The sequence below is a fragment of the Streptomyces sichuanensis genome, from assembly GCF_020328095.1.
Classification (GTDB): domain Bacteria; phylum Actinomycetota; class Actinomycetes; order Streptomycetales; family Streptomycetaceae; genus Streptomyces; species Streptomyces cinnamoneus.
Genome location: NZ_JAIXMK010000002.1, coordinates 57,310 through 99,680 on the forward strand (window position 1 = coordinate 57,310; position 42,371 = coordinate 99,680).

The window sequence follows — 42,371 nt, forward strand, 5'->3', positions numbered from 1 at the left end:
TCGTGGCCGAGGCCACGGCCACCGGCCGGGTGTCCTTCCCGTACGTTCCCGGCCTGCTCGCCTTCCGCGAGGTCCCCGCCGCCCTCGCCGCCCTCGGCCGCCTCCCCGTCACCCCCGGCCTGGTCGTCTGCGACGGCTACGGGCTCGCCCACCCGCGCCGCTTCGGGCTCGCCGCCCACCTCGGCGTGCTGACCGGCCTGCCCACGATCGGCGTCGCCAAGAACCCCTTCACCTTCCGGTACGAGCCCCCCGGCCCGCAGCGCGGCGACGCCTCCCCGCTGCTCGACGGCGACGAGGAGGTCGGCCGCGCCCTGCGCACCCAGCAGGGCGTCAAACCCGTGTTCGTCTCGGTCGGTCACCGCGTCGGGCTCGACCAGGCGTGCGCCCACACCCTGGGGCTCTCCCCCCGCTACCGTCTCCCGGAGACCACCCGCGCCGCGGACTCCCTCTGCCGCCGGGCCCTGGCCGCCGGCTGAGAGCCCGTGACGTGCCGCAGGGTTGCGCGGTCCCGGGGCGGGAAGCTTTCCCGGGACACCCGGCGGCGGCATGGGAGAGGCGGGCGGCGCATGAGCGACGGAAGCGGTTCCGAGGCGCAGGCGGGCACCATCACCGCGTGGATCACCTCGGCCACCGAGAAGGACGTGGGCAAGTTCCTCTCCTGCTTCACCGAGGACGTCGTCGACGAGGACGTGCCGACCGGGCGCGTGCTGCGCGGCCACGGCGAGATGGCAGCCGAGTTCACCGCGTGGGTGGGCGCGGTGCCCGACTGCACCCGGGAGGAGCGCAGCCGCCTGGTGAGCGGGGACCGGGCCTCGGTGGAATGGGCCGTCACGGGCACCCTGCGGCACGCCTTCGGGAAGCTGGACTTCCCCCAGGCGCTCGGCAAGTCCTTCGCCTACCCAGGGGTGGCCTTCCTGGAGTTCGCCCCCGACGGCCGCATCCGCCGGGTCAAGACGTACTGGGACCTCACCCGTCTGCTGTTCCAGCTGGGCCTGCTGACGGCCGACTCGGTCGGCAGGACGGCCTGAGAGGGCGTCACCGTGCCGCTTCCCGCGCCCCTGACCGGTGTCGTGCCCCCGCTGTGCACCCCGCTCACGCCCGCCGGGGACGTCGACCTCCCCTCACTCGCCGCCCATGTCGAACACCTGGTCGCGGCCGGGGTGAGCGGCGTCTTCGCCCTCGGCACGAGCGGTGAGGCGGCCCACCTGAGCGACGCCCAGCGCCGCACGGTGGTGCGCGCCACGGTCGGCGCCGTCGCCGGCCGGGTGCCCGTGCTGGCCGGGGTCATCGACATGACCACCGCCCGCGTCCTCGACCAGGCCCGCGCCGCCGCCGGGCTCGGCGCGGACGTGCTCGTCGCCACCGCGCCCTTCTACGCCGGCACCCACCCGGCCGAGGTCGCCGAGCACTTCCGGCGCGTCCGTGGCGCCACCGGCCTGCCCCTGATCGCCTACGACATCCCCTCCCACGTGCACTCCAAGCTCGACGCGCGGACGCTGCTCGCCCTCGCCGGGGACGGCACCCTGGCCGGCCTCAAGGACAGCAGCGGGGACCTCGGCGCCCTGCGCCGCCTGCTCGTCGCCCTGCGGGCCCGTGGCCTCGACCGCACCTTCGCCGTCCTCACCGGCTCCGAACTGACGGTCGACGCGGCGCTGCTGGCGGGCGCCCACGGCGTCGTGCCGGGCCTGGGCAACGTCGACCCGGCGGGCTATGTCCGGCTGTACGAGCACGCCCGCGCCGGGCGCTGGGCCGAGGCGGCGGCCGAACAGGACCGGCTGGCCGCGCTGTTCGCCCTGGTGGAAGCGGGGGATCCGGCCGGGATGAGCGGGAGTGCGGCGGCGCTGGGCGGCTTCAAGGCGGCGCTGCGGGAGCTGGGCGTCATCGACTGCGCGAGGACGGCCGCACCGCAAACGCCCCTGCCGGCCGCGTCGGTGGCGGTGGTGCGGCAGCTGCTGGTGGAGGGCGGTTTGCTGGAGGGGCACAATCCACCCCATGGAACCGAAAGCCCGCCCCCTCGCGACCCGTCAGCGCATCCGTGACTTCGCCCTCTCCCTCCCCGGAGCCGTCGAGGAGTTCCCCTGGGGCGACGACGCCGTCGTCAAGGTGAACAAAAAGATCTTCGTCTTCCTCGGCGAGGAGGGGAACGCCGCCTCCCCCGCCATCTCCGCCAAGCTCAAGGACGAGGAGGCCCACGGCCACGCCCTCGCCGTACCCGGAGCCGCGCCCACCGGGTACGGGCTGGGCCGCTCCGGCTGGGTGAGGATCCCGCTCACCGATCCCGACACGCCCGCGGAGCTGCTCTGCGACTGGGTCGAGGAGAGCTACCGCACCATCGCCCCCAAGCGCCTCGTCGCCGAACTCGACGCGCGCTGACGGCCGGCAGGGGCTTGTGGTCGGTGGAACACGTTCTTAACATCACGAGTGTTACAGCGGTTATGTCATAGCGCATCGGACGTGGGGGCCGCATGGCAGGCACAGGGAACGGTCCGCTCGCGGGGGTGCGCGTGGTCGAGCTCGCGGGGATCGGGCCGGGCCCGTTCGCCGCGATGCTGCTCGCCGACCTCGGCGCCGACGTCGTCCGCGTCGACCGACCCGGCGGCCAGGGACTGCACATCGACCCGGCCCACGACATCACCAACCGCAACAAGCGCTCGGTCCTCGTCGACCTCAAGAGCGAGGACGGCCCCGGCACGGTGCTCGCGCTCGCCGAGCGGGCCGACGTCCTCATCGAGGGCTACCGCCCCGGGGTCGCCGAGCGCCTGGGCGTCGGCCCCGCCGACGCCCTCGCCCGCAACCCCGCCCTCGTCTACGGGCGGATGACCGGCTGGGGACAGGACGGCCCGCTGGCCCGCACCGCGGGCCACGACATCGGCTACATCGCCGTCACCGGCGCCCTCGGCATGACCGGCCCCGCCGACGGCCCGCCCTGCGCCCCGGCCAACCTCCTCGGCGACTACGCGGGGGGCTCCCTCTACCTCGTCATCGGCGTCCTCGCCGCCCTCCAGCACGCCCGCGCCACCGGAACCGGCCAGGTCGTCGACGCCGCCATCGTCGACGGCACCGCCCACCTCACCGCCATGCTGCACGGCATGCTGGCGGCCGGCGGCTGGCAGGACCGGCGGGAGGCCAACCTCCTCGACGGCGGCGCGCCCTTCTACAGCACCTACGAGACCTCCGACGGCGGCCACATGGCCGTCGGCGCGCTGGAGCCCCGCTTCTGGGCCGAATTCACCCGGCTCCTGGGCATCGCCGAGGCCGCCCCGGCCCGCGACGACCCCGCCCGCTGGGACGAGCTGCGCGCCACCATCGCCGACCGCTTCCGCCGCCGCACCCGCGCCGAGTGGACGGCGGTCTTCGAGGGCTCGGACGCGTGCGTGGCGCCCGTCCTGTCCCTGCGCGAGGCCCCCGGGCACCCGCACCTCGCCGCGCGCGCGACCTTCACCGACCACGAGGGCATCACCCAGCCCGCCCCCGCACCGCGCTTCTCCGCCACCCCCGGATCGCTGCGCCGCCCGCCCGCGCGGCCGGGGGCCGACACCGACGGGGTCGCCCGCGACTGGGACGTTCCCGGCCTCCGGCGGCCCGAGCGCCAGAAAGGCAGTCAGAACCGATGAAGCGTCAGATCTTCGGTGCCGATCACGAAGCCTTCCGCCGCACCGTGCGCACTTTCCTGGACAAGGAGGTCGTCCCGCACCACGAGCGCTGGGAGCAGGACGGCATCGTCCCCCGCGACGCCTGGCTCGCGGCCGGCCGGCAGGGACTCCTCGGGCTCGCCGTGCCCGAGGAGTACGGCGGCGGGGGCAACGACGACTTCCGCTACAGCGCCGTGCTCACCGAGGAGTTCACCCGCGCCGGCGCCTCCGGCCTCGCGATCGGCCTGCACAACGACATCATCGGCCCCTACCTGACCTCCCTCGCCACCGAGGAGCAGAAGCGCCGCTGGCTGCCCGGCTTCTGCACGGGCGAGACCATCACCGCCATCGCCATGACCGAGCCCGGCGCGGGATCGGACCTGCAGGGCATCCGCACCACCGCCGAGGACCGCGGCGACCACTGGCTGCTCAACGGCTCCAAGACCTTCATCTCCAACGGCATCCTCGCCGACCTGGTCGTCGTCGTGGCCCGCACGACGCCCGAGGGCGGCGCGAAGGGCCTGAGCCTGTTCGTGGTCGAGCGGGACACGCCGGGCTTCGAGCGCGGCCGTAACCTCGACAAGATCGGGCAGAAGGCCCAGGACACCGCCGAGCTGTTCTTCGACGACGTGCGCGTGCCCAGGGAGAACCTCCTCGGCGAGCGCGACGGAGCCTTCGTCCACCTCATGACCAACCTCCCGCAGGAGCGGCTGAGCATCGCCGTCGCCGCGATCGCCGGCGCCGAACACCTGCTGGAGACGACCACGCGGTACGTCAAGGAGCGCGAGGCGTTCGGCCGGCCGCTGGCGAAGCTCCAGCACATCCGCTTCGAGATCGCCGAGATGGCCACCGAGTGCGCCGTCACCCGTACCTTCCTCGACCGGTGCATCACCGACCACGACCGGGGCGAGCTCGACGCGGTGCACGCCTCGATGGCCAAGTGGTGGGCCACCGAGCTGCAAAAACGCGTCGCCGACCGGTGTCTGCAACTGCACGGCGGATACGGCTACATGAGCGAGTACCGCGTCGCCAAGGCGTTCACGGACGGCCGGATCCAGACGATCTACGGTGGTACGACGGAGATCATGAAGGAGATCATCGGCCGCTCCCTGCTGTCCTGAGCCACCGTCCCGCGGGCCCCCGCCGCCCTGCCCCCTCCCCCGAAAGGCTTCCGACCTTGAGCACCGAAGCGTACGTCTACGACGCGATCCGCACCCCGCGCGGACGCGGCAAGGCCAACGGCGCACTGCACGGCACCAAGCCCATCGACCTCGTCGTCGGCCTCATCCACGAGCTGCGCCGCCGCTTCCCGGACCTGGACCCGGCCGCGATCGACGACATCGTGCTCGGCGTCGTCAGCCCCCTCGGCGACCAGGGCTCCGACATCGCCCGCATCGCCGCCGTCGCCGCGGGCCTGCCCGACACCGTGGCCGGCGTCCAGGAGAACCGCTTCTGTGCCTCGGGCCTGGAGGCCGTCAACCTCGCCGCGGCCAAGGTCCGCTCCGGCTGGGAGGACCTCGTCCTCGCCGGCGGCGTGGAGTCGATGTCCCGGGTGCCCATGGCCTCGGACGGCGGCGCCTGGTTCGCGGACCCGATGACCAACTTCGACGTCAACTTCGCGCCCCAGGGCATCGGCGCCGACCTGATCGCCACGCTGGAGGGCTTCTCCCGGCTCGGCGTGGACACCTTCGCCGCCCGCTCCCAGGAGCTCGCCGCCACGGCCTGGAAGGACGGCCGCTTCGACCGTTCCGTCGTGCCCGTGCGCGACCGCAACGGCCTGGTCGTCCTCGACCGTGACGAGCACCTGCGCCCCGGCACCACCGCCGAGTCGCTCGCCTCCCTCAAGCCCTCCTTCGCCGCCATCGGCGAGCAGGGCGGCTTCGACGCCGTCGCCCTGCAGCAGTACCACTGGGTCGAGAAGATCGACCACGTGCACCACGCCGGCAACTCCTCCGGCATCGTCGACGGCGCCGCCCTCGTCGCCATCGGCAACCGGGAGGTCGGCGAGCGCTACGGGATGCGGCCCCGGGCCCGGATCGTCTCCGCCGCCGTCTCCGGCTCCGAGCCCACCATCATGCTCACCGGCCCGGCCCCCGCCGCCCGCAAGGCGCTGGCCAAGGCCGGGCTGACCATCGGCGACATCGACCTGATCGAGATCAACGAGGCGTTCGCGGCGGTGGTGCTGCGCTTCGCCAAGGACATGGGCATCGGCCTGGACCGCATCAACGTCAACGGCGGGGCCATCGCCATGGGCCACCCGCTGGGGGCCACCGGCGCGATGCTGCTCGGCACGGTCGTCGACGAACTGGAACGGCAGGACAAGCGGTACGGGCTGGTCACGCTGTGCGTGGGCGGCGGCATGGGTATCGCCACGGTCGTCGAGCGCGTCTAGCCGCCTCCCCCCAACCCCTGGAGACTCCGAGAACATGAGCCAGCCCACCACCATCCGCTGGGAGCAGGACGGCGACGGCGTCGTCACCCTCGTCCTCGACGACCCCCGGCAGTCCGCCAACACCATGAACGACGCCTTCAAGGCGTCCCTCACCGCGGTCGCCGACCGCCTGGAGGCGGAGCTGCAGGCGGACCCGGCGTCCATCCGGGGCGTCATCGTCACCTCCGCCAAGAAGACCTTCTTCGCCGGCGGCGACCTGCGCGAGCTGATCGCCGCCACGCCCGCCGACGCCCGGCGCGTCTTCGAGGCCGGCATGACCGTCAAGCGCGACCTGCGCCGCATCGAGACCCTGGGCATCCCCGTCGTCGCCGCCATGGGCGGTGCCGCCCTCGGCGGCGGGTACGAGATCGCCCTCGCCTGCCACCACCGCATCGCCCTCGACGCGCCCGGCACGAAGATCGGCCTGCCCGAGGTCACCCTCGGCCTGCTCCCCGGAGGCGGCGGGGTCACCCGCACCGTACGGCTCCTCGGCATCACGGACGCCCTGCTGAAGGTGCTGCTCCAGGGGACGCAGTACGACGCGCGGCGGGCCCTGGAGGCCGGCCTGATCCACGAGGTGGCGACCCACCCCGGAGAGCTCCTCACCAAGGCCCGCGCCTTCATCGACGCCCACCCGCAGGCCCAGCAGCCCTGGGACGCCAAGGGGTACAGGATCCCCGGCGGCACCCCGGCCAGTCCGCGCTTCGCGGCCAACCTGCCGGCGTTCCCGGCCACCCTCAAGAAGCAGACCGGCGGCGCGCCCTACCCGGCCCCGCGCAACATCCTCGCCGCCGCCGTCGAGGGCTCGCAGGTCGACTTCGAGACCGCCCAGGTCATCGAGGCCCGCTACTTCACCGAGCTGGTCACCGGGCAGACCGCCAAGAACATGATCCAGGCGTTCTTCTTCGACCTGCAGGCCGTCAACTCCGGCGCGAGCCGCCCCGCCGGCACCGAGCCGCGCACCGTCCGCAAGGTCGCCGTGCTGGGCGCCGGCATGATGGGCGCGGGCATCGCCTACTCCTGCGCCCGGGCCGGCATCGAGGTCGTGCTCAAGGACGTCTCGGTGGAGAACGCCCGCAAGGGCAAGGCGTACTCCGAGGGCCTCCTCGCCAAGGCGCTGGCCAAGGGCCGTACGACCGAGCAGAAGCGCGACGAGCTCCTCGCCCGGATCACGCCGACCGCCGACGCCGCCGACCTGGCGGGCTGCGACGTCGTCATCGAGGCCGTCTTCGAGGACCCGGCGCTCAAGCACAAGGTCTTCCAGGAGATCGAGCACGTCGTCGAGCCCGACGCGCTGCTGTGCTCCAACACCTCCACGCTGCCCATCACCCTGCTCGCCGAGGGCGTCGAGCGGCGGGCCGACTTCGTCGGACTGCACTTCTTCTCGCCCGTCGACAAGATGCCGCTGGTGGAGATCATCAAGGGCGAGCGGACCGGGGACGAGGCCCTGGCCCGGGCGTTCGACCTGGTGCGGCGGATCCGCAAGACGCCGATCGTCGTCAACGACTCGCGCGGCTTCTTCACCTCGCGCGTCATCGGCCGGTTCCTCAACGAGGGCGTCGCCATGATCGGCGAGGGCGTCCCCGCCGCCTCCGTCGAGCAGGCCGCCGCCCAGGCCGGCTACCCGGCGAAGGTGCTCTCCCTGATGGACGAGCTGACCCTCACCCTGCCGCGGAAGATCCGCGAGGAGGGCCGGCGCGCGGTCGAGGAAGCCGGCGGCACCTGGACCCCGCACCCGGCCGACGCCGTCATCGACCGGATGGTCGAGGAGTTCGGCCGCACCGGCCGCAGCGGCGGCGCCGGGTTCTACGACTACGCGGACGGCAAGCGGACCGGCCTCTGGCCGGGGCTGGCCGAGCACTTCGGCCGGGACGGCGCCCGGGTCCCGTTCGCCGACATGAAGGAGCGCATGCTCTTCTCCGAGGCGCTGGACACCGTCCGCTGCCTGGAGGAGGGCGTGCTGACGTCGGTGGCCGATGCCAACATCGGCTCGATCCTGGGCATCGGCTTCCCCGGCTGGACCGGTGGCGCGCTGCAGTACGTCAACGGCTACGAGGGCGGCCTGCCCGGCTTCGTGGCACGGGCCCGCGAGCTGCAGGCGGCGTACGGCGAGCGGTTCGCGCCGCCCGCCCTGCTGCTGGAGAAGGCGGAGAAGGGCGAGACCTTCACCGACTGACCGCCCGGAGCACGAACGACGCGGGAGAGGGCCCGGCGGCTGCCGCCGGGCCTCAGCCCCCGTACGTCGCCCGAAGCTCCTGCTTGAGCGACCGCTGGAACGCCGTCACCAGTGCCTGCACCACCAGCGGCTGCATGTGGGCGGACAGCGACTTCATCGCCTCCACCTCCGCGGGGTCGCTCTCCTGCTCGCGGTAGGGCCCCCACACCTCGTCGTGGAAGAGCCGCGTCAGCTCCCGGGCCGTCGAACGGGCTTGCTCCAGCAGGACCGTGCGGGCCGCCAGGATCGTCTCCAGGGCGATCGGCACGTCCAGCAGCTGCACCCCCAGCCCCAGCAGCCCCGGGTCCACCCGGAAGGTGTCGGCGCCCTCCCCGTCCCCTCCCCGCTCCAGCACGTTCATCGCGGCCAGCCGGTCGATGTCCGCCTCGGTCAGGGGCCGCCCGGCCCGCCGCTCCAGCCGCTCGCGCGTGGTCTCCTCGGCCCCGTCCGGCGTCCAGGAGGCCACCAGCGCCCGGTGGATGGCCAGATCGTGGGCGCTCAGGTCGTCCGGGAGGCCCCGCACGTAGCGCTCGATGGCGGCCAGCGTCAGGCCCTGGTGCTGCAGCTCCTCGATCAGTGCCAGCCGCGAGAGGTGGCCGGGCCCGTAACGGCCCACCCGGCGAGGGCCGAGCTCGGGCGGGGGCAGCAGGCCGCGGGTGCCGTAGAAGCGCACCGTGCGGACGGTCACCCCGGCGCGGGCGGCCAGCTCGTCGACCGTGAGGCGCACCTCCGCCGCGTCCGCGGTGTCCGCTGCGTTCCCGGCGGATGTCTCCATCGGCGGTGCCTCGCTTCCTGTCACGCCCTACGGGCCCAACAGTATTGCTGTGCCACCACTGCTGTGAAACCTTCCCCCGGCCCGTGCGCAGGGCGAAGGGCCCGTCGCCGTGGCCGACGGGCCCTTCGCTGCAAGGGGTGGCGGTCAGTGCCGGTGGGCGGCCTGCGCCTCCTGGATCTTCTTCCAGGACTTGGGCTCGGCGGGCTTGCCGGTCAGGGACTTGTTCGCCTTGCCCGTGGCGGGCTTGCCGATGCCGTCCTTGGCGGCCACGGCCGCGCTCGGCTTGGAGTCTGTGAACAGCCAGGTGTCGAAGAACTTCTGCAGCGGCTTGCCGGAGGTCTTCTCGGCGAATGTCACGAAGTCCTGCACCGAGCCGTTGCCGAACTTGTTCTCCGCCTGCCAGCCCTTGAGGATCTTGAAGAAGGCGGCGTCGCCGACCTTGTTGCGCAGGGCCTGGAGGGTGATGGCGCCGCGCTGGTAGACCGCGCTGTGGAACTGGTTCTGCGCCCCCGGGTCACCGGGCTTGACCTTCCAGAAGTCGTTGTCCGCCGGGACGGTGCTGTAGACGTAGTCGGCGAGCTCCTGGGCGGTGCCCTCGCCCTCCTTCTGCGACCACAGCCACTGCGCGTAGGTGGCGAAGCCCTCGTTGACCCAGATGTCGCGCCAGTTCTTCACCGAGACGTTGTCGCCGAACCACTGGTGGGCGAGCTCGTGCACGACCAGCGAGGTGTTGGCGCCGTTGGCGAAGCCGGACGGGCTGTAGTACGGGCGGGTCTGCGTCTCCAGCGCGTAGCCGGTCTTGACGTTGGGGACGTAGCCGCCGATGGCGTTGAAGGGGTAGGGCCCGAAGACCTTGGACTCCCAGTCGATGATCTCGGTGGAACGCTCGACGCTCGCCTTGGCCGAGGCGAGGTTGTCGCCCAGGTCCTTGCTGTAGGCGTTGAGGACCGGCAGGCCGTCGGCCGTCTTGTCGGTGGTGATGTCGAACTTGCCGATGGCCAGCGTCGTGAGGTAGCTCGCCTGCGGCTTGGTGGCCCGCCAGTTGTAGCGCGTCCAGCCCAGCTTGGAGGTCTGCGACTTCAGCTCGCCGTTGCTGACCGTCTGCAGGCCGTCCGGCACCGAGACCGAGATGTCGTAGGTGGCCTTGTCCCGCGGGTGGTCGTTGCTGGGGAACCACCAGACGGCGGCCTCCGGCTCGTTGGCCACGACCGCGCCGTCCGGGGTGCGCTGCCAGGCGGAGAATCCGTCGATCTTCACCTGCGAGGGGATGTCGCTGTAGCGCACCACCACGGTGATCTGCTTGCCCTTGGGCAGCGGCGCGAAGGGCGTGATCTCCAGTTCCTGTGCACCCGACTTGGTGAACTGGGTGGGCTTGCCGTTGACCAGGACCTCGCTCACCTTGAGCGCGAAGTCGAGGTTGAAGCGGGACAGGTCCTGGGTGGTGGTGGCGGTGATCGTCGCCGTGCCCTCCAGCCGGTCCGTCGCCGGCTGGTACTTCAGGCGCAGGTCGTAGTGGGAGACGTCGTAACCGCCGTTGCCGGACGCGGGGTAGTAGGAGTCCCCGGCGCTGGGAGCGCCCGGTGTGGCGTCGGCGGCCGACGCAGGCACCGCCAGCATCAGGAAGGCGGCTGCCGCGCTCGGAACGATGAGTCTGTGACGCACGAGTCACTCCCAACTCGTAGGGGGCGAAAGATCAATCGCAGCCTATGTACTCATCGGCGGTACGGGTATGTCCATGCCTTATCCCGACATCCGATCGACATGTGCCCGTCACGAGACGCCTCGTGAGGCGCGCCTTCCACCGCCGTTCCCCTTCTGCACGGGAGTTGGCCGCGCTAGCGTCCCCGCCGTGTCCCTACGCGCGGGAAACACCCGCATACCCTGGAGAACGTCCATACTGGCGGCCCTGGCCGCCCTGACGGCGGTGCTGCTCGTGCCACCGGGCGCCGCCCACGCCGCCGGTGGCGTGAAACCGCCGGACGAGAGCAGACCCGTGTACTCCTACGACCGTGCCGTGCGCGAGTCCGTGTGGGTGGACACCCGGCTCGACGGTGACGGCGACGGACGCACCGACCGGGTGGCCGTCGACATCGTCCGGCCCCGGGAGGCCGCCGAAGCGGGCCGCAAGGTGCCCGTCATCATGGACGCCAGCCCGTACTACTCCTGCTGCGGCCGCGGCAACGAAAGCCAGAAGAAGACCTACGACGCCCAGGGGAACCCGAGCCAGTTCCCCTTGTACTACGACAATTTCTTCGTGCCGCGCGGCTATGCGGTCGTCCTCGTCGACCTGGCCGGAACGAACCGTTCCGACGGCTGCGTGGACGTCGGCGGCCGCTCCGACGTCCAGTCCGCCAAGGCCGTCGTCGACTGGTTGAACGGCCGAGCCCGCGGCTACACCACCCGCACCGGACAGGCCCGGAGCACGGCCGGCTGGACCACCGGGGCCGTCGGCATGATCGGCAAGAGCTACGACGGCACCGTCGCCAACGGCGTCGCCGCCACCGGCGTCGAGGGCCTGCGCACCATCGTCCCCATCGGCGCCATCAGCTCCTGGTACGACTACTACTTCGCCAAGGGCGCCGCCCTCTTCGACAGCGGCCCCGACGGCCTCGCGGACCGCGTCGAGAGCACCGAGGCGCGCGGCCGCTGCCAGGCCGTGCAGCGCCGGCTCGTCGAGGGCGCGCCGCGCAACGGCGACTGGACCCCCCTGTGGAGCGAGCGCGACTACGCCAAGGACGCCCACAAGGTGCGCGCCAGCGTCCTGGCCGTGCACGGCATGCAGGACCTCAACGTCCGCACCAAGCACTTCGGCCAGTGGTGGGACGCGCTCGCCGCCGCGGGCGTCGAGCGCAAGGTGTGGCTGTCGCAGACCGGGCACGTCGACCCGTTCGACTTCCGCCGCGACGCCTGGGTGCGCACCCTGCACCGCTGGTTCGACCACTACCTCCTCGGCTACGACAACGGCATCGAGCGCGAGCCGGCGGCCGACGTCGAGCGCGCCCCCGGCCAGTGGTCCACCGACCGCTCCTGGCCTCCGGGCGACACCCGGACCACCACCCTGCGCCCCGCCGCCGGCACCGCCCCGGGCGTCGGCACGCTGGGCCTCGCGCCCGCCCCGCCCGGAGCCACCGAGACCTTCACCGACGACCCGCGGCTCGGCGAGAGCGACTGGGCGGCGCACATCGACGACAGCACGCCGTCCAAGGCCGGCTTCACCACCCGCCCGCTCGCCCGCGACCTGCGCCTGTCCGGCTCCTCGACGGTGCGGCTGACGGTCACCCCCTCCACCGCCTCGGCGCACCTGTCGGCCGTGCTCGTCGACCTCGGCCCCGCCACCATCCGCGACTACGCCGGCCGGGGCGAGGGCATCCGCACCCTGACCGACCGCAGCTGCTGGGGCAGCGGCACTCCCGCCGACACCGGCTGCTTCCTGCGCACCGAAGCGGCCACCAAGGACGTCGGCCACACCGTCGTCAGCCGCGGCTGGGCCGACCTCGGCCACCACGCGAGCCGCACCCGCGGCGGCCCGGTCACACCCGGCAAGCCCTACACCCTCACCCTCGACCTGGCCGCCACCGACCACGTCGTACCGGCCGGCCACCGCCTCGCGCTCATCGTCGCCGGCACGGACGCCGGCCTGATCGAACCGGCGCCCTCCACCCCGCGCCTGACCGTCGACCTCAGCCGCACCTCGGCCAGCCTCCCGCTCGTCGGCGGCTACGCGGCCTTCGTCCGCGCCACGCACGGCGGCCCGCGCTCGTACGACCGGACGGACACCCTGCCGCCCGGCCTGCGCCCGCCCGCCCTCACGCACCTGCCCTGAACCAGGGGGGGCTCCTCCTGCCCGGGGGAGCCCCCGGCCCCGTATCCCGGATCAGCCCTCGGCCAGGTCCGCGGCCTCCAGCGCACAGCCCCAGGACACCGTGACGCCCGCGCCGCCGTGGCCGTAGTTGTGCACCAGCAGGCCGCCGCCCGGCAGCCGCTCCGCCTCCAGCCGGACGCGCGGGCGCGCCGGGCGCAGGCCCACGCGGTGCCCGAGCACCCGGGCCCGGCCCAGGCCGGGGAAGACGCGCGAGCACCGGCTGATGATGGCCTGGGCCGTGCACGGGGAGGGCGTACGGTCCCACACGTGCGCGCGGGCGGTGCCGCCGAGCACGACGCCGTACGGCTGCGGAAGCACGTACACCGTGTCCGCCCGGTCCTCGGACGCGACCGTGAACCACTCCTCGACGCCCGGGTCCTCGACGATCACCAGCTGCCCGTGGACCGGATGGACCGAGGGATCGGGCACCAGGTCCCGGGCGCCCAGCCCCGTGCAGTTGACGACCGCGCGGGCCGTGTGCGCCACCCGCTCCAGCGAGGACACCCGCCGCACGGTGACCGTGCCGCCGGCCGCGGCCAGCCGGCGCTGCAGGTAGTCCAGGTGCGCCGGCATGTCGAGCAACGGGAGCCGGGCCCGCACCCCGCGGTCCCAGCCGCGCGGCACCTCGCCCGCCCCGGCGTCCCGCAGCCCCGGCACCCGGGCCGCCCACGCCCCCAGCTCCGCCGGGACCACGCCCGCGTGGACGCCGTCGACCATGCGCACCCCGGTCTCCGCCGGCCGTGCGGCCAGCCCCGTCAGCACCGCCAGCGACCGCAGCGCCCACTGCCCGGCAGCCTCCCGCGGCTCGATGCAGTACGGCCACCACAGGCCCCCGGCCAACGCCGACGTGGTCTCCGCGGACGGCGAGCGGGTCCACACCTCGACCTCGCGCCCCCGCTCCGCCAGCACGATCGCACTGGTCAGCCCGGTGACTCCGGCACCGACCACGATCACATCGCTTGCCATGGGCCGACGGTACAGCCGAAAACGCCGCCGCCGGGTCGGAAGCGGCACACCGGTGGGAATACTGCCGGCATGGGGGCGGGAAGGGAGCACACGACCCGCGCGCCGGGACCAACTCCACGGCGCGTACTGCTCGTCGGGCCGCGCGTCGCCTTCTTCGCGCGCCTCGCGGCCACCCTCAGGGCCGGCGGCACGGGCGCCGACGTCACCCGGGACGCGGCCCTCGCCACCACGGAGGAGATCCGGGGGTACGGGGCCGTCGTCTTCGCCCGTACCACCGGCGAGGACGAGCGGGCCGCGGTGCGCGCCGCGTTCGCGGCCGCCGGCTCCCGCGCCGTCTTCGTCGAGTCGCCGGCGCCGCTCGTGGCCGTCCTCGCCGCCCAGCTGGAACAGGCACTGCAGGGGCGGTCCGGTGCCCACCGCCGTCGGCTGGCCGGACTGCGGGCGGAGCCGGGACGGGCCCTGGTGGAGGTGGCGGTGGCCTGCCGGGTCCGGGTGACCGGCCACGGCACGTCACGCCTGCGGCGCCCCCGCGCCCGCGACCTCTTCGACGAGCGGCTGCCCCCGGGCACGCACCCGGTCCCGCTCGGACCCCGCACCACCTACGTCGTGGCCCGCACGTACGGCGAGGTGCTGGTCACGGCGGTACCGGCGGACCCGGCGCCCTGAAGGAAACCGGTTCGGCCGACGGCGGCGCAGAAGCTACAGTCGTGGTCCCATGAGTGCCACTCTCGTCGCCAAGGACCTCGCCGCCGGACACGGCGACCGCACCCTCTTCTCCGGGCTCGACCTCGTCGTCGCGCCCGGTGAGGTCATCGGTCTCGTCGGAGCCAACGGCGCCGGGAAGTCCACCCTGCTGCGCCTGCTCGCCGGCCTCGCCGTGCCCGACGAGGGCACGCTGCGGACCAGCCCGCCGACCGCCACCGTCGGCCACCTCCCGCAGGAGCCCGAGCGGCGGGACGGCGAGAGCGTACGCGCCTTCCTCGGCCGCCGCACCGGCGTCACCGCCGCCCAGGCCGCGCTCGACGCCGCGACACAGGGCCTCGTCGACGGCGCGCCCGGCGCCGACGACGCCTACGCCGTCGCCCTCGACCGCTGGCTCGGCCTCGGCGGCGCCGACCTCGACGAGCGGGCGGAGGAGGTCGCCGGCTCCCTCGGCCTCACCGTCGGCCTGGACCGGCCCATGACCAGCCTCTCCGGCGGCCAGGCCGCCCGCGCCGGCCTCGCCAGCCTGCTGCTGAGCCGCTACGACGTCTTCCTCCTGGACGAGCCCACCAACGACCTCGACCTGGACGGCCTGGCGCGCCTGGAGGACTTCGTCACCGGCCTGCGCGCCGGCACGGTCCTCGTCAGCCACGACCGCGAGTTCCTGGCCCGCACCGTGGACAAGGTCCTCGAACTGGACCTCGCCCAGCAACAGATCAACCTCTACGGCGGTGGCTACACCGCCTATCTGGAGGAGCGCGAGACCGCCCGGCGCCACGCCCGCGAGGCGTACGAGGAGTACGCCGACACCCGCGCCTCGCTGGAGGCCCGCGCCCGCACCCAGCGCAACTGGATGGAGAAGGGCGTCCGCAACGCCCGCCGCAAGTCCACCGACAACGACAAGATCGGCCGCAAGTTCCGGGCCGAGTCCACCGAGAAGCAGGCCGCCAAGGCCCGCCAGACCGAGCGCCTCATCGAGCGGCTGGACGTCGTCGAGGAGCCCCGCAAGGAGTGGGAGCTGCGCATGGAGATCGCCGCCGCGCCCCGCTCGGGCGCGGTCGTGGCCACCCTGCGGGGCGCGACGGCACACCGGGGTTCCTTCGCCTTCGGACCCGTGGACCTGCAGATCGACTGGGCCGACCGGGTCGCCATCACGGGCGCCAACGGCTCGGGCAAGTCCACGCTGCTCGCCGCGCTGCTCGGCAGGCTGGAGCTGACGGAGGGCAGTGCGTCGCTGGGCCCCGGCGTGGTCGTCGGCGAGGTGGACCAGGCCCGCGGCCTGTTCTTCGGCACCGAGACGCTGCTGGACGCCTTCGGCGCGGCGGTCCCGGAGCAGACGCCCGCGGACGTGCGCACCCTGCTGGCGAAGTTCGGGCTCAAGGCGGACCACGTCCTGCGGTCCGCGGCGACCCTCTCCCCGGGCGAGCGCACCCGCGCGGCCCTGGCACTCCTGCAGGCCCGCGGCGTGAACCTCCTCGTCCTCGACGAGCCTACGAACCACCTCGACCTGCCGGCGATCGAACAGCTGGAGTCGGCGCTGGAGTCGTACAACGGGACGCTGCTGCTGGTGACCCACGACCGCCGCATGCTGGACGCCGTCGCCGTGACGAGACGCCTTGAGGTGTCCGAAGGCCGTGTGACGGAGCGCTGAGTTTTCCCTGTGTCCTCAATCGCCGGACGGGCTGCAAAGCAGCCCGTCCGGGAGCCACCTCCCAGCGGTGGCCGGGGGAGATTGAGGACCGGGGGTCCGGGGGGCGGAGCCCCCGGGGTCAGCGGCCCTTCGGGCCGCCCAGCAGGCCCGCCCGGCGCAGGGCGTCCGCCATCGCGCTGTCGGCGGGAGCCGCCGGCCGGCTGTCGGCGCGACGCGGACGGGGTGCCGACCGCTCGGCACGCTTGCGCGGAGCACCGGCACCGGCACCGGAGCCGCCACCCCCCGGCGCGGCCGCCGCCTCGTCGTCCAGCCGGAGCGTCAGCGAGATCCGCTTGCGCGGGATGTCGACGTCCATCACCTTCACCCGCACGATGTCGCCCGGCTTCACCACGTCCCGCGGGTCCTTCACGAACGTCCGCGACATCGCCGACACGTGGACCAGCCCGTCCTGGTGGACACCCACGTCCACGAACGCCCCGAACGCGGCGACGTTCGTCACGACGCCCTCCAGCAGCATCCCCGGCGTCAGGTCGCCGATCTTCTCGACGCCGTCCTTGAAGGTCGCCGTCTTGAACGCCGGCCGCGGGTCGCGGCCGGGCTTCTCCAGCTCGCGCAGGATGTCCGTGACCGTCGGCAGACCGAACGAGTCGCTGACGAAGTCGTCGGGCCGCAGCGAGCGGAGGGCCGCGGTGTTGCCGATGAGGGAGCCGACCGGCCCGCCCGTGGCCTTCACCATGGCGCGGACCACGGGGTACGCCTCGGGGTGCACGCTGGAGGCGTCCAGCGGGTCGTCGCCGTCGCGGATGCGCAGGAAGCCCGCGCACTGCTCGTACGCCTTCGGGCCGAGCCGCGCCACGTCCTTCAGCGCCCGGCGGGAACGGAAGGGGCCGTTGGCGTCGCGGTGGGCGACGATGTTGTCGGCGAGGCCCGAGCTGATGCCGGAGACGCGCGAGAGCAGGGGCGCGGAGGCGGTGTTGACGTCGACGCCGACGCCGTTGACGCAGTCCTCCACGACCGCGTCCAGCGAGCGGGACAGCTTCACCTCGGACAGGTCGTGCTGGTACTGGCCGACGCCGATCGACTTCGGGTCGATCTTGACCAGCTCGGCGAGCGGGTCCTGCAGCCGCCGGGCGATGGACACCGCGCCGCGCAGGGACACGTCGAGGTCCGGCAGCTCCTGGGAGGCGAAGGCGGAGGCGGAGTACACCGAGGCGCCGGCCTCGGAGACCATCACCTTCGTCAGCTTCAGCTCCGGGTGGCGGGAGATCAGGTCGCCCGCCAGCTTGTCGGTCTCGCGGGAGGCGGTGCCGTTGCCGATGGCGACGAGCTCCACGCCGTGCTCGCGGGCGAGCCGGGCCAGCGTGGCCAGCGACGCGTCCCACTTGTTCTGCGGGACGTGCGGGTAGATCGTCTCGGTGGCGGCGACCTTGCCCGTGGCGTCCACGACGGCGACCTTCACGCCCGTGCGGAAGCCGGGGTCGAGGCCCATCGTGGCGCGCGTGCCGGCCGGTGCGGCGAGCAGCAGGTCGCGCAGGTTGGCCGCGAAGACGCGGACCGCCTCGTCCTCGGCGGCCTGCCGCAACCGCAGCCGCAGGTCGATGCCGAGGTGGACGAGGACGCGGGTGCGCCAGGCCCAGCGCACGGTGTCGCACAGCCAGGCGTCCGCCGGCCGGCCGCGGTCGGCGATGCCGAAGCGGCGGGCGATGGCCTGCTCGTAGGCGCTGGGGCCCGCGGGCGCCGCGTCGGCGGCCTCCGGCTCCAGCGTGAGGTCGAGGACCTCCTCCTTCTCGCCGCGCAGCATCGCCAGCACCCGGTGCGAGGGCAGCTCGGTGAAGGGCTCGGCGAAGTCGAAGTAGTCGGCGAACTTCGCGCCCGCCTCCTCCTTGCCCTCGCGCACCTTGGCGGCCACGCGCCCGCGCGTCCACATGCGCTCGCGCAGCTCGCCGATGAGGTCCGCGTCCTCGCCGAAGCGCTCGGTGAGGATGGCGCGGGCGCCCTCCAGCGCGGCGGCGGCGTCGGCGACGCCCTTGCCCGCGTCGACGAAGGCGGCTGCGGCGGCCGACGGCTCGACGCCGGGGTCGGCGAGCAGCCCGTCGGCCAGCGGCTCCAGCCCGGCCTCCCGCGCGATCTGCGCCTTCGTGCGCCGCTTGGGCTTGAAGGGCAGGTAGATGTCCTCCAGGCGGGCCTTGGAGTCGGCGGCGCGGATGCGCGCCTCCAGCGCCTCGTCCAGCTTGCCCTGCGAGCGCACGGACTCCAGGACGGCCGTCCGCCGGTCCTCCAGCTCCCGCAGGTACCGCAGCCGCTCCTCCAGGGCGCGCAGCTGCGCGTCGTCGAGCATCTCGGTCGCTTCCTTGCGGTAGCGCGCGATGAACGGGACGGTCGAGCCGCCGTCGAGCAAGTCGACGGCGGCCCTGACCTGCCGCTCCCGCACGCCGAGCTCCTCGGCGATCCTGCCTTCGATCGACGTCGACGTCGTCACGATCACGCTCTGCTTTCTCTGGGAACTTCTCCGAGCCGCGATCTGCATTGTGGCAGGTACCACCGACAGCGACCGTCGCCTACCCCCGCAGGTCCGCCGGGAATCCGCCCGCCCCGACCAGCGTCGTGGTGAAGGCGGTCGCCAGTTCGGTCAGGCGCTCCACGCCCCCCGCGCCCAGGTGCTCGTACGGCGCCGCGTCCAGCACGTCCGTCTCGTCCTCCAGCTCCTCGCGCAGCGTGATGCCGGCCTCCGTCAACCGGCCGTCGGCGCCCAGCAGTCCGCGGGCGAGCAGCCCCTCCCGGCCCGCGGCCAGCTCCTCCTCGCTCCAGCCGCGGGTGGTCAGCAGCCACTTGTGCGACATGCCGCGCCCGGTGACGGACTGGCTGACGAGCGCCTCGACGGGGTCCAGGCCGGTCCGGGCGAGGGCGATCAGGTGCCCGTCGCCGCGGTACTCGCGCAGAAGCGTCGTGGCGTGCCACAGGGCCAGGTGGGGGGCGTCCGGCACGGGCAGGTCGGCGTGCGCGGCGTACAGCGGGCGCACGGGGCGCTCGCACGCCTCGGTGGCGCGCAGCGCCAGCCCGGCGGCCTCGGCCATCTCCTTCGAGGCCACGGCCTCCTCGCCGAGCAGCCGGCGCAGCGTGGCGTCGGCGGCGCGCAGCCGGGCGTCGAGGACCTGCTGCGGCGAGGCGACGTCCCAGACCTGCGGGACGTGCCGGGCCACCATCTCGTGCTTGAAGCTGTGGAAGGCCGCCGTGACGACGCCCGCCCCCACGCGGCCGAACGCGGCGGAACGCGCGGCGAGGTAGACGGCGTTGTGGTGCGCGATGCCCAGCGCGTTCATCTCCCGGGGGGAGTCGGGCGAGAAGTAGACGACGGAGTGGAAGGGGTTGAGGACGTTGTGACAGCGGCGGCCGGCGCGCGCGGGCAGAGTGGTCATGTCGCGCACGTTACCTACTGGTTGGTATGGCCGGAAGGGCGGGGCACCCATGGCAGGAAAGGTGGGGAGTCCGTCATTGCCGCCCTCCCCGACACACCGTCAGCATGAGGACATGACCTCCCGCCGCAACGTGCTGATCGTCCTCTACGAAGGGGTGCAGAGCCTCGACGTCACCGGCCCCCTTGAGGTGTTCCACGGTGCGAGCGCCCTGCTGCGCGACCCCGGGACGTACCGGGTGCGCACGGCGACCGTCGACGGCGAACCGGTGCGCACCGGCAGCGGCCTGCGCCTGGCCCCGGACGCCGCCCTCGGCGACTGCGAGGCCGCCGACATCGTCCTGGTGCCGGGCGGCCAGTGCATGGACGGCGCCGACCCGCGGCTGCTGGCCTGGCTGGACGACAACGGTCCGCGCGCCGGACGGCTGGTGTCCGTCTGCACGGGTGCCTTCCTGCTCGCCGCCACCGGACTGCTGGACGGGCGCCGCGCCACGACGCACTGGGCCTACTGCGAGGACTTCGCCCGGCGGTACCCGGACGTGGAACTGGATCCGGACCCCGTCTTCGTACGGGACGGCTCCGTCGCCACCTCGGCCGGCGTCACCGCGGGCATCGACCTCGCGCTCGCCCTCGTCGAGGAGGACCACGGCCGGCAGACCGCGCTCGCGGTCGCCCGCCACCTCGTGGTCTTCCTGCGCCGCCCGGGCAACCAGCGGCAGTTCAGCGTCCAGCTCGCCGCGCAGACGGCCAACCGGCCCACGTTGCGCGACGTCCAGCACTGGATCGCCGAGCACCCCGCCGAGGACCTGGGCGTCGAGGCCCTCGCCGCCCGCGCGAACCTCTCGCCCCGGCACTTCGCCCGGGCCTTCCACGCCGAGGTGGGCATGACGCCCGGCCGGTACGTGGAGGGCGTACGGCTGGAGGCCGCCCGACGGCTGCTGGAGGACGGGGTGGAGGGCGTCGAGGAGGTCTCCCGGGCCTGCGGCTACGGCACGCCCGAGGCCATGCGCCGCGCGTTCGTGCGCGCCCTGGGCACGTCCCCGGCCGAGTACCGGCGCCGGTTCCGCCCCATGGCGCCCGCGCCGTCCACGACCACCGCCTGACGAACGATCGGAAGGACACACCTGTGAAAACCGCCATCCTGCTCTACCCCGGCTTCACCGCCCTCGACGCCATCGGCCCGTTCGAGACGCTCGCCCACGTGCCCGGCTTCGAGGTGCACTTCGTCGCCGAACGGCCCGGCCCCGTGGCCAACGAGAACGGCCGGCTCACGCTCGTGGCCGAGGAGTCGCTGGCGGACGTGCCGGACCCGGACATCATCGTCGTGCCCGGCGGCCCGGTGGAGCACCTGCCGCTGCAGCCCGGCCCCGTCCACGACTGGCTGCGGGAGGCGGACCGGGGCGCGACGTGGACGACGTCCGTGTGCACCGGCTCGCTGATCCTGGCCGCCGCCGGCCTGCTGAAGGGCCGCCGGGCCACCTCGCACTGGCTCTACCTCGATCGGCTCCCCGGCTACGGCGCCGAGCCGACGGGGGAGCGGGTCGTCACCGACGGCAAGTACGTCACCGCCGCCGGCGTCTCCTCCGGCATCGACATGGGGCTCACGCTCGTGGGCCGCATGCAGGGCGACCGCGCCGCCCAGTCCGTGCAGCTGATGATCGAGTACGACCCGCAGCCCCCGTACGACGCGGGCTCGCCCGACAAGGCCCCGGCCGACCTCGTCGCCGAGTGGCGCTCCGTCAGGGGCGTCGCCTAGCCGACGGGCCCCGCCGGGAGCTGCGCGCCACCGGGGCGGCCGGGAACGGGGGTTCCGGCCGTCCAGGCGAAGCGCGGCTGCCTGCGCTCCAGGAAGGCGGCGGCACCTTCCGCGCCGTCGCCGCTGCTGCGCGCCTGCTCGGTCCAGTACGCGATGCGGTCCGCACCCGCCGGGCCGGCCGCGAACTCCTTGGCGGCCGCCTGGGTCAGCCGGGACCGTGACGCCAGGATCCGGGCGAACTCCGCGACCCGCTCGTCCAGCGCCTGCGCGGGCCACAGTTCGTCCACCAGGCCCGTGCGCAGCGCCCGCGGCGCGTCGATCAGTTCGGCGGAGAAGAGCAGGTACTTGGCGGTCGCGGGGCCGACGAGGTCGACCAGGCGGCGGGTGGAGGAGGCCGCGTAGACGATGCCGAGCCGGGCCGGGGTGATCCCGAAGGAGGAGTCCTCGGCCGCGAAGCGCAGGTCGCAGGCGGCGGCGAGCTGGCAGCCGCCGCCCACGCAGTAGCCGCGCACGGCGGCGAGGGTGGGCTTGGGGAACGCCGCCAGCGCCTCCTCGGCCGCGATCGCCAGGTGCCGGGACGCCTCGCCGCCGTCATCGGTCAGCGACGAGATGTCCGCACCCGCGCAGAACGTGTCGCCCTCGCCGGTGAGCACCAGCACCCGGACGGCCGGGTCGGCCGCGCACCGGTCGAGCAGCTCCGGCAGGGCGCGCCACATGTCCGTGGTCATGGCGTTGCGCTTGGCGGGGTTGGTGATGCGGACGGTGGCGGTGGCGTCGGCGACGCTCAGGCGCAGTGCAGGCTCCATGCGCCGGATGCTATCGGGGGCGCTGCGGGCGGCCGGAGGGGAAGCGGGGGGAAGGCGATAGTCCGGATCGTGCAGTGAAGGAGGGACGGGACAGCCAGGAACAGTCGCCTATGCGGTCGTGCCACACGTACGCGATCAAATCCCGTCGATAGAGGCCGACTTCTGTTCAGCTTGCCGGTGCGGCCCCCGGAACTCCCAACACTCGACGTGTGCGGTCGAGCCACGGCGAGGGGTTGGTATCGGACATGGAAATCCTCGGGGGCGTCCCGCCCGAGCCGGGCCAGGCGCCCCCGCCCCGGAAGCCGGGCGAGTACGACGGGACCTGGCGGTACACCACGCCCGCCCTCGACTGCTCGGTGCCCCGGGCCCGGCACGCGGTCCGCGACCTGATCCGGCGCCGGCGCGTGCCGCTGCGCGAGGACCTGTTGCACGGCCTGCTGCTCATCGTCTCGGAGCTGGTCACCAACGCCGTCCGGCACGCGGCGCTGCTCTCCCCGGAGGTGGCCGTGGAGGTGTCCATCGGCCCGGAGTGGGTGCGGGTGGCCGTCGAGGACAACCACCCCTACCGGCCCAAGCCGCTGGAGTGCTGCGACGAGGACGAGCCGCGCACGGGCGGCCGCGGTCTGCTGCTCGTCCAGGCGACGGTCGAGGAGGTCGGCGGCCGCTGCGACGTCGAGCACACCGCGGGCGGCGGCAAGGTGGTCTGGGCCGCCCTGCCGCTGCACCCGTGCGCCCCGCCTACCAGCCCGCTGCGGCCCCGGTGACCTCGCGGATGGCCGGCCGCGCGGCGTCCAGCACGGTCGTGAACCACGCGGAGAAGGTGCCCTTCCCCCGCAGCGCTTCCAGCTCGGCCGGGGTGACGAACGCGGTCTGGGCGATCTCCTCCGGGTCCGGGTCCGGCTCGGCCCGCACGGTCCCGACGAAGAGGTGGTTGTACTCCTGCTCGACCAGGCCCGAGGCGGGGTCGGGGTGGTTGTAGCGCACGGTCCCGGCCTCGCGCATCAGCGCCGGGGCCAGGCCCAGCTCCTCGCCCGTGCGGCGGGCGGCCGCGACGAACGGGGGCTCCTCCGGGTAGGGGTGGCCGCAGCAGGTGTTCGACCACACGCCGGGGGAGTGGTACTTGCCCAGCGCCCGGCGCTGCAGCAGCAGCCGGCCCCGGTCGTCGAAGAGGAAGACCGAGAACGCACGGTGCAGCCGCCCGGGCGCCACATGGGCGGAGAGTTTCTCGGCGGTGCCGATGGTCCTGCCGTCCTCGTCGACCAGCTCCAGCATGATCGGTTCAGCGGAGTCGGCGGAAGCGGGCCCCGCGGCGGAGTCGGCGGAGCGGTCCTTGGCTGATGTGATCGGCATTGACCATCCTCATTGTCTGTCTTCGACCCTCAAGTCTGCCGTACGAGATGCCCACGGCGACGACGGATGAGTCCTGACCGCGCCCGCGCGGTCCCCGGGCCCGGCCGCCCGGATCAGTGGCAGAGCCCGGCCTCGTGCTCGGCGTGCCCGCTGGGCTCCAGCTGGAAGGTGCAGTGCTCGACGGCGAAGTGCTCCCCGAGGCAGCCCTGCAGGTCGCGCAGTATCTTCTCGTGCCCGGCGGCGTCCAGCGCGGCCGGGTCCACCACGACGTGCGCCGACAGCACCGGCATCCCCGATGTGATCGTCCACACATGGAGGTCGTGCAGGTCCTCCACGCCGGGCAGGGCCATGATGTGCGCCCGTACGTCGTCCATGTCGACGTTCTTGGGCGCCGCCTCCAGCAGCACGTCCAGCGCCTCCCGCAGCAGCTTCAGCGTGCGCGGCACGATCATCAGGCCGATCAGCAGCGAGGCGATGGGGTCGGCCTGTGTCCACCCCGTCGCCATGATCACCAGTGCCGAGACGACCACGGCCAGCGAGCCCAGCGCGTCGGAGAGGACCTCCAGGAACGCCCCGCGCACGTTGAGGCTCTCCTTCTGGCCGCGCATCAGCAGCGCCAGGGAGATCAGATTGGCGACCACGCCCACCAGGCCGAAGACCACCGTCGTCCCGCCCGGCACCTCGGCCGGGTTGCGCAGCCGCTCCACGGCCTCGACGAGGATGAAGCCACCGACGCCCAGCAGCAGCAGGCAGTTCAGCAGTGCCGCCAGGATCTCGGCGCGCGCGTAGCCGTAGGTGCGCCGGCTGCTCGGCGGCCGGTTCGCGAAGTGGATCGCCACCAGCGCCATCGACACGCCGACCGCGTCCGTCGCCATGTGCCCGGCGTCCGCCAGCAGCGCCAGCGAACCGGTCAGCGCACTGCCGACGATCTCCGACACCAGCACCGTCACGGTGATGCCCAGCGCGATCCGCAGCCGCCCCTTGTAGGCGGCGGCCGCGGTGCCGCTCGTGCCGGGCGGAGGTCCCCCGTGCGAGTGGCCGTGGTCGTGCCCCGCTCCCATGAATGCCGCCTCCGAAGATCGTCCGGAACGACCGACGGGCGTCGGCCGAGGCCCAGTGAACTACGGGTGGGGGGTATCGGGCAACGCGGCACTGAACACCGTTGTCATTGCCTCTGACCTGCGGAGATGTCCGCCGCCGGGCGTCAGGGGCGACGCGCCTGCGGATGGTGCAGGCACCATCCCTCCCAGGCCGAAGTGACCATGCTCAGCAGGTCGTGCCGCGCGCTCCAGCCCAGCTCCCCGGCGATCAGCGCGTTCGACGCCACGACACGCGCCGGATCACCCGGACGGCGTGGCCCGGTCTCGGCCGTCAGTTCGGGACGGCCGGTGACCTCTCCGATCAGGTCGGCCATCTCCCGCACCGACACGCCGCGCCCGGTGCCCACGTTCAGCGTCAGGTCGCCCGTCCCCGGGCGCTCGGCCAGCCGCCGCGCCGCGGCCAGGTGGGCGGTGGCCAGGTCCTCGATGTGGATGTAGTCGCGGACGCAGGTGCCGTCGGGCGTGTCGTAGTCGGTCCCGAAGATCCGCGGGCGCTCCCCGCGGGTGATGCGGTCGAACATCATCGGGATGATGTTGAAGACGCCGGTGTCGGCCAGCTCCGGCCGGGCCGCCCCCGCGACGTTGAAGTAGCGCAGGCAGGCCGTCGAGATCCCGTGCGCGGCCCCCGTCGCCCGCACCAGCCACTCGCCCGCCAGCTTCGTCTCGCCGTAGGGGTTGATCGGCAGGCAGGGCGTCGCCTCCGTGACCAGGTCGACGTCGGGCATGCCGTAGACGGCCGCCGAGGAGGAGAAGACGAAGCTGCGGACCCCGGCCGCGACGACCGCCTCCAGCAGCACCGTCAGCCCGTGCACGTTCTCGCGGTAGTACAGCAGGGGCTTCTCCACCGACTCCCCGACCTGCTTCTTCGCCGCCAGGTGCACCACTCCGGTCACGCCCAGCTCCGCGAACGCCCGGTCCAGCACCTCGCGGTCCAGCACCGACCCCACCACGAGCGGGACGCCCTCGGGCAGCCGGGCGGCCACGCCGGAGGAGAGGTCGTCCAGTACGGCGACCCGCTCCCCGGCCTGTGACATCGCCCGCGCCACGTGCGCCCCGATGTACCCCGCTCCGCCTGTGATCAGCCACGTCATGACGGCACCCTATTCCAGCCGGACGACGCGAAACGTTTCCTCCGTCGGAGGGAACCGCCCGCGCCCGCCGGGCGTCCTGCCAGTGACGGGACGCCCGGGTGCACGTGCGGTGAACGGCGTCTTCCGGTGATCCGATAGCCTCTGCCGACGTGCCGTACGCCGCCCCGCGGCCGGGGCCTGGCGCGCCACGCACGCCGCCCGGTCATTCGCGGATCCCAGGCGGCCACGCCAGCTTCCAAGGAGTGAGTTCGTCTGTCGACCGCCATCCTCACCGGCACGCCGCCCGCCGGCTCCTCGCTTGAGGACGACCTGCGGTCCCTGGGCTTCGACGTCCGCACGGCCCCCGGCACCGCCGGCGCCGCCACGGCGCTGGCCGCCGTCCCGGCCGCCGAGCGGGTCGCCCTCGTCGACCACCGCTTCGTGGGCCACGTCCACGCCCTCCGGCTCGCCCTGACCGACCCCCGCTTCCCGGCCGCCGCCGTCGACGGCGCGCTCACGGCGCAGCCGGAGGCGCGCGGTGAGCTCGCGAACGCGCTCCGGGCGCTGGCGGAGGAGAGCGCCGGCGGCGGGGCCGGTCTGCCGGACGCCGCCGCCGCCCGGCTCGCGGCCGGCGGCGTCGCCGTCCACCGTCCGGACCTCGGGGTCCTCGTCGCGGCCGTCCCGGCCGACGACGACCTGCGGGCCAAGGCCCTGGCCGAGACCGCGTCCGTCGACGACGAGGCCGTCCGGCTGCGCAGCGCCGTGAAGTCCCGCGACGGGTTCTTCACCACCTTCTTCATCAGCCCCTACTCCCGCTACGTCGCCCGCTGGTGCGCGCGCCGCGGCCTCACCCCCAATCAGGTGACGACCGCCTCGCTGCTGACGGCGCAGATCGCGGCCGGCTGCGCGGCCACCGGCACCCGGCCCGGCTTCGTCGCCGCCGGCGTGCTGCTGATCGCCTCGTTCGTGCTCGACTGCACCGACGGCCAGCTCGCCCGCTACTCCCTGCAGTACTCCACGCTCGGCGCCTGGCTCGACGCCACGTTCGACCGGGCCAAGGAGTACGCCTACTACGCGGGCCTGGCCCTCGGCGCCGCCCGCGGCGGCGACGACGTGTGGGCCCTCGCGCTCGGCGCGATGGTCCTGCAGACCTGCCGGCACGTCGTCGACTTCTCCTTCAACGAGGCGAACCACGACGCCACCGCCAACACCAGCCCCACCGCCGCCCTCTCCGACAAGCTCGACAGCGTCGGCTGGACCGTCTGGGCGCGGCGCATGATCGTGCTGCCCATCGGCGAGCGCTGGGCGCTGATCGCGGTCCTCACCGCGCTCACCACCCCCCGCGTCGTCTTCGTCGTGCTGCTGATCGGCTGCGCCTTCGCGGCCTGCTACACCACCGCCGGGCGCGTGCTGCGCTCGCTGACCCGTAAGGCGAAGCGGACCGACCGCGCCGCCCAGGCCCTCGCCGACCTCGCCGACTCCGGGCCCCTCGCGGAGCTCGCGGGCCGGACCCTCGGCCGTACGATGCCCGCGCGCGCCTACAGCGCCCCCCTGTGGGCGGTCATCGCCGCGGCCGTGCTGCTGGCCGGCCCGCTGCTCGGCGGCAGCGCCGGCACCTGGCGCGCGGTCCTGCAGGCCGCGGCGTACGCCGTCTTCGCGGGCGTCGCCGTCGCCCACTCCCTCAAGGGCCCCCTCGACTGGCTGGTCCCGCCCGTCTTCCGCGGTGCGGAGTACGGCATGATCCTCGGCCTGGCGGCGCTCTCCGACGCCCCGGGCGCCCTGCCCGCGGCTTTCGGCCTGGTGGCCGCGGTCGCCTACCATCACTACGACACGGTGTACCGCATCCGTGGCGGCACCGGTGCCCCGCCGCACTGGCTGGTGCGGGCGATCGGCGGGCACGAGGGACGGGCCGTGGCGGTCACGGCCGCCGCCGCCCTCTGGCACGGCCGGGGCTTCACCATCGCGCTGACGGTCCTCGCGGCCGCCATCACGCTCCTGGTGCTCAGCGAGAGCATCCGGTTCTGGGTGTCCGCCGGGGCGCCCGCAGTACACGACGAAACAGGAGAACCCGCATGATCGGCCTCGTGCTGGCAGCCGGCGCCGGACGGCGTCTGCGTCCCTACACCGACACCCTGCCCAAGGCTCTGGTGCCGGTCGGCCCCGACGGGGCGGAGGAGTCGCTCACCGTCCTCGACCTGACCCTCGGCAACTTCGCCGAGGTCGGCCTGACCGAGGTCGCGATCGTCGTCGGCTACCGCAAGGAGGCCGTGTACGCGCGCAAGGAGGCGCTGGAGGCCAAGTACGGCCTCAAGCTCACCCTGATCGACAACGACAAGGCCGAGGAGTGGAACAACGCCTACTCCCTGTGGTGCGCCCGTGAGGTCCTCGGCCGCGGTGTGATCCTCGCCAACGGCGACACCGTCCACCCGGTCTCCGTCGAGAAGACGCTGCTCGCCGCCCGCGGCAACGGCCAGAAGATCATCCTGGCCCTCGACACGGTGAAGAACCTCGCCGACGAGGAGATGAAGGTCGTCGTGGACGCCGAGAAGGGCGCCCAGAAGATCACCAAGCTCATGGAGCCCGCCGACGCCACCGGCGAGTACATCGGCGTCACCCTCATCGAGGCCGAGGCCGCCGCCGAGCTGGCGGACGCCCTCAAGGTCACCTTCGAGCGCGACCCCGACCTCTACTACGAGGACGGCTACCAGGAGCTCGTCAACCGCGGCTTCAAGATCGACACGGCCCCCATCGGCGACGTGAAGTGGGTCGAGATCGACAACCACGACGACCTCGCCAAGGGCCGGGAGATCGCGTGCCAGTACTGACGAGGCTCATCCCCTCGCCGGTCGTCGTCGACATCCGCGCCGGAGCCCTGAACGATCTGGCCTGCGTCCTCGCCGACCAGCGGATCTCCAGCTCCGGCAAGCTCGCCATCGCCATCAGCGGCGGCTCCGGGGCGCAGCTGCGCGAGCGGCTCGCCCCGGCGCTGCCCGGCGCCTCCTGGTACGAGGTCGGCGGCGGCACCCTGGACGACGCCATCAGGCTCGGCGACCGCATGAAGAAGGGGCACTACGACGCGGTCGTGGGCCTCGGCGGTGGCAAGATCATCGACTGCGCCAAGTACGCCGCGGCGCGGATCGGCCTGCCGCTGGTCGCCGTCGCCACCAACCTCTCGCACGACGGGCTCTGCTCGCCGGTCGCCACCCTCGACAACGACGCGGGCCGCGGCTCGTACGGCGTGCCGAACCCCATCGCGGTCGTCATCGACCTCGACGTCATCCGCGAGGCGCCCGTGCGCTACGTGCGCTCCGGCATCGGCGACGCGGTCTCCAACGTCTCCGCCGTTGCGGACTGGGAGCTCGCCCACCGCGAGCGCGGCGAGAGCATCGACGGCCTGGCCGCCGCGATGGCCCGCCAGGCCGGCGAGGCCGTGCTCCGGCACCCCGGCGGCGTCGGCGACGACGGCTTCCTGCAGGTGCTGGCCGAGGGGCTGGTGCTCACCGGCATCGCGATGTCCGTCGCCGGTGACAGCCGCCCCGCCTCGGGCGCCTGCCACGAGATCAACCACGCCTTCGACATCCTCTACCCCAAGCGCGCCGCCAGCCACGGCGAGCAGTGCGGCCTCGGGGCCGCCTTCGCGATGCACCTGCGCGGTGCCCGCGAGGAGTCCGCGCTGATGGTCGAGGTGCTGCGACGGCACGGCCTGCCCGTGCTGCCCTCCGAGATCGGCTTCACCGACGACGAGTTCGTACGGGTGGTGGAGTACGCGCCGCAGACCCGCCCCGGGCGGTACACGATCCTTGAGCACCTCGACCTCTCCACCCACCAGATCAGGGACGCCTACGCCGACTATGCACAAACCGTCAGTAGCTGAACTCCGACCCGTCGTCCACCCCGCGGGTGTGAAGGACCGGCGCAGCGGTGAGCACTGGGCCGGCCGCCTCTACATGCGAGAGATCTCGCTGCGCTGCGACCGGTACCTGGTCAACACCCGGATCACGCCCAACCAGCTCACCTACCTGATGACCGTCTTCGGCGTCCTCGCGGCCCCGGCCCTGCTGGTGCCCGGGATCCCGGGCGCCGTGCTCGGCGTGCTGATGGTCCAGCTCTACCTGCTGCTCGACTGCGTCGACGGCGAGGTCGCCCGCTGGAAGAAGCAGTTCTCGCTCGGCGGCGTGTACCTCGACCGGGTCGGCGCCTACCTCTGCGACGCCGCGGTCCTCGTCGGCTTCGGGCTGCGCGCCGCCGACCTGTGGGGCTCCGGCCGGATCGACTGGCTGTGGGCCTTCCTGGGCACCCTCGCCGCCGTCGGCGCCGTCCTGATCAAGGCCGAGACCGACCTCGTCGGGGTCGCCCGGCACCAGGGCGGGCTGCCGCCGGTCAAGGAGGCGGCGTCCGAGCCGCGCTCGTCCGGCATGGCCCTGGCCCGCAGGGCCGCCGCCGCGCTGAAGTTCCACCGCCTCATCCTCGGGATCGAGGCGTCCCTGCTGATCCTGGTCCTCGCGGTCCTGGACGCGGTCCGGGACGACCTGTTCTTCTCGCGCCTCGGCGTCGCCGTCCTCGCGGGCATCGCGCTCCTCCAGACGGTGCTGCACCTGGTGTCCATCCTCGCTTCGAGCAGGCTGCGATGAGCGCCCCCACCAGAGTCGGCGCGGTCGTCCTGACCATGGGCAACCGCCCCGACGAGCTGCGCGCCCTGCTGGAGTCCGTCGCCAAGCAGACCGGCGACCCGATCGAGGTCGTCGTCGTCGGCAACGGCTCCCCGCTGCCCGAGCTGAACGTCCCCGGCCTCGCCGTACGGACCGTCGAGCTGCCCGAGAACGTGGGCATCCCGGCCGGCCGCAACGTCGGCATCGAGGCGTTCGGCCCCGGCGGCCGCGACGTGGACGTCCTGCTCTTCCTCGACGACGACGGACTGCTGCCGAACCAGGACACGGCCCAGCTGTGCCGGGAGGCGTTCGCCGCCGATCCGGAGCTCGGGATCATCAGCTTCCGCATCGCCGACCCCGACACCGGCGTCACCCAGCGCCGCCACGTGCCGCGGCTGCGGGCGTCCGACCCGATGCGCTCGTCGCGCGTGACGACCTTCCTCGGCGGCGCCAACGCGGCCCGCACCCGCGTCTTCGCCGACGTCGGCGGGCTGCCGGACGAGTTCTTCTACGCGCACGAGGAGACCGACCTCGCCTGGCGGGCCCTCGACGCGGGCTGGATGATCGACTACCGGTCGGACATGGTCCTGCACCACCCCACCACGGCCCCCAGCCGGCACGCCGTCTACCACCGCATGGTGGCCCGCAACCGGGTCTGGCTGGCACGCCGGAACCTTCCGGCACCGCTGGTTCCCGTCTATGTCGGGGTGTGGCTGCTGCTGACCCTGGCCCGCCGCCCGTCGATGCCCGCGCTGCGCGCGTGGTTCGGCGGCTTCCGGGAGGGCTGGACGACTCCCTGCGGTCCGCGACGCCCCATGAAGTGGCGTACCGTGTGGCGCCTGACCCGACTGGGTCGCCCGCCCGTGATCTGACAAGCTCTTGTCTGAGAGCACCGGGCGCGAACCGGGGCCCGGCCCCGGCAGCGCACCTTGAGGACGAAAGTGTCAATTGTGAGCGAGACAACGCACGACAGTGCGGTCGCCATGAGTGCCCCGCCGTCACCCGACGACGGGCTGCCCGCCGCCGAGCTGGCCAGGAAGTACGGGCTCGCGGTGAGCGGTGCCCGGCCGAGCCTGCCGGAGTACGCGCGGCAGCTGTGGGACCGGCGGCACTTCATCGTCGCCTTCTCCCGGGCGAAGATGACCGCCCAGTACAGCCAGGCCAAGCTGGGCCAGGTCTGGCAGGTGGCCACCCCCCTGCTGAACGCCACGGTGTACTTCCTGATCTTCGGCCTGCTGATGCAGCAGGGCAAGGACATGGGAATCCGGACCTACATCCCCTTCCTGGTGACGGGGATCTTCGTCTTCACCTTCACGCAGAGCTCGGCGATGGCCGGCGTGCGCTCGATCGCGGGCAACCTGGGGCTGGTGCGCGCCCTGCACTTCCCGCGGGCGGCGCTGCCGATCTCCTTCGCGCTCCAGCAGCTCCAGCAGCTGCTGCTCTCGATGTGCGTGCTGTTCCTCTTCCTGATCGGCTTCGGGCACATGCCCGCCCTGTCGTGGGTGCTGATCGTCCCGGTGCTGGTGCTGCAGTTCCTCTTCAACACCGGCCTGGCGATGGTCCTGGCCCGGATGGGCAGCAAGACGCCGGACCTGGCGCAGCTGCTGCCGTTCCTCACCCGTACGTGGATGTACGCGTCTGGCGTGATGTACAGCCTGTCCACGGCGCTGGAGAAGACGCACGCGCCGAAGTGGGTCGCCGACCTGCTGGCCGCCAACCCCGCCGCCGTCTACATCGACCTCATGCGCTGGGCGCTGATCGACGACCGCAGCCACGTCCACCTGCCGCCGCACGTGTGGGCGCTGGCGGTCGGCTGGGCGCTCGTCGTGGGCGTCGGCGGCTTCGTGTACTTCTGGAAGGCTGAGGAGAAGTACGGCCGTGGCTGATCAGAACAACGGGACCGAGGCGTCCGCACCCCGGCCCACCGTGATCGCGGACGACGTCCACATCGTCTACCGCGTCTACGGCGGCAACACCGGCCGCGGTAGTGCGACCGCCGCCCTGAACCGGATCGTCAAGCGCACGCCCGGCGCGGGCGTGCGCGAGGTGCACGCCGTCAAGGGGGTGAGCTTCACCGCCTACCGGGGCCAGGCCATCGGCCTGATCGGCTCCAACGGCTCGGGCAAGTCCACCCTGCTCAAGGCGGTCGCCGGGCTGCTGCCCACCGAGCGCGGCAAGATCTACACCGACGGCCAGCCCTCGCTGCTGGGCGTGAACGCCGCCATGATGAACGACCTCACGGGCGAGAAGAACGTGATGCTCGGCGGCCTCGCCATGGGCATGTCGCGCGAGCAGATCCGCGAGCGCTACCAGGACATCGTCGACTTCTCCGGCATCAACGAGAAGGGCGACTTCATCACGCTCCCCATGCGGACCTACTCCTCCGGCATGGCGGCCCGGCTGCGGTTCTCCATCGCGGCGGCCAAGGACCACGACGTGCTGATGATCGACGAGGCGCTGGCCACCGGTGACCGGTCCTTCCAGAAGCGCTCCGAGGAGCGCATCCGCGAGCTGCGCAAGGAGGCCGGCACGGTCTTCCTGGTCAGCCACAACAACAGGTCGATCCGCGACACGTGCGACCGGGTGCTGTGGCTGGAGCGCGGTGAGCTGCTGATGGACGGCCCCACGGACGAGGTGGTCCGGGCCTACGAGCGGGAGACGGCCCGGTAGCGATCCGCGGCCGGAGCTCCCCGGGAGCACCGGGGAGACCACCGGCCGCACGAGGCCCCCGTAGGAGCGCGGCGACGGGGGCCTTGACCGTTCCGTGACGATCAACTCGCTTATTGTCAGGGTTGATTCGGGCCGTGCGTGGCATTGTAAGGATCAAGCACGTACCCCGGCGGGCGTCGGACACTTGTACGGCGTACGCTGTAGCGTGCTCTTTTGCGGCTGTTTGTGGCGGGGCATGGCGATACTCGCGGATCCCCGCCGCCGAGGTGCACGGGGAGGCTCGACGGAGAGCCCGGGGGGACGGCCCCGCCCTGCGGCGTGTCCGAAATAGGATGTTCTGGGTCGGCAGTGTAGAACGGGAGATGTGACGGCAATGGCTGCAAAGGCTACGGGGCCTGACCAGATCAGAGACGCGTACGCCGTCCCCGGTCCGGGCAGCCCGCGATGACCGCGGGGACGGACGCGCACGCGCGCGCCGTGCTCGACAAGGCCGCGCACGAGAACTTCCCCGTGGCACCCTTCTTCGTGCCGCGCGCCTGGCGCGCCGACCTCATGGCGGTCTACGGCTACGCCCGCCTCGTCGACGACATCGGCGACGGCGACCTCGCCCCCGGCGGCCGTGACGCCGAGCTGCTCGGGCTGGACCGCGAGCAGACGGACGACCGCCTCGCGATGCTCGACGCGTTCGAGGCGGACCTGCGGCGCGTCTTCGACACCACCGGCACCGGCCCCCGCCACCCGCTGCTGCTCCGCCTGCGTCCGACCGTCCGCCGGTGCGGTCTGACCCCCGAGCCCTTCCTCGGCCTGATCGAGGCGAACCGCCAGGACCAGCGGGTGCGCCGCTACGGCAGCCACGACGAGCTGCTCGCCTACTGCGAGCTGTCCGCCAACCCCGTCGGCCGTCTCGTCCTCGGCATCACCGGCACCGCAAGCCCCGAGCGGATCCGCCGCTCGGACGCGGTCTGCACCGCCCTGCAGATCGTCGAACACCTACAGGACGTCGCCGAGGACCTCCGGCGCGACCGCGTCTACCTCCCCGCCGACGACATGGCGCGCTTCCGCGTCACGGAGTCCGATCTCGCCCGGGCGACGGGCAGCGCGTCGGTGCGCGCCCTGGTCGCCTTCGAGGCGGAACGCGCCGGGCACCTGCTGAATGAAGGCACCCCCCTGGTGGGTAGCGTCCACGGCAGGCTGAAGCTGTTGCTCGCGGGATTCGTGGGCGGAGGGAGGGCCGCACTCCGGGCGGTCGCCGCCGCCGGACACGACGTTCTCCCCGGACCGCCCAAGCCCACCAAGCTCAGCTTGCTGCGCGAGGTGGCGGCGACATTGCGAAGAGAGGGGTGAGCGGGACCGTGAACGGAACGCCACACGCGTCCGCACCGGTACTCGCCGCGTACAGCTACTGCGAGGCCGTCACCGGACAGCAGGCCGGAAACTTCAGCTACGGCATCAGGCTGCTGCCCGCGGCCAAGCGACGGGCCATGTCGGCCCTGTACGCCTTCTCGCGGCGCGTCGACGACATCGGTGACGGCCCCCTGGACCCCGAGTCCAAGCGGCTGCGCCTGGAAGAGGCCCGCACGACGCTCGACCGCATAAGGGAGGGCGCCGTCGACGAGGACGACACCGACCCGGTGGCCGTCGCGCTCGCGCACGCCGTGCGCCGCTTCCCCATTCCCATCGGCGGCCTCGACGAACTGATCGACGGCGTTCAGATGGACGTGCGCGGCGAGACCTACGAGACGTGGGACGACCTCGCCCGGTACTGCCGCTGCGTCGCCGGCGCCATCGGCCGGCTCTCGCTCGGCGTCTTCGGCACCGTGCCCGGCGCCCGCGACACCGCGCGCGCCCCGGAGTACGCCGACACGCTCGGCCTGGCGCTGCAGCTCACCAACATCCTGCGCGACGTCCGCGAGGACGCGGCCAACGGCCGCACCTACCTGCCCTCGGAAGACCTCGCCAAATTCGGCTGCTCCGCCGGCTTCCACTCGCCCCGGCCCCCGGCCGGAGGCGACTTCACCGGCCTGGTCCACTTCGAGGTGCGCCGCGCCCGCGCCCTGTTCGCCCAGGGCATGAAGCTGCTGCCCATGCTCGACCGGCGCAGCGGCGCCTGCGTCGCCGCCATGTCCGGCATCTACCGCCGGCTGCTGGACCGCATCGCCGAGGAGCCGCAGGCCGTGCTGCGCGGCCGGGTCTCCCTCCCGGGCCGCGAGAAGGCGTTCGTCGCCGTGCGCGGACTGTCCGGGTACGACGCCCGCAGCGTCCACCGGCAGACCGCCAGGGGGCGCGCTTGATGTCCCCCCTGCACACCAGGACCGGCCGCCGTCCCGCCGGCAAGCGGCGCGCAACCCTCCACCCCGTCCGCGCGTCCCTGACAACAGCCGAGGGGGAGGGCACATGACGGCACGCACGACGACCCGGCCCGACCGGCTCCGCACAGACGAGGCAGGCCGCCCCGACGGGGCGGCCGCGGTGGTGATCGGGGGCGGGCTCGCCGGCATCACGGCCGCGCTGGAGCTCGCCGACGCCGGCCTCGACGTCACCCTCCTGGAGGGCCGGCCCCGCCTGGGCGGGCTCGCCTTCTCCTTCCGCCGCGGCGAGCTGACCATCGACAACGGCCAGCACGTCTACCTGCGCTGCTGCACCGCCTACCAGTGGTTCCTCGACCGGCTGGACGCCCGCCACCTCGCCCCGCTGCAGGACCGGCTCGACGTGCCCGTCCTCGACGTCGGCCACCCCTCGGGGCGCCCGCGCCTGGGCCGGCTGCGGCGCACCGCCCTGCCCGTACCGCTGCACCTCGCGGCCAGCCTGGCCACCTACCCGCACCTCTCGCTCGCCGAGCGAGCCAAGGTCGGCCGGGCCGCCCTCGCCCTGCGCGGCCTGGACCCGGCGGACCCGGCCCTGGACGGCGTGGACTTCGCCACCTGGCTGCGCCGCCACGGCCAGTCGCCGCGCACCGTCGAGGCCCTGTGGGACCTCGTGGGCATCGCCACCCTCAACGCCACCGCCGACCAGGCGTCGCTGGGACTGGCCGCCATGGTCTTCAAGACCGGCCTGCTCTCCGAGCCGGGCGCCGCCGACATCGGCTGGGCCCACGTCCCCCTGGGCGAGCTGCACGACACCCGCGCCCGCGCCGCCCTCGACGCCGCCGGCGTCCGCACCGCGCTGCGCACCCGCGCGACGCGGATCACCCGGAGGGCGGACGGCGGCTGGCACGTGGAGGCCGAGGCCGGGCCCGGCACCGCCGAGCGCCTCGACGCCGACGCCGTCGTGCTCGCCGTGCCGCAGCGCGAGAGCCACGGCCTGCTGCCCGAGGGCGCCCTGGACGACCCGGACCGGCTGCTGGACATCGGCACCGCCCCCATCCTCAACCTGCACGTCGTCTACGACCGCACCGTCCTGCGGCAGCCCTTCTTCGCCGCGCTCGGCAGCCCGGTGCAGTGGGTCTTCGACCGCACCGACTCCTCCGGGCTCGCCGCCCGCGGCGGCACCGGCCAGTACCTGGCCGTGTCGCAGTCGGCGGCCCAGGACGACATCGACCGGCCGGTCGCCGAGCTGCGCGAGCGCTACCTCCCCGAGCTGGAGCGGCTGCTGCCCGCCGCCCGCGGCGCGGTCGTCGAGGACTTCTTCGTCACCCGTGAGCGGACGGCCACGTTCGCTCCCACCCCGGGCGTCGGCCGGCTGCGGCCGCCCGCCCCCACGAACGCGCCCGGCCTCCACCTGGCCGGTGCGTGGACCGCCACGGGCTGGCCCGCGACCATGGAGGGCGCGGTGCGCAGCGGTCTGAGCGCCGCCGGCGCGGCACTCTCCGAGCTCGGCCGGCCGCACCGGGATCCCTTGCGGGAGGCGGCGGTATGAACCAGCGAGCCTTCAAAGGCGCGCGTCCCGCGAACGGGCCGCGCGCGAGCACGACCACCAGAGGAGAGACCGTGACATCGGCGATCCCAGCTGTCGACACCGCAGGCGTCAGTGCCCTGCTGGAGCGCGGACGGACGCTTGCCACGCCGGTGCTGCGTGCCGCCGTCAACCGGCTCGCGGCACCCATGGACACCGTCGCCGCCTACCACTTCGGCTGGATCGACGCCGAAGGACGGCCGGCGCACGGCGACAGCGGCAAGGCCATCCGGCCCGCCCTCGCCCTGCTCTCGGCCGAGGCCGCGGGCAGAGCGCCCGAGGTGGGCGTCCCCGGCGCCGTCGCCGTCGAGCTCGTGCACAACTTCTCGCTGCTGCACGACGACCTCATGGACGGCGACGAGCAGCGCCGCCACCGCGACACCGTCTGGAAGGCGTACAGCCCGGCGCAGGCCATCCTCGTCGGCGACGCGCTCTTCGCGCTGGCCAACGAGGTGCTGCTGGAGCTCGGCACCGTCGAGGCGGGCCGGGCGACCCGCCGCCTGACGACCGCCACCCGCAAGCTCATCGACGGCCAGGCCCAGGACATCTCCTACGAGCACCGCGAGCGCGTCACCGTCGCCGAGTGCCTGGAGATGGAGGGCAACAAGACCGGCGCGCTGCTGGCCTGCGCGGTGTCCATCGGTGCGGTCCTCGGCGGCGCCGACGACCGCACGGCCGACGCCCTGGAAGCCTACGGCTACCACCTCGGCCTGGCCTTCCAGGCCGTCGACGACCTCCTCGGCATCTGGGGCGACCCGGAGACCACCGGCAAGCAGACCTGGAGCGACCTGCGGCAGCGCAAGAAGTCCCTCCCGGTGGTCGCCGCCCTCGCGGCGGGCGGCTCCGCCTCCGAGCGGCTGGCCGGCATCCTCGCCGCCGACGCCAAGCTGAGCGACGCCCAGCTGGCCGACTTCGACGAGGAGGAGTTCGCCACCCGCGCGGCGCTCATCGAGGAGGCGGGCGGCCGCGAGTGGACCGCCGAGGAGGCCCGCCGCCAGCACGCCACCGCCATCGAGGCGCTGAGCGCGGTCGAGATGCCCGAAGAGGTCCGGGCCCAGCTGATCGCACTCGCGGACTTCGTCGTCGTACGAAAGAGTTGATTGCCATCGACCCGATCTAGCCCTCGCGGTCGCCGGCCGGTGTCATGTGTGCGGCACCGGCCGACGGAAGCCCCCCAGTACGGCAGTCACAGCAGTACGGCAGAGAAGAAACTCACTGCATTAGGGGAAGCCATGACAGCGACGACCGACGGCACCGGGGCCTCACCGCCCCGCGCAGCCGAGGCCGGCCACAGCACAACCGTTTTGCCTCCGGCCGCGGCGGCCGGCGGGCCGAAGCCCCGCGACGCCGCGGAGCGGGCCGTCTCCCGCGCCGTCGAGCACCTGCTGGCCCGCCAGGACGAGGCGGGCTGGTGGAAGGGCGACCTGGAGACCAACGTCACCATGGACGCCGAGGACCTCCTGCTCCGCCAGTTCCTGGGCATCCAGGACGAGCGGACCACCGCGGCCGCCGCCCGCTTCATCCGCTCCCGGCAGCACCCCGACGGCACCTGGGCCACCTTCCACGGCGGCCCCGCGGAGCTCTCCGCCACCATCGAGGCGTACGTCGCCCTGCGGCTCGCCGGGGACGACCCCGACGCCCCGCACATGGCCGCCGCCTCGGAATGGGTCCGCGCCCGGGGCGGCATCGCCGCCGCCCGCGTCTTCACCCGGATCTGGCTGGCGCTCTTCGGCTGGTGGCGGTGGGAGGACCTGCCCGAGCTGCCGCCGGAGCTCATGTACGTGCCCAAGCAGTTCCCGCTCAACATCTACGACTTCGGCTGCTGGGCCCGGCAGACCATCGTGCCGCTCACCGTCGTCTCCGCGCTGCGCCCCGTACGGCCCGCGCCCTTCTCCCTCGACGAGCTGCACACCGACCCGCGCAACCCCGCCCCGCCGCGCCCCCTCGCCCCGGCCACCAGCTGGGACGGCCTCTTCCAGCGCCTGGACAAGGCGCTGCACCTCTACCACCGCTTCCCCCTCCGCCCGCTGCGCCGGGCCGCGCTGGGCGCGGCCGCCCGCTGGATCATCGAGCGCCAGGAGAACGACGGCTGCTGGGGCGGCATCCAGCCGCCGGCCGTCTACTCCGTCATCGCCCTCCACCTCCTCGGCTACGACCTGGACCACCCCGTCCTGCGCGCCGGCCTGGAGTCGCTGGACCGTTTCGCCGTGTGGCACGAGGACGGCCCCGACGGCGCCCCGGTCCGGATGATCGAGGCGTGCCAGTCCCCGGTGTGGGACACCTGCCTGGCCACCATCGCCCTGGCCGACGCGGGCGTGGCCCCCGACCACCCGGCGCTCGTCAAGGCCGCCGACTGGATGCTGGACGAGCAGATCCTGCGCACCGGCGACTGGGCGGTGCGCAGGCCCGAACTCCCCCCGGGCGGCTGGGCCTTCGAGTTCCACAACGACCAGTACCCCGACATCGACGACACCGCCGAGGTGATCCTCGCGCTCCGGCGCGTCCGCCACCCCGACCCCGGGCGGGTCGAGGAGGCGGTGCGCCGGGCCGCCCGCTGGACGGCGGGCATGCAGTCGAGGAACGGCGCGTGGGGCGCCTTCGACGCCGACAACACCAGCCCGTTCCCCAACCGGCTGCCGTTCTGCGACTTCGGCGAGGTCGTCGACCCGCCGTCGGCCGACGTCACCGCGCACGTCGTCGAGATGCTGGCGGCCCTGGGCAAGCAGCACCACCCCCGCACCCGCCGCGGCATCGAGTGGCTGCTGGCCGAGCAGGAGGAGTGCGGGGCCTGGTTCGGCCGCTGGGGCGTCAATTACGTCTACGGCACCGGCTCCGTGGTGCCCGCCCTCGTCGCCGCCGGGCTGCCCGCCTCCCATCCCGCGATCCGCCGGGCCGTCACCTGGCTGCGGGAGGTGCAGAACGAGGACGGCGGCTGGGGCGAGGACCTGCGCTCCTACCGGGACCGCGAGTGGATCGGCCGCGGCGCCTCCACCGCCTCGCAGACCGCCTGGGCGCTGCTGGCCCTGCTGGCGGCGGGGGAGCGGGACCACGAGGCCGTCGAGCGGGGCGTCGCCTGGCTGGCCGCGACCCAGGCCGAGGACGGTTCCTGGGACGAGCCGTTCTTCACCGGCACCGGCTTCCCCTGGGACTTCTCCATCAACTACCACCTGTACCGCCAGGTGTTCCCGCTCACCGCCCTCGGCCGCTACCTGCACGGCGAGCCCTGCCCGCCCGAACGGCTGGAGGCCGGATGACCCCGGGCACGGGCCGCCCCGTCCCCGCACCGCTGCTGGTCGCCTGCGCGCTCGGCATCGAGCGCCTGGCGCTGCGCGGCGGCCCGGGCGGCGGGGGCGGGCCCGTGGCCGTGCTGCGCACTGGCATGGGCCCGCTCGCCGCGGAACGGGCCGTGACCCGGGCCCTGGGCGACGGCACCGTCCGCAGCGACGCCGCCGTCGTCGCCACCGGCTTCTGCGCCGGCCTGGCCCCGGGGATGCACCCCGGTGACCTCGTCGTCGCCGACGAGACGCGCGACGCCGCCGGCAGCACGCAGTGCACCGGCGTCGAGCTGCTCGCCAAGGAGCTGGCGCGCGTGGCGCCCCGGCGCGTCATCCACACCGGTCCGCTGGTCGGCTCCGACCACGTCGTGCGCGGCGCGGAGCGCGCGGCCCTGCACGCCGCGGGCGCACTCGCGGTGGACATGGAATCCGCCGCCACGCTCCGAAGCGCCGCCCGGGCGGGAATGCGCCCGGTTGCGGCCGTAAGAGTGGTCGTGGACGCTCCAGAACATGAACTGGTGCGAATCGGGACCTTGCGGGGTGGAATATCAGCTTTCCGTGTGCTGCGCACCGTCCTTCCGGCATTTTTCGAATGGCACCGTTCTTTGCTGCTCCCCAGGAGGTGAGCTAGATGGCCATGCCGCTCCGTCAGACCATCCGGGTCGGGACCTACCTGTTTGAACAGAAGCTGCGGAAGCGGGACAAGTTCCCGTTGATCGTCGAGCTGGAGCCGCTGTTCGCCTGCAACCTCAAGTGCGAGGGCTGCGGCAAGATCCAGCACCCGGCCGGCGTGCTCAAGCAGCGCATGCCCGTTGCCCAGGCGGTCGGGGCGGTGCTGGAGTCCGGCGCCCCCATGGTGTCGATCGCCGGCGGGGAGCCGCTGATGCACCCGCAGATCCACGAGATCGTGCGCCAATTGGTGGAACGGAAGAAGTACGTCTTCCTCTGCACCAACGCCCTGCTGATGCGGAAGAAAATGGAGAAGTTCACGCCCTCCCCGTATTTCGCGTTCGCGGTGCACATCGACGGGCTGCGCCAGCGGCACGACGAGTCCGTGGCGAAGGAGGGCGTGTTCGACGAAGCGGTGGAGGCCATCAAGGAGGCCAAGCGGCGCGGTTTCCGGGTCACCACCAACTCGACCTTCTTCAACACCGACACCCCGCAGACGATCATCGAGGTGCTCAATTTCCTCAATGACGACCTGCAGGTCGACGAAATGATGATTTCGCCCGCCTACGCCTACGAGAAGGCCCCCGACCAGGAGCACTTCTTGGGCGTCGAGCAGACCCGCGAGCTCTTCAAGAAGGCGTTCGCCGGTGGCAACCGCCGCCGCTGGCGGCTCAACCACAGCCCGCTCTTCCTCGACTTCCTCGAAGGCAAGGCGGACTTCCCCTGCACCGCCTGGGCCATCCCCAACTACTCCCTCTTCGGCTGGCAGCGCCCCTGCTACCTGATGAGCGACGGCTACGTCCCCACGTACCGGGAGCTGATCGAGGACACCGAATGGGAGAAGTACGGGCGCGGCAAGGACCCCCGCTGCGCCAACTGCATGGCGCACTGCGGCTACGAGCCCACGGCCGTCCTGGCCACCATGGGGTCGCTGAAGGAGTCGCTGCGCGCCGCCCGCGAGACCGTCACCGGAAACCGGGGCTGACCGTCGTGGCCACGACGGAGCCGGTCTCCCTCGGGCTCCCCGACGTCCCCGCCCGCCTCGCGGTGCGCCGCCCCTCGCGGCGCATCCAGGTGGGGCCGGTGGCGGTCGGCGGGGACGCGCCGGTGTCGGTGCAGTCGATGACGACGACGGTCACGGCCGACGTCGGCGCGACGCTGCAGCAGATCGCCGAGCTGACGGCGGCCGGCTGCCAGATCGTCCGGGTGGCGTGTCCGTCGCAGGACGACGCCGACGCCCTGCCGGTCATCGCGAAGAAGTCGCAGATCCCGGTGATCGCGGACATCCACTTCCAGCCGAAGTACGTCTTCGCCGCCATCGACGCCGGCTGCGCCGCCGTCCGGGTCAACCCGGGCAACATCCGGCAGTTCGACGACAAGGTCAGGGAGATCGCCAAGGCCGCCGGCGACGCCGGTACCCCGATCCGCATCGGCGTCAACGCCGGATCGCTGGACAGGCGCCTGCTGCAGAAGTACGGCAAGGCCACGC

At 73.2% G+C, this 42,371-nt stretch carries 38 protein-coding genes (1 of these 38 running past the window's edge); 29 read left to right on the forward strand and 9 right to left on the reverse strand.

The genetic code is table 11. The annotated features are described in order from the left end of the window. The 8 genes from LE181_RS01480 to LE181_RS01515 form a co-directional block, all read left to right on the forward strand. Positions 1 to 476: the 3' portion of an endonuclease V gene (locus LE181_RS01480; protein ID WP_225659030.1), read on the forward strand. 217 nt of this gene lie to the left of the window's left edge; 476 of the gene's 693 nt are visible here — the last part of the coding sequence; its start codon lies beyond the left edge, outside the window; it ends in the stop codon at positions 474 to 476. A 90-nt stretch (positions 477 to 566) separates the two neighbouring features. Beyond that, complete coding sequence (locus LE181_RS01485; protein WP_225659031.1) at positions 567 to 1,028, forward strand: nuclear transport factor 2 family protein; 462 nt, start codon at positions 567 to 569, stop codon at positions 1,026 to 1,028. Positions 1,029 to 1,040: 12 nt separating this feature from the next. After that, entirely contained in the window at positions 1,041 to 2,039 is a 999-nt protein-coding gene (locus tag LE181_RS01490; protein ID WP_225659032.1) for a dihydrodipicolinate synthase family protein, read from the forward strand. Next, the gene (locus tag LE181_RS01495) at positions 1,993 to 2,373 is read left to right on the forward strand and encodes an MmcQ/YjbR family DNA-binding protein (protein ID WP_225659033.1); all 381 of its coding nucleotides are present in this window, start codon (positions 1,993 to 1,995) and stop codon (positions 2,371 to 2,373) included. Before LE181_RS01490 ends, LE181_RS01495 begins: the two co-directional genes overlap by 47 nt. Before the next feature lie 92 nt (positions 2,374 to 2,465). Further along, complete coding sequence (locus LE181_RS01500) at positions 2,466 to 3,614, forward strand: CaiB/BaiF CoA transferase family protein (protein WP_225659034.1); 1,149 nt, start codon at positions 2,466 to 2,468, stop codon at positions 3,612 to 3,614. Continuing rightward, a complete protein-coding gene (locus tag LE181_RS01505; protein ID WP_225659035.1) occupies positions 3,611 to 4,753 on the forward strand; it encodes an acyl-CoA dehydrogenase family protein in 1,143 nt (380 codons plus the stop codon). Before LE181_RS01500 ends, LE181_RS01505 begins: the two co-directional genes overlap by 4 nt. Positions 4,754 to 4,809: 56 nt before the next feature. Further along, the gene (locus LE181_RS01510; RefSeq protein WP_225659036.1) at positions 4,810 to 6,024 is read left to right on the forward strand and encodes an acetyl-CoA C-acetyltransferase; all 1,215 of its coding nucleotides are present in this window, start codon (positions 4,810 to 4,812) and stop codon (positions 6,022 to 6,024) included. A 34-nt stretch (positions 6,025 to 6,058) separates the two neighbouring features. Next, on the forward strand, positions 6,059 to 8,239 hold the full coding sequence (locus tag LE181_RS01515; RefSeq protein WP_225659037.1) for a 3-hydroxyacyl-CoA dehydrogenase NAD-binding domain-containing protein: 2,181 nt from the start codon (positions 6,059 to 6,061) through the stop codon (positions 8,237 to 8,239). A gap of 52 nt (positions 8,240 to 8,291) precedes the next feature. On the opposite strand, the gene LE181_RS01520 is transcribed toward LE181_RS01515, so the two are convergent. Both LE181_RS01520 and LE181_RS01525 read right to left on the reverse strand, forming a co-directional pair. Continuing rightward, positions 8,292 to 9,053 (reverse strand): MerR family transcriptional regulator, encoded by a 762-nt coding sequence (locus LE181_RS01520; protein ID WP_225659038.1) that lies wholly within the window; start codon positions 9,051 to 9,053, stop codon positions 8,292 to 8,294. Positions 9,054 to 9,197: 144 nt separating this feature from the next. After that, positions 9,198 to 10,715: a M1 family metallopeptidase gene (locus LE181_RS01525; RefSeq protein ID WP_225659039.1), complete on the reverse strand. Its 1,518-nt coding sequence runs from the start codon at positions 10,713 to 10,715 to the stop codon at positions 9,198 to 9,200. Positions 10,716 to 10,902: 187 nt separating this feature from the next. Here LE181_RS01525 and LE181_RS01530 point away from each other — a divergent pair, with 187 nt between their 5' ends. Further along, on the forward strand, positions 10,903 to 12,876 hold the full coding sequence (locus LE181_RS01530; RefSeq protein ID WP_372458211.1) for a Xaa-Pro dipeptidyl-peptidase: 1,974 nt from the start codon (positions 10,903 to 10,905) through the stop codon (positions 12,874 to 12,876). 51 nt (positions 12,877 to 12,927) lie between these two features. Here LE181_RS01530 and LE181_RS01535 read toward each other — a convergent pair whose 3' ends face one another. Then, positions 12,928 to 13,881 carry an FAD-dependent oxidoreductase gene (locus tag LE181_RS01535; protein ID WP_225659041.1) on the reverse strand — a complete coding sequence of 318 codons (954 nt, stop codon included), beginning with the start codon at positions 13,879 to 13,881 and terminating at the stop codon, positions 12,928 to 12,930. Between the two features lie 69 nt (positions 13,882 to 13,950). Between LE181_RS01535 and LE181_RS01540 the strand changes: the two genes are divergently transcribed. After that, positions 13,951 to 14,547: a hypothetical protein gene (locus tag LE181_RS01540; protein WP_225659042.1), complete on the forward strand. Its 597-nt coding sequence runs from the start codon at positions 13,951 to 13,953 to the stop codon at positions 14,545 to 14,547. 49 nt (positions 14,548 to 14,596) lie between these two features. Beyond that, entirely contained in the window at positions 14,597 to 16,234 is a 1,638-nt protein-coding gene (locus tag LE181_RS01545) for an ABC-F family ATP-binding cassette domain-containing protein (protein WP_225659043.1), read from the forward strand. Positions 16,235 to 16,352: 118 nt separating this feature from the next. Here the strand turns inward: LE181_RS01545 and LE181_RS01550 are convergent, their stop codons facing one another. Both LE181_RS01550 and LE181_RS01555 read right to left on the reverse strand, forming a co-directional pair. Beyond that, positions 16,353 to 18,719, reverse strand: coding sequence for a Tex family protein (locus LE181_RS01550; RefSeq protein ID WP_308103044.1), 2,367 nt, complete (start codon positions 18,717 to 18,719; stop codon positions 16,353 to 16,355). A 73-nt stretch (positions 18,720 to 18,792) separates the two neighbouring features. Continuing rightward, positions 18,793 to 19,650 (reverse strand): SCO6745 family protein, encoded by an 858-nt coding sequence (locus LE181_RS01555; RefSeq protein ID WP_225659045.1) that lies wholly within the window; start codon positions 19,648 to 19,650, stop codon positions 18,793 to 18,795. 112 nt (positions 19,651 to 19,762) lie between these two features. Between LE181_RS01555 and LE181_RS01560 the strand changes: the two genes are divergently transcribed. Continuing rightward, entirely contained in the window at positions 19,763 to 20,749 is a 987-nt protein-coding gene (locus tag LE181_RS01560) for a GlxA family transcriptional regulator (protein WP_225659046.1), read from the forward strand. A 23-nt stretch (positions 20,750 to 20,772) separates the two neighbouring features. Next, a complete protein-coding gene (locus LE181_RS01565) occupies positions 20,773 to 21,402 on the forward strand; it encodes a DJ-1/PfpI family protein (RefSeq protein WP_225659047.1) in 630 nt (209 codons plus the stop codon). Here LE181_RS01565 and LE181_RS01570 read toward each other — a convergent pair. Further along, positions 21,399 to 22,208, reverse strand: a complete 810-nt coding sequence (locus tag LE181_RS01570) for an enoyl-CoA hydratase/isomerase family protein (protein WP_225659048.1) — start codon at positions 22,206 to 22,208, stop codon at positions 21,399 to 21,401. The two genes, LE181_RS01565 and LE181_RS01570, sit on opposite strands and share 4 nt — an antisense overlap. 245 nt (positions 22,209 to 22,453) lie before the next feature. Between LE181_RS01570 and LE181_RS01575 the strand changes: the two genes are divergently transcribed. After that, entirely contained in the window at positions 22,454 to 22,972 is a 519-nt protein-coding gene (locus tag LE181_RS01575; RefSeq protein WP_190110736.1) for an ATP-binding protein, read from the forward strand. On the opposite strand, the gene idi is transcribed toward LE181_RS01575, so the two are convergent. From idi to galE, 3 genes are all read right to left on the reverse strand, one after another. Next, a complete protein-coding gene (gene idi, locus LE181_RS01580; protein ID WP_225659049.1) occupies positions 22,947 to 23,558 on the reverse strand; it encodes an isopentenyl-diphosphate Delta-isomerase in 612 nt (203 codons plus the stop codon). The genes LE181_RS01575 and idi overlap by 26 nt on opposite strands. Positions 23,559 to 23,671: 113 nt before the next feature. Further along, positions 23,672 to 24,619 (reverse strand): cation diffusion facilitator family transporter, encoded by a 948-nt coding sequence (locus LE181_RS01585; RefSeq protein WP_225659050.1) that lies wholly within the window; start codon positions 24,617 to 24,619, stop codon positions 23,672 to 23,674. A gap of 143 nt (positions 24,620 to 24,762) precedes the next feature. Then, on the reverse strand, positions 24,763 to 25,749 hold the full coding sequence (gene galE / locus LE181_RS01590) for a UDP-glucose 4-epimerase GalE (protein ID WP_225659051.1): 987 nt from the start codon (positions 25,747 to 25,749) through the stop codon (positions 24,763 to 24,765). 252 nt (positions 25,750 to 26,001) lie between these two features. On the opposite strand from galE, the gene LE181_RS01595 reads away from it, so the two are divergent. The 15 genes from LE181_RS01595 to LE181_RS01665 form a co-directional block, all read left to right on the forward strand. Then, entirely contained in the window at positions 26,002 to 27,804 is a 1,803-nt protein-coding gene (locus LE181_RS01595; RefSeq protein ID WP_225659071.1) for a DUF5941 domain-containing protein, read from the forward strand. Beyond that, on the forward strand, positions 27,801 to 28,553 hold the full coding sequence (locus LE181_RS01600; protein WP_225659052.1) for a phosphocholine cytidylyltransferase family protein: 753 nt from the start codon (positions 27,801 to 27,803) through the stop codon (positions 28,551 to 28,553). Before LE181_RS01595 ends, LE181_RS01600 begins: the two co-directional genes overlap by 4 nt. Continuing rightward, on the forward strand, positions 28,541 to 29,602 hold the full coding sequence (locus LE181_RS01605) for an iron-containing alcohol dehydrogenase family protein (protein ID WP_225659053.1): 1,062 nt from the start codon (positions 28,541 to 28,543) through the stop codon (positions 29,600 to 29,602). The genes LE181_RS01600 and LE181_RS01605 overlap by 13 nt, the downstream gene beginning before the upstream one ends. Further along, positions 29,580 to 30,359, forward strand: a complete 780-nt coding sequence (locus LE181_RS01610) for a CDP-alcohol phosphatidyltransferase family protein (RefSeq protein WP_225659054.1) — start codon at positions 29,580 to 29,582, stop codon at positions 30,357 to 30,359. The genes LE181_RS01605 and LE181_RS01610 overlap by 23 nt, the downstream gene beginning before the upstream one ends. Then, positions 30,356 to 31,249, forward strand: coding sequence for a glycosyltransferase family 2 protein (locus LE181_RS01615; protein ID WP_225659055.1), 894 nt, complete (start codon positions 30,356 to 30,358; stop codon positions 31,247 to 31,249). The genes LE181_RS01610 and LE181_RS01615 overlap by 4 nt, the downstream gene beginning before the upstream one ends. 78 nt (positions 31,250 to 31,327) lie before the next feature. After that, entirely contained in the window at positions 31,328 to 32,263 is a 936-nt protein-coding gene (locus LE181_RS01620) for an ABC transporter permease (RefSeq protein WP_225659056.1), read from the forward strand. Beyond that, positions 32,256 to 33,047 carry an ABC transporter ATP-binding protein gene (locus LE181_RS01625; protein ID WP_225659057.1) on the forward strand — a complete coding sequence of 264 codons (792 nt, stop codon included), beginning with the start codon at positions 32,256 to 32,258 and terminating at the stop codon, positions 33,045 to 33,047. The genes LE181_RS01620 and LE181_RS01625 overlap by 8 nt, the downstream gene beginning before the upstream one ends. 444 nt (positions 33,048 to 33,491) lie before the next feature. Continuing rightward, positions 33,492 to 34,391, forward strand: a complete 900-nt coding sequence (gene hpnC / locus LE181_RS01630) for a squalene synthase HpnC (protein WP_225659058.1) — start codon at positions 33,492 to 33,494, stop codon at positions 34,389 to 34,391. Next, the gene (hpnD, locus tag LE181_RS01635; RefSeq protein ID WP_372458212.1) at positions 34,388 to 35,338 is read left to right on the forward strand and encodes a presqualene diphosphate synthase HpnD; all 951 of its coding nucleotides are present in this window, start codon (positions 34,388 to 34,390) and stop codon (positions 35,336 to 35,338) included. Before hpnC ends, hpnD begins: the two co-directional genes overlap by 4 nt. A gap of 103 nt (positions 35,339 to 35,441) precedes the next feature. Beyond that, positions 35,442 to 36,902 carry a hydroxysqualene dehydroxylase HpnE gene (hpnE, locus tag LE181_RS01640; protein ID WP_225659060.1) on the forward strand — a complete coding sequence of 487 codons (1,461 nt, stop codon included), beginning with the start codon at positions 35,442 to 35,444 and terminating at the stop codon, positions 36,900 to 36,902. A 71-nt stretch (positions 36,903 to 36,973) separates the two neighbouring features. Continuing rightward, positions 36,974 to 38,038: a polyprenyl synthetase family protein gene (locus LE181_RS01645; RefSeq protein ID WP_225659061.1), complete on the forward strand. Its 1,065-nt coding sequence runs from the start codon at positions 36,974 to 36,976 to the stop codon at positions 38,036 to 38,038. A 132-nt stretch (positions 38,039 to 38,170) separates the two neighbouring features. Next, the gene (shc, locus tag LE181_RS01650) at positions 38,171 to 40,192 is read left to right on the forward strand and encodes a squalene--hopene cyclase (RefSeq protein ID WP_225659062.1); all 2,022 of its coding nucleotides are present in this window, start codon (positions 38,171 to 38,173) and stop codon (positions 40,190 to 40,192) included. Then, positions 40,189 to 40,839: a phosphorylase family protein gene (locus LE181_RS01655; RefSeq protein ID WP_225659063.1), complete on the forward strand. Its 651-nt coding sequence runs from the start codon at positions 40,189 to 40,191 to the stop codon at positions 40,837 to 40,839. Before shc ends, LE181_RS01655 begins: the two co-directional genes overlap by 4 nt. Before the next feature lie 5 nt (positions 40,840 to 40,844). Then, positions 40,845 to 41,867 carry an adenosyl-hopene transferase HpnH gene (hpnH, locus tag LE181_RS01660; RefSeq protein WP_225659064.1) on the forward strand — a complete coding sequence of 341 codons (1,023 nt, stop codon included), beginning with the start codon at positions 40,845 to 40,847 and terminating at the stop codon, positions 41,865 to 41,867. A gap of 5 nt (positions 41,868 to 41,872) precedes the next feature. Continuing rightward, positions 41,873 to 42,371: flavodoxin-dependent (E)-4-hydroxy-3-methylbut-2-enyl-diphosphate synthase (locus LE181_RS01665; protein ID WP_225659065.1), on the forward strand; the 499-nt coding region annotated here is incomplete at its 3' end.

Coding starts and splice junctions, on each gene's coding strand:
- LE181_RS01485 (WP_225659031.1), top strand. CDS start 567: ATGAGCGACGGAAGCGGTTCCGAGGCGCAGGCGGGCACCATCACCGCG.
- LE181_RS01495 (WP_225659033.1), top strand. CDS start 1,993: ATGGAACCGAAAGCCCGCCCCCTCGCGACCCGTCAGCGCATCCGTGAC.
- LE181_RS01500 (WP_225659034.1), top strand. CDS start 2,466: ATGGCAGGCACAGGGAACGGTCCGCTCGCGGGGGTGCGCGTGGTCGAG.
- LE181_RS01505 (WP_225659035.1), top strand. CDS start 3,611: ATGAAGCGTCAGATCTTCGGTGCCGATCACGAAGCCTTCCGCCGCACC.
- LE181_RS01515 (WP_225659037.1), top strand. CDS start 6,059: ATGAGCCAGCCCACCACCATCCGCTGGGAGCAGGACGGCGACGGCGTC.
- LE181_RS01520 (WP_225659038.1), bottom strand. CDS start 9,053: ATGGAGACATCCGCCGGGAACGCAGCGGACACCGCGGACGCGGCGGAG.
- LE181_RS01535 (WP_225659041.1), bottom strand. CDS start 13,881: ATGGCAAGCGATGTGATCGTGGTCGGTGCCGGAGTCACCGGGCTGACC.
- LE181_RS01540 (WP_225659042.1), top strand. CDS start 13,951: ATGGGGGCGGGAAGGGAGCACACGACCCGCGCGCCGGGACCAACTCCA.
- LE181_RS01545 (WP_225659043.1), top strand. CDS start 14,597: ATGAGTGCCACTCTCGTCGCCAAGGACCTCGCCGCCGGACACGGCGAC.
- LE181_RS01555 (WP_225659045.1), bottom strand. CDS start 19,650: ATGACCACTCTGCCCGCGCGCGCCGGCCGCCGCTGTCACAACGTCCTC.
- LE181_RS01560 (WP_225659046.1), top strand. CDS start 19,763: ATGACCTCCCGCCGCAACGTGCTGATCGTCCTCTACGAAGGGGTGCAG.
- LE181_RS01570 (WP_225659048.1), bottom strand. CDS start 22,208: ATGGAGCCTGCACTGCGCCTGAGCGTCGCCGACGCCACCGCCACCGTC.
- LE181_RS01575 (WP_190110736.1), top strand. CDS start 22,454: ATGGAAATCCTCGGGGGCGTCCCGCCCGAGCCGGGCCAGGCGCCCCCG.
- idi (WP_225659049.1), bottom strand. CDS start 23,558: ATGCCGATCACATCAGCCAAGGACCGCTCCGCCGACTCCGCCGCGGGG.
- LE181_RS01585 (WP_225659050.1), bottom strand. CDS start 24,619: ATGGGAGCGGGGCACGACCACGGCCACTCGCACGGGGGACCTCCGCCC.
- galE (WP_225659051.1), bottom strand. CDS start 25,749: ATGACGTGGCTGATCACAGGCGGAGCGGGGTACATCGGGGCGCACGTG.
- LE181_RS01600 (WP_225659052.1), top strand. CDS start 27,801: ATGATCGGCCTCGTGCTGGCAGCCGGCGCCGGACGGCGTCTGCGTCCC.
- LE181_RS01610 (WP_225659054.1), top strand. CDS start 29,580: ATGCACAAACCGTCAGTAGCTGAACTCCGACCCGTCGTCCACCCCGCG.
- LE181_RS01615 (WP_225659055.1), top strand. CDS start 30,356: ATGAGCGCCCCCACCAGAGTCGGCGCGGTCGTCCTGACCATGGGCAAC.
- hpnC (WP_225659058.1), top strand. CDS start 33,492: ATGACCGCGGGGACGGACGCGCACGCGCGCGCCGTGCTCGACAAGGCC.
- hpnE (WP_225659060.1), top strand. CDS start 35,442: ATGACGGCACGCACGACGACCCGGCCCGACCGGCTCCGCACAGACGAG.
- shc (WP_225659062.1), top strand. CDS start 38,171: ATGACAGCGACGACCGACGGCACCGGGGCCTCACCGCCCCGCGCAGCC.
- LE181_RS01655 (WP_225659063.1), top strand. CDS start 40,189: ATGACCCCGGGCACGGGCCGCCCCGTCCCCGCACCGCTGCTGGTCGCC.
- hpnH (WP_225659064.1), top strand. CDS start 40,845: ATGGCCATGCCGCTCCGTCAGACCATCCGGGTCGGGACCTACCTGTTT.